The sequence below is a fragment of the Nisaea sp. genome (assembly GCF_034670185.1).
Classification (GTDB): domain Bacteria; phylum Pseudomonadota; class Alphaproteobacteria; order Thalassobaculales; family Thalassobaculaceae; genus Nisaea.
In genome coordinates this window covers 1-57671 of the sequence record NZ_JAXMNY010000006.1, presented here as the reverse complement: position 1 = coordinate 57671, position 57671 = coordinate 1, and the positions used below count along the sequence as shown (strand labels likewise).

Here is a 57671-nt window from a genome sequence, read left to right as displayed (position 1 = left end):
GCGCGAAAAATCGAGGCAGAGTCGAACGGACGCATCAAAATCGAGATCTTCCCGTCCATGACACTCGGCGGCAAACCGCCGGAACTCTATCGCCAGCTTCGCGACGGCGCGGCCGACATCGTCTGGACCCTGACCGGCTATACGCCAGGCGTCTTCCCGCGGGCCGAGGTTTTCGAGCTGCCGGGCGTCCATGGCGGTTCCGCCAAGGCGACGACCCTGGCCATTCAGGACAATTTCGGCCTGGTCGCGGATGACTTCAAGGACATCAAACCACTGCTCGTTCACGTACATGCGGGACAGGCGATCCACCTCGTGAACGGCTGTATCGATGGCGTTCAGGACCTCAAAGGCATGAAGCTCCGGACACCTTCGCGGACCGGTGGCTGGATGATTTCTGCCTGGGGCGCCGAACCTGTCGGCATGCCGGTACCGGCCCTGCCGCAGGCGCTCTCGAAAGGCGTCGTTGACGGAGCCCTGATCCCGTTCGAGATCGTTCCGCCCTTCAAGGTGCACGAGCTGACCAAGTGCTCCGTGGTCGGTGCCAATGGCAGCCGCTTCGGCACCTCTGTCTTCCTGTTCGCCATGAACAAGGACCGCTATGAGAGCCTCCCGGCGGACCTCAAGGCAATCATCGATGCGAATTCCGGCATGGCCATCGCCGAGCAGGCAGGCACGCTCTGGGACGAGATCGAGGCACCGGGTCAGATGCTTCAGAAGAAGACCGGCTCGCCGGTGAAGGAACTCGACCAGGCCGCAACCGACGCCTTTGCCAAGCTGGGCGGTGCCGTCACGGCGAAATGGGTTGAGGAAGCCGGCAAAGTCGGCATCGATGCGAATGCTCTGGTCAAGGCCGCGAAAGCGTCCGTCGCCAGCCATTCCAACTGATAGACCTTTCCGTACTTGACCGGCGGGACGCCAAGGGCGTCCCGCCGGCATTCTGGAGAATTGCGCGGTGAAACTGATCGAGCGGCTGGTCTCCCAGTGGGCCCTTCTGGGGGGAGCGCTGGTTTTTGCAATCATGATCGTTACATCGGTCAATGTCGGAGCCTTCGGCCTCGATCGTATTGCCCGCATGTTCTCGGCGAATATATCCGGCCTGCCTGGATACGAGGACTTCGTGCGTCTCGCCATTTCCTGCGCCGCCCTGATGTTCTTTCCCTATTGCCAGCTGCGCCGCGGCCATGTGGTGGTCGATCTCTTCGCCTCCTCCTTTCCGGCAGCCTTCGTCCGATTTCTTGACCGTCTCTGGCTCGTCATCATCACACTTCTGGCATTGTCGCTGTTCTACTGGATGATCCTCGGAATGCTGGAAACCATCTCGGACAACGCCTTATCGCCGGTTCTGGGCTGGTCTGAATGGCCCTTCTATGTTCCCGGTATCATTTCCTTGTTCTTGTGGGCCCTGACGGCCGGATTTCAGGCCATCAAGGGGTTCGAAGATGTTTGATCGCGAAACAATCGGCCTGATCGGCTTTGCCATCCTCTTTGTGCTTCTTGTCTTCCGGGTTCCCGTCGGTCTGGCCATGATCATGGTCGGGGTCGGCGGTAATTTCGCCCTCTCGATCATCGCGCCCTACCTCCGGTTCGAGCCTTATCTGGCCCAGTTCAAGACCTTGCTCTGGGGCACGGTCGCCAATTATTCCCTTTCCGTCGTGCCGCTCTTCATCCTGATGGGCTATCTCGCCAGCCACTCGAAACTGAGCCGCGATCTTTTTCAGGGCTTCAACGCGCTGGTCGGCCATTTCCGTGGCGGCGTCGCCATGGCGGCAATCGGCGCCTGCGCCGGTTTCGGCGCGGTCTGCGGCTCGTCACTGGCGACTGCCTCGACGATGGGCCGTGTGGCCCTGCCGGAACTCGAACGGCTGCGTTACGCGCCGAAACTTGCGACGGGAACCCTGGCCGCTGGTGGAACGCTCGGCATCCTGATCCCGCCCTCCGTCGCTCTGGTGATCTACGCCATCATCGTCGAGGCCTCGATCATCCAGATGTTCCAGGCGGCGATCATTCCCGGCCTACTTGCGGTGCTCTTCTTCATCCTGGTGATCGCGGTAATGGTTCGCCTGAAGCCGGACCTGGCTCCGGAAGTCGCCGTCATGACGCCGCCTGAAAAGCGGCGCGCCCTGCTCCGCCTCGTACCCGTCGTTTTGATTTTCGGCTCCATCATTCTCGGTCTCGGGATCGGCCTGTTCACCCCGACACCGGCCGCCGCAGTTGGCGCGATGGCAATCCTGCTCTATGGTCTCGCGCTCCGTTTCAAGAGCAAAGATGCCGGGCTGTCTCTCACGGGCATCAAGTCCTCCGTCCTCGATACGGCCGTTACCAGCGGCATGATCTATTTCATCCTGTTCGGCGCCGAGGTCCTGAAAGGCTTCTTTGCCCGCGCCGGATTGCCGGCGGCGATGGCGAGCTGGGCGACGGACAGTGGCGTCGATCCGTGGGTGTTGATGGTCCTGTTGCTGATGATGCTCATCGTGCTTGGCTGCTTCATGGACTCACTGGCCATGATCCTGGTCGTGGTGCCGTTCTTCTGGCCAGCCCTAGTAGAGGTCAATGGCGGCGACTACGCGACCGCCGCCACAGCCGCCTACGGACTCGGCCTCGAGGATCTGAAAATCTGGTTCGGCATTGTCGCGCTGGTCGTGGTCGAATTGGGCCTGATAACGCCCCCCGTCGGGCTCAATGTCTTCATCATCGCGACGATGGCGCGCGGCATCCGGATGGGAGAAATCTTCGCCGGTGTGATGCCGTTCTTTGGCATCGAGATCGTCCGGATTGTCATCCTGCTTCTGCTGCCGGGGCTCTGCCTGTTCCTGCCGCACCTGTTATCCGGAGGCTGATTACTCGAAGGCTGCTGACAGGTCTGTTCTCGGAGGCATCATGCGCCCCGGACACTGAATTGACCGCGCCCTATCAAATCAAGAAACGAATGAGGAAACGCAGCAATGATCCCTGATAACTGGGACCCTGGTCACTGGGATAAGGAAACCGACGTCGTCATCGTCGGATTCGGCGGCGCCGGTGTCGCGGCAGCGGTATCGGCCTACGATCTCGGATCCAAGGTCATGATCCTGGAAAAGGCTCCGAAAGGTCTGCATGGCGGCAACACGCGGGTCGCGGCCCAGGGCTATCTCAACGTCTCTTCCAAAGATGAGGCCATCACCTATCTCACCGCGCTCTGCGGCCCCTACAAGGTGCCGGAAGAGATGATCCGCGTCTGGGCCGACGAGATGGCCGTCAATAACGAGTGGCTGGCCGGGCTCGGCGGCGATCCTCAGGAACACCAGCATCCGCCGGCGGGCATCGAGTTTCCGGAACTGCCCGGCGCGCAAAGCTCCCACAAGTTCCATGACGGCCCGAAGCTCGGCTACGGGCTGACCTGGGATCGGTTCGAGAGCTTCGTGCTGGAGCGCGACATCCCGATCCTCTATGAGACGCCGGGCCGCGAGTTGATCCAGCACCCGGAGACGAAGGAAATCCTCGGCGTCCGGGCAGAGCATGACGGCAAGAGCATCCTGATCAAAGCCCGCAAGGGCGTGGTGCTGACCTGCGGCGGGTTCGAGAACAACCAGGACCTGATCCGCACCTACCTGACAGGCGTGCCCTACTGCTATCCGTCAGGCAGCCCCTACAATGAGGGCGACGGCATCCCGATGGCCCAGGCGGTCGGCGCGGATCTCTGGCACATGAATAATTTCGCCGGTCCCTCAATGGCTCTGAAAGTGCCGGAATTCCCGGCCACCCTGTCGATGCAGCCGCTGCATTTCTCCAAGGAGTTTCCCGGCGGCATGATCGTCGTCGGCCCGGACGGCAAGCGCTTCGGCGACGAGAAGTTCAAGACCCGGCACGGCAAGGTCCCGGTGAACGGTGTCTGGAAGGCACTGCAGGTGCCCTGCCCGATGTTCATGATCTTCGACCAGCCGCTGATGGCAGCCGGCCCGCTCTACAACAAGGAGCCGAACCGGGGCTGGACGGCGATGATGGATCGCTATGACTGGAGCGCGGACAATTCAGCCGAGCTGGAAAAGGGCTGGATCAGGAAGGCGGAGAGCATTGCGGAGCTTGCCGGGATCATCGGCGTCGATGCCGCCGCGCTGGAAGACACCATCGCCCGCTGGAATGCCGGGGCGGGTAACGGCGAAGACCCGGAATACGGCCGCAAGCTGATGCTGTCGCCGTTCTCCGAAGGCCCGTATTACGCCATTGAGCTTTCCCCCTCGATGATCAACACCCAGGGCGGGCCGCGGCGGAACGAGCGGTCGGAAATCCTGCGCCCGAACGGTGAAAAGATCCCGCGCCTCTACAGTGCGGGGGAACTCGGCTCGATCTACAGTTATCTCTATCAGGGCACCGGCAATATCGGTGAATGCCTCGGCTTCGGCCGGATCGCCGGCCGCAATGTCGCGGCTGAGACGCCCTGGGACTGACAGATCTCCACCCCTCAAACGACAGAGCGGAGGCGCAAGGCCTCCGCTCTTTGAGATCTGATTGGGCGGTGATCCGCCCCGGCGTTCCTACTTCTCGGGAATCAGGCCTTTCGGCGCAAAGCGCATGACCAGCAACAAAATCGCGCCCATCAGCAGGTAGCGCATATAGACGGAACCGGCGACGAGATGCTCTGCCAGGGCAGACCCTTCCGGCATCGGTGCGGTCAGGACGTTCATGACCCAGCTTCCAAGCGGCTCCGCCTGGATCCACAGGAACCAGATCACGAACCCGCCGAGCACCGCGCCCCAGTTGTTGCCGGACCCACCCAGGATCACCATCACCCAGATCAGGAAGGTGTACCGCAGCGGAATATAGCTGGTCGGCGTCAACTGGCCGTCGAGGGTCGCCAGCATGGCACCGGCAACACCGCAGACGGCGCAGCCGAGCACGAAGACCTGCAGATGCCGGGCCTTCACATCCTTGCCCATGGCCGCCGCCGCGTCCCGGTTGTCGCGGATCGCCCGCATCATCCGTCCCCAGGGCGATTGCAAGGCCCGCTCGGCCAGCCACATGATGATGGCCAGAACGGCAATGAAGAGCAGGGCATAACAGATCTTCACGAACACACCGGCTGCTTCCGACGTGTCGCTCACCCCAAGCGAGGAGGCGAAGGAGATGAACCAGTCCGCCTCGACAAGATCCACCTCGTAGGGCACTGGGCGCGGAATGCCGGTCACGTTTTTCACCCCGCGCGAGAGCCATTCCTCATATTTGATAATGGCGATGATGATCTCTGAAATGCCGAGGGTTGCGATCGCCAGATAATCTGCGCGCAGGCCGAGAGAAATCTTCCCGATCAGCCAGCCCGCGCCGGCCGCCACAAGACCGCCGACAGGCCATGCCAGCAGGACCGGCAAGCCGAGGCCTCCGAGATAACCGGTCAGTGCGGGATCAATCGCTTCGATCCGCTCCGTCGCCGGACCAAAGAAATGCATCGTCAGGAAATAACCGGGGATAAGCAGAAGAACCACCACATATGGGCGTAATCCCCGTGGAACGGCACGACGGGCGAGCATGATGGCGACGACGGTTCCCACAAGAGACAACAACGACAGGAAAAGGTCACCGCCCGCGACCTCCCACGCCTCCTGCACAGGCGCCATGGAAATCAGCACGGCGGCAAGCGCGCCAAGAGCGGTGAAGCCCATGATGCCGACATTGAACAGGCCGGCATAACCCCACTGCATGTTCACGCCGAGCGCCATGATCGCCGAGATCAGACACAGATTCAGAATGCCGAACGCAACGTTCCAGCTCTGGAAAAAGCCGACTGCGATCAGTACCAGGCCCATCAGGCTGTAATAAAGGGCGACCTTCTTCGTCATATGACTTTTCCTCGAATGATGCCCGTCGGTCTGACCAGCAGAACAGCCACCAGGATGACGAAGGACACCGCGAATTTGTAATCGGTGGAAAGCAGCTGGACGAGCCCGTCCGGTACCCAGCCGCCCGGGCCGAGATAGGCCAGGAAGCGCTTGAAGGCATAGGTCACCATCACTTCCGAGAAAGCGATGATGAAGCCCCCAAGCACCGCCCCCACCGGCTGGCCGATACCACCCAGAATGGTCGCGGCGAAAATCGGCAGCAGGATCTGCAGGAAGATGAAAGGCTTGTAGGTCTTGTCGAGACCGTAAAGCGTGCCGGCAATGGCCGCGAGGGCGGCCGCAATGATCCAGGCAATCAGAACCACCTTCTCCGGATCGATACCGGAGAGCAGCGCCAGATCCTCATCATCGGAATATGCCCGCATGGCCTTGCCCCAACGCGTCCTTTGCAGGAACCAGAACAGGAAGGCGACGACGATCAGCGCGACCACCACGGTGATCACCTGGCTTTGCTTGATGGCAATGCCCTGATCAAGGCCGGTGGCCGCCTTGAATTCCCGGACGGTGACCAGGAACCGGGCGCCGTCCGCGAAACTCTGGTCGTCCGGGCCGATGATGATACGGATCAGCCCCGCCATCACGAACATGACGCCCACCGACACGATGGCGAAAACGATCGGGTTCGACCGCTTGCGGCGGTAGAAGCGGAAGACGAAACGATCCGTCAGACACGCCATGCCAATGGCGGCGAGAATGCCGATCGGAAGAGCCAGAAGTGCCGTTGGCAATGGCGCGATACTGACCCCTTGCGATTGCAGGAACCAGGTGGCGAGGATCGCCGCCATGGCGCCAAAGGACATCATCTCGCCATGCGCAAAATTGGCGAAGCGCAGGATGCCGAAAATGATCGTGACCCCGAGCGCACCGAGCGCGAGCTGGGCGCCATAGGCGAGCGCCGGGACGAGGACGAAATTGCTGAGCAGAGCGAATGCGTTGGCGATATCCATCTCAGCCCCCGAGGAAAGAACGGCGAACTTCCTCGTTCGCCAGAAGGGCCTCGCCGGTATCGGTGAAGCGGTTGGTGCCCTGCACGAGGACAAAGCCGTGATCGGCGATCTCCAGCGCCTGGCGTGCGTTCTGCTCGACCATCAGAATGGCTATACCTGTGCGCGCGATCTCGACGATCTTGTCGAACAACTCGTCCATCACTATCGGTGAGACACCGGCCGTCGGCTCATCCAGCATCAGCAGTTTGGGTTTGGTCATCAGCGCGCGGCCGACCGCGACCTGCTGGCGCTGTCCACCGGAAAGCTCGCCCGCCGGCTGATTGCGCTTCTCGGCCAGAATCGGGAACAGGGAGAATACCTGCTCCTTGGACTCCGAAATGTCGTCCTCGCGGATGAAGGCGCCCATTTCGAGGTTTTCCTCGACGGTGAGCGAGACGAAAACATTCCGGTTCTGCGGCACGAACCCCATGCCGTGACGCACCCGCTCCTGCGGGGCCATGGAGGTAATATCTTCCCCGTCGAAGACAACGCTGCCCTCGCGCAGGTTCAACATGCCGAACACCGCCTTCATCGCTGTCGACTTGCCAGCCCCGTTCGGGCCGACAACGACGGCGACTTCGCCGCGTTCCACGCGCAATTCACAGTCTGTCAGGATATCGGCCCCGCCATAGCCGCCGGTCATGCCGGTTGCGGAAAGAAAACTCATTGTTCCGACACCCGCTTGTGTTTGCGGCCGGTCCCGAGATAGGCCTCGATAACTTCTTCGTTGTTCATCACCTGATCGACGGTGCCTTCCGTGAGCAGCTTGCCCTCAGCCATGACGATGACCGGATCGCAAAGCCGAGCGATGAAATCCATATCATGCTCGATCAGGCAGAAAGTGTAGCCGCGCTCCTTGTTCAGACGCTGGATCGAGCGTGAGATGGTTTGCAGCAGCGTGCGGTTCACGCCAGCGCCAACCTCGTCAAGAAACACGATCTTGGCATCGACCATCATGGTGCGGCCGAGTTCGAGCAGCTTCTTCTGACCACCGGAAAGATTACCGGCCAGCTCATTTTCGAGATGCTGGATTTCCAGGAATTCGATTACGTCGCGGGCGCGCTCGCGGACCTTTTGCTCGGTCTCGCGCACCGCGGCGAAATTGAACCAGGCATGCCGCAAATCCTCACCGGACTGGTCGCCCGGGACCACCATCAGGTTCTCCAGCACGGTCAGGCTGGAAAACTCGTGAGCGATCTGGAAGGTACGCAGCAGTCCCTTGTGGAACAGCTCGTGCGGCTCCAGTTCGGTCACATCCTCACCGTCGAGAAAAATCTTCCCCGACGTAGGCGGAAAAGCGCCGGCGATGATGTTGAAGAGCGTCGTCTTCCCTGCCCCGTTCGGACCGATAAGCCCGGTGATGGAGCCTTGCTGGATTTCCAGCGACACGCCGTTGACGGCGTGGATGCCACCAAATCGCTTGGTGACGTTTTCAACTCGGATCATTTTTCAGTCCATATAGGCGAAACGGTCAGGCTGACGCCCGACCGTTTCCCAATAAAGTCTCTGCCTGACCGATCAGTGATAACCGACGGTTTTCCATTTACCGTCAGCAACCGTGGTCTCGCGGAAGCTGCCCGCGGACTCGCCCGGCGCGATCAACTCAAGCGCGGTGCCGCCGACATAGTCGATGTCGCCGCCATCGGCAAGAATCTTGAGTGCTTTCGCGAGTTCACCCGGGAAGATCTTCTCGCCGGGAGCATTCGACACCTTCTCGATATGGCTCTTGTAGGCTGCCGGATCGGTGCTGCCTGCGGATTGCATGGCCAGCAGAAGAATGGCGGACGCGTCATAAGCTTCCGGAACATACGGATCGTCGCCCTTGAAGCCTTTGCCTTCGGCCAGCTTTGCCAGCAGCGCCGCGCCCGGGCTATCGGTGCCCGGATTGGTGCCGATGGAACCGTCGAGATCGGCGCCGAAATGATCGGTCAGCGCTTCACCGACCATGCCGTCGGGCAGGACGAACCGGTCGAAGGCACCGGTGTCGAGAGCAGCCTGGATCATGCCCTTGCCGCCTTGGTCGAGATAACCTGCAACAATCAGGATATCGCCGCCAGCGGCCGCGAGCGTTGCGACTTCAGCGGAGTAATCGGCTTTGCCGTCTTCGTGCGCGGCAACGGCGGTGATCTTGCCGCCCTTGGCTTCGAAAGCGGACTGGATCGAGTCAGCCAAGCCCTTACCGTAATCATTGTTGGTGTAGGTCAGAGCAGCAGACTTGATGCCCTGCGCGACAAGAACACTGCCGATGATCTGGCCCTGACGGGCGTCGGACGGAGCGGTGCGGAAAAAGAGACCATCATCCTCAATGGTGCTCAAAGCCGGCGAAGTAGCCGACGGGGAAATCATCACCATGCCGTTCGGGCGGGCGACATTGTTGAGGACCGCAGTGGTCGCGCCGGAACAGGTCGCGCCGACGATACCAGCAACCCCCTCGGACGTGATCAGGCGATCGGCAGCAGCCGTCGCTGCAGCCGCATCGACGCAAGTGCTGTCGCCACGGACGGACACAACCTTCTTACCGCCGAGGAATGCGCCACTGTCGGACACTTCCTGGATGGCCATTTCACCACCAAGCGCCATCGGCTTGACCAGTGATTCCGTTGGGCCCGTAAAGCCCTGCAGCATTCCGATTTTGACGGCGTCTTGCGCATGAGCAGCTGTCGTCGACATTACCGCCGCACACAACAACGGTAGAAATCGTTTCATGGTCGCTTCCTCTATAAGGTTTCGTTTCGTGATTCTGAACACTATACAAATCACCACGTGCCCGGCAACGGCAAGCGCTTTACTCCGGAGAGAATCTACTACCCTGTCAGGGTATGATTCTCAGTCCGCCATATCCGGTAGCATCCCAATGATCGCTCCCATCACTCGCTCGAAAGAGGCGCGGGCGCGAGCAGATTGCGTGCGTCCACGAAAGTATCCATGGACGAGGCCCTTTTCCTCGACCCACTCGGCTTGCCCGCCCTCATCCCGGATTCGGGCACAATAGAAATCGCCGTCCGACGACAGGGGATCGCATTCCGCCGTGAAGACAATTGTCGGCGGCAGTCCCAAAAAGTCCGGATCGGCGTAGGGAACGAGCCTCGGGTCGGAATAGTCCGGATTATCGTTGGTGCGCAGCCGGAGATAGACATCGAGATCCGCCTCCGCCAACAATGGCGCATGGGCGTGCGTGACACGACTGCCGCCATTTCCGGGACCGCACAGAGAAGGATAGACAAGCACCTGCCCTATCGGCGGGCGCGGCAAGCTGCGAGCATGATGCGCGAGGCAGGCGGCCAGATTGCCGCCGGCTGACTCTCCCATCAGCACAACCGGCTTGCCGACGGTCCGGCTTATCCACTCGAAAGCAATGCAGGCATCCTCGAAAGCAGCTGGGTGGGCATGCTCGGGCGCAAGCCGGTAATCTACCGCAAGCACCTGAAACCCGGTACGCGCGCTTGTTTCCGCGCAAATATCGTCGTGACTTTCCAGGCCGCCGAGAACAAAGCCGCCACCATGGAAGTACAGAATGACGGCACGGTCGTCCGGGTCCTCCCGCTGGTAAAGCCGGGCCGGCAGCGCTCCATCAGGGCCGTCGAGCGACAAGTTCCGCGACGTTACATTCTCCGGCGACGCCTCCCGGAAAACCTCGGACATATGATCATAGATCCTGCGGTTCTCCGCCATCGGAAGATTCAGGGATTCCGGTGGATAGAACCCGTTCATCCGGTCAATGAAACCAAGAACCTCCGCATCCAGATAGGCACAATAATCCATAATCAAAATCGTCCCCTTTAAGCCTGACGTTACTAGAGACCGGATCAGATCCCGTGCTCAACCCGCTTGCGATGGCTCCGGATCGCCTTGCATCCCGGGCCGAGCCGTGCCGGTAGAGGGTCGAGCAGGCTGCATCATGAATCCCGTCTTCCGATGCGGCCATCAGCGCCTCATCCTGCCTGGAAACGCAGCGTGGAGACTCATAACGGGAGCTTACTCCACAGTTCGGAAAATCAAGCTGCTGACGGGGGAGCTGTTTTCTGACTAAAGTTCATTGTCTGGTACGATTTGGGGACTATCTCGTCAGACAGGCATCAGGGCCGATCACAAGGATAACCTTTGATACATCAAGGCAACTCCCAATTTAGAGCAACATCGCCGCTCGGCAGATGGCCGCAGGTGCCCGCGCTTGCCTCCGGCTGGTCGTACGGGTGTTGCCCTCTCGATGCACGCTCCCAGAGTTTCGGACCATTCGCCAATCTGGTTGAAACCTGGCAACAGCGGCGACCGGACGGAGGCGGCTTGCCTCCGCGCAAGGCATTCGAAATCAATGATTTCGAGGCTTGGCTCGGCCGCATATTCATCGCCAAGATCAAGCGTGATCCGATCGACATCCGTTTCACGCTCTGGGGCACCACGCTCGCCGATTGGTGGGGCGTCGATTACACCGGGGAGACTCTCGGGAAACAGTCGGAAAGCCCCGAGAGCTGGGAGACTGAACGGCGCTATTTCGAAGCGATGTCGAAGGCGCCGTTCATCGGCATTGCCGGCGGCCTTCTTACGCAACACGGACGCGATCACATCAAGGTCCTCGGTCTGGACCTTCCGCTATCGGCAGACGGAGGCGGATTAGACCAGGTGCTGTCGGCGCACATCAGGATAGATCTCGACGAAACGTTCAGCACGATAGCGCCGAACTGCCCGATTACACCGTTTGACGGCAACGATCCTTAAGCAGGCCTGGCCGGTAGAAATCAGGCTGAAACCCTAACGCCCCCCCGCTCTCCACCGCTCTCTCTGGCAACGGCGGCGCGCGCAGCCGCATCGGCAAAGACCGCCCCCACACCAATCAGCACCGGACGATCAAATCCGATCTTGTCTATCCCGTTCCCAAGCGCCGACAGAGTACCGAACCAGCACAGCTCAGCAGGCCGACTGATATCCCGCGCCACGGCGACCGGTGTTTCTCCCGGCAGGCCAGCGTCCAGGAGGCGGGACGAGATTCGTCCACCCATGCGGCCCCCCATGTAAAACAGCGTCGTCGTTGCCGGGTCGGCGAGGCCCTTCCAGTCGAGTGTCTCCGGCAGACCGCCATCCCGTGAATGACCGGTGACAAAGCGAACCGATTGCGCCCGGTCACGATGCGTCAGAGACGTCGCGAACGCCGAGGCCATGGCCACGCCAGCAGTCACGCCCGGCACAACCGTCACCGGAATGCCGGCACCCTCCAGCTCCGCGATTTCCTCGCCCGCGCGCCCAAAAATCATCGGATCGCCGGACTTCAGACGCACCACGTGCTTGCCCTGCCCCGCCAGCTTCACCATCAGCGCGTTGATATCTTCCTGACGGCAGGAGTCTCGTCCGCCGCGTTTACCGACCAACATGCGCTTTGCCTCGCGCCGGGCCAGCTCAAGCACCTCATCCGACACCAGGTCGTCGAACAGAATGACGTCCGCCGATTGCAGGACACGGACAGCCTTGACGGTCATCAGATCCGCCGCGCCGGGACCGGCACCGACCAGTGTGACCTGGCCCTGACGTGCCTCTTTACCGGCACCAATCAGGCGGGAAACGAACCCGGAGGCATTGCCGGACATCCGGTCCGGCACCGTCCCTGAGAATGCGTGATCGACAAACCACTCCCAGAACGCGCGGCGCCCGGCACCCGGCGTGCACCGAGCCATCACCTCGTCGCGGACACGTTCGGCAAGAGCGGCCCATGCAGTCAGCGCACGTGGCAGAACCGTTTCGATCCGGCGGCGCACGGCCTGGCCGAGGATGGGCGCCGCACCGCTGGTCGAAATGCCGACGACCACAGGAGAGCGATTGACGATGGAGCCGAACTGGACCTGACAATAGTCGGGCTTGTCGATCACATTGACTATGACACCTGCCGCACGAGCCGCCGCATGGAAGCGGGCCGCTTCTGCATTTGACCCTGCATCGCAGATAGCGAATGCCATGCCGTCGAGATCGGCTTCGCACCAGTCGCGCCCGGTTCTCATGATTTCACCGGAAGCGGCTCCGCCGCCCAGCAGATCCTGCATCTCTTCGGAGACATCTTCGGCAAAGACAGTAACCATGGCGCCGGAGGCGGCCAGCAGCTCTGCTTTCCAGGCGGCAGCGTCCGTGCCGCCCGCCACCAGCACCGGCTTGCCTTCAAGTGTGCAGAAGACAGGCAAAACCGACAAAGGTTCCAGCCGCGCCGGGCGGCGTTCAACCGGCTTTCTGATGTCTTGCATTATCGATGACCCTCTGAATTTCACCCCGGCATGACCCGCAATTGCTACCGGCTGAGAGCACAGCGCCAATCTCGTCAACGGTCGACGCACGTCCTTCCGCGACAGCGCCCGCAATCCGGTTGATGCCGACACTGAAGCAGGAACAGATGATTGAGCCTTCCTCGACTTCTCCCGCCCCGGGCCGTCCAGCGAGCGTCAGGAGCCGGTCCTGGGGACGGCTGAAATCCGCTTCGAGAAGACCGGCCGCCCAATTCCGGGAGGCCGCGACCGGTTCCGGCCCGACGAACAGCGCGCCGATCAGCCTGTCATTCTCGAAAGCCGCGAACCGGTGATATCCACTGCTTTCATCCAGGAAAGAAAGCAGCTCCTGGCCCGCCCCCATGCCGAACAGCGCACGGGTATAGGCCGGCCAGTCCCGGGGGTTTGTATCCCCCGCAAGTTCAAGGCGCCATCCACCCGGCGCCGTCGCCAGCGCCCAGTAACCGTCTGGAACCGCCTGCGGGCGTTCCCGCAGAACAGCGAAGCCAAACCATTTGGGGGTCACTGCGGAGATCCGGGCAAACGAGCCTTTCAGCGCAGGTTGGCCGGATACCGGGTCGGTGTCAGGCTTGATCACGGTGCCGATCCGGCCCGCGCTCGAAAACTGGGCTGTCCAGTGCATCGGCACGAAAACGGTGCCCGGAGCCACCCGGTCGGAATGCAGCACCCGAAGGGTCGCAGTTCCAAAACCGGATTCCACACGGGCAAGCCCGGCTGCGTCCAGACCGAGCGCGTCGGCGTCCCGGAGGTGAATTTCGAGGAAGGGCTCGGCGATATGCTGCGACAGCCGGGCAGACTTTCCGGTGCGCGTCATGGTGTGCCAATGATCGCGGACGCGGCCGGTATTCAGCCTGAAAAGACCCGGCTCCCGTGCACGCTTGGCTGGCGCCGTGACCGGTATAAGCTTCGCCCGTCCATCCACCGTGGGAAACCCGCCAGCGGAAAACAGGCGCTTCTCATCCTGTCGCTTTTCAGTGCCTGCAAGCGGCCACTGGAACGGTAACATCTCATCAAATTCAGCCGCTTCGATATCGGCATGGGCGGCGAGCGAAAAGATCCGTGCGCCTTCGTTCCGATAGTCGGAAAGCCGGGCATGCTCACGATAAATATCCGCCGGAGACTGATAGGGGAAAGCCTCGGCAAATCCCATCCGCCGCGCAACTTCGGAGACGATCCACCAATCAGCCTTTGTCTCCCCCGGTGCTTTCAGAAAGGCGCGCTGACGGGAGACCCGGCGCTCCGAATTGGTCACGGTCCCGTCTTTTTCGCCCCAGGCCGTCGCCGGAAGCAGCACATCCGCATAGCGGGTCGTATCGGTCTTCTCGATCACATCGCTGACCACCACGAACGGGCAAATCTCCAGCGCCCGTGTGACCAGGTCCGCATTCGGCAGGCTGTCGGCCGGGTTCGTTGCCATGACCCAGAGCGCCTTGATCCGCCCATCGGCAACCGCATCAAACAGATCGACAGCCTTCAGGCCCTGACCGTGCGGCAGGCTATCGCTGCTCCAGAAGCTGCCGACAGTGTCACGGGCAACCGGATCACCCAGATCCATATGGGCAGCAAGTTGGTTGGCGAGTCCGCCGACCTCGCGCCCACCCATCGCGTTCGGCTGTCCTGTGACGGAGAACGGCCCCATGCCCGGGCGGCCAATCCGGCCCGTCGCCAGATGGCAATTGATGATCGCGTTCACCTTGTCGGTCCCGGAGGCGGACTGGTTCACGCCCTGGCTATAGACCGTGACAACACGCTCCGTCCCGGCATAGGCCGCGTAGAAAGCCTGGATCGTTCCCTCGGACAGGCCGGTCGCTTCGGCGACACGCTCCACCGTCCATTCCGCCGTCGCCGAAACAGCTTCGTCAAAACCCGCCGTATGCAGCGCGATATAAGAGCGGTCGAGCGCACCGGTCTCGGAGAGATGACGCAGCAATCCGTTAAACAGCGCAGCGTCCCCATCCGCTTCCACCGGCAAGTGGCTGTCGGCGGCATCGGCTGTCACCGTACGGCGCGGGTCGATGGCGACGATGCGCATGTCCGGCCGCTGCTCCCGCGCGGCCACGACTCGCTGGAAAAGCACCGGATGGCACCAGGCCAGATTGGAGCCGACCAGGATCAGTAAATCCGCCTGCTCCAGATCCTCATAGGTGCCGGGGACGATATCCTCCCCGAAGGCCCGCTTGTGACCAGCGACGGACGAAGCCATGCAGAGCCGGGAATTGGTGTCGATGTTGGCGGAGCCGATGAAGCCCTTCATCAACTTGTTGGCGACGTAATAATCCTCGGTCAGGAGCTGTCCCGAAACATAGAAGGCCACCGAGTCCGGCCCATGTTCGGCAATGGCCTCGGAAAAACGGCTCGCCACCAGATCGAGAGCTTCGCCCCAGCCACTATCCCTGCCGCCGATCTTCGGATGCAGCAGACGCCCTTCCAGGTCGACCGTCTCGGCGAGAGCACTGCCCTTGGAGCACAGCCGGCCGAAATTCGCCGGGTGATCAGGGTCACCCGAGATCCGCACCGCGCCGTCCGCCGCCGTTTCGGCGAGGACGCCGCAGCCGACCCCGCAATAGGGACAGGTAGTGCGGACCGGCGCGGATGGTGTCTCCGTCATTCCGCCTTCCCGGAACCACCCGACAGCGAAACGGAGACGAGGCCGTCGGCGTCCTTGCGCACTTCATAGGTCCGCACGCAGCCCTGATCGGCCCCCATGGCGTCCCCTGTCTGCAGATCGATCACCCAATTATGCAGCGGGCAGGTCACGGCGCCGTCATGCACGATGCCCTGGCTGAGCGGCCCGCCCTTGTGCGGACATTTATCGTCGATCGCATAGACCTCATCCGTCTGCGTCCGGAACACCGCGATCGGACCACGCGGCAGAAGCACCTGCCGCGCGCCCCGGCGCGGAATGTCCGACAGACGACCAATGGTGAACCAGTGCTGTGTGTCTGGAATGCTCATCTCGTTCATTCCGCAGCCTCCCGCATGGCGATCCGGTTCATCGGTGCGAATTCATGCGCGTCCTTGCCCGCAACCCGTTCTGCCCATGGATCTTTCTGGGCAAAGCGCTGCGAATAGAGGAATTTCTCGAAAAGCGCGGTCCGTTTCGCCTCGTCCTCGACGACCTGCTCGCGGATCGCGTCGAGACCGACCCGGTCCATCCATTTGTAGATGCGTTCGAGATAACGGCCCTGCTCGCGGTAGAGCTGGACGACGGCGGCGCAATATTCCAGCGCCTCGGCTTCCGTCTCCACGCTGCACATGACTTCAGTGCCTTTGATATGCATGCCCGCCGCGCCGCCGACATGCAGCTCGTAGCCGGAATCGACGCAGATCACGCCGATATCCTTGCAGGTCGCCTCGGCACAGTTCCGGGGGCAGCCGGAGACCGCCATCTTCACCTTGTGTGGTGTCCAGGAGCCCCACATCATCTTCTCGATCTTCACGCCAAGACCGGTCGAATCCTGGGTGCCGAACCGGCACCAGTCGGTACCGACGCAGGTCTTCACCGTCCGCAGGCCCTTGGCATAGGCATGGCCGGAGACCATTCCGGCGGCATTCAGATCCGCCCAGACCGCCGGAAGATTTTCCTTCGGCACTCCGAGCAAATCGATCCGCTGACCGCCCGTGACCTTCACGGACGGAATGCCGAACTTGTCCACCACGTCGGCGATGGCGCGGAGTTCCTGTGAGCTGGTCATCCCGCCCCACATCCGCGGGACGACGGAATAGGTGCCATCCTTCTGGATGTTCGCATGCACCCGCTCATTGATGTAGCGGGACTGGTAATCGTCCTCGTACTCGCCCGGCCAGTCCGCCACGAGATAGAAGTTCAGCGCCGGACGGCATTTCGCGCAGCCGCAGGAAGTTCTCCATTCCAGCTCCTGCATCGCCGCCGGGATCGATTTCAGCTCCTTGGCGACGATCAGACGGCGCACATCGTCATGGCTGAGATCGGTGCATCCGCACATCGGCTGCACCGCATCCGGAACAAACCCGTCCCCGAGCGTGAAGGCCATCAATTGCTCGACCAGCCCGGTGCAGGACCCGCAGGAGGCAGACGCCTTGGTGCGAGCCCGCACCTCATCCAGCGAGGTCAGGCCATGCTCTGTGATGGCACCCACGATTTTAGATTTGCAAACGCCGTTACAGCCACAGATTTCCGCATCATCCGGCAAGGCTGCAACGGCCGCCGTAGGGTCCAGCGGGGATCCTCCGGCATAGTTCTGACCAAAGATCAGCGTCTCGCGCATCTCTTCGATGGAGGCGCCCTCGCGCATCAGCTGGAAGAACCAGGCGCCGTCTTTCGTGTCGCCGTAAAGCACGATGCCGATAAGCTTGTCTTCCTGGATGACCAGGCGCTTGTAAACACCGTTCGCGGCATCCCGCAGGACAATTTCCTCGCGGTCCTTGCCCTCTGCAAAGTCGCCGGCGGAGAACAGGTCGATGCCGGTGACCTTGAGCCGTGTCGAAGTGACCGAGCCGGTATAGGTCGCGCTGCCATCCTGCAGCCGGTCCGCCACGACCGCAGCCATCTCGTAGAGTGGCGCGACCAGCCCGTAGGCCGTGCCGCGATGCTCGACGCATTCGCCAACCGCGAGGATGTCCGGATCGGAAGTCTGCATGGCATCGTCGACGACAATGCCGCGATTGACCTCAAGGCCTGCATCGCGCGCCAGATCGCCGTTCGGCCGGATGCCCACCGCCATGACCACAATGTCCGCCGGAAGTTCGGTGCCGTCATCCAGGCGCACACCCTCGACACGGTCTTCACCGATGATCTCGTGCGTGTTCGCTCCGGTACGGACCTTAATGCCGCGCGCCTCGATGGCACGTTCAAGCAGGTATCCCGCCGCCGTGTCGAGCTGGCGCTCCATCAGGGTCGGCATCAGGTGCAGAACGGTGACGTCCATGCCGCGCTCTTTCAGGCCCGCGGCCGCTTCGAGGCCGAGTAAGCCGCCGCCGATGACAACCGCCGAGCCGCCCGACTTTGCGGCCTCCAGCATGGCCTCGACATCATCGAGATCCCGATAGGTCAGCACCCCGTCCAGATCCTTGCCCGGAATGGGAATGATGAAAGGAGAGGAGCCGGTCGCGATCAGCAGCTTGTCGTAGTCAACGACGCTGCCATCGGCACCAGTGACCTGCTTCTTCTCCCGGTCGATGGAGGTCGCCTTGCAGCCTTTCTTCAGGGTCAGGCCATGCTCGGCATACCAGGCATCGTCATGGATCAGGATGTCCTTGTAGCTTTTCTCACCGGACAGGACCGGCGAGAGCATGATCCGGTCGTAATTGACCCGGGGTTCCGCGTTGAAAATGGTGATCTCGTAAGTGTCTGGAGCCTTTTCCAGCAACCGCTCCAGCGCCCGCCCCGGCGCCATACCGTTACCGATTACAACCAGTTTTTGCGTTGTCATGCTTCTCTCCGTTCCGGCGCTCAAGCCGCTTCGTCCTCAGCCTTCGTCTTTGTTTCCGTCACCGGGTCCGGCGCCGTAATGGGCGTTTCCTTTTTCTTCGGGGTCGCTCCGCCTTCGTAATCCGCGAGGAACTGGAGAACCTTCTGGCGGTAGCGGTAGTAATCGGGATGTTCCAGCAACGCGCGGCGGCTACGCGGGCGCGGCAGATCGACCTCCATGATCTCGCCGATGCGAGCATTCGGCCCGTTCGTCATCATCACCACCTTGTCAGCCAGCAGGATGGCTTCATCGACATCGTGGGTGACGCAGATCGAGGTCACCTGGGTACGGCTCCAGACCTCCATCAGGACTTCCTGGAGATCCCACCGCGTCAGGCTGTCCAACATGCCGAACGGCTCGTCCAGCAGCAGCAGCTTGGGAGACAGGGCAAACGCCCGGGCAATGCCGACGCGCTGCTTCATGCCATTGGAAAGATCCTTCGCCGAGCGGTCCATGGCATCGGCAAGGCCGACGCGGGTCAGGTAGTATTCGACGATATCGCGACGCTCAGCTTCGGAAGCATGCGGGTAGACCCGCTCGACCCCGAGCTCGACATTCTGACGCGCCGTCAGCCAAGGCATCAGCGAAGGCGCCTGAAACACCACGCCGCGATCCGGCCCTGCGCCGGAAACCTCATGCCCATCGAGAATGATTCCGCCGCCGCTGATATCGGTCAGACCGGCGACCATCGACAGCACAGTGGACTTGCCACACCCGGAATGGCCGATCAGCGAAATGAATTCGCCCTGTTTCAGCTTGATATCGAACCCGTCGACGACCGTCAGCGGCCCTTTCGGGGTCGGATAGACCTTGCGGACAGCCGAAAACTCCACATACCCGTCGCTGATCGGGGACTTTGCACTATCCAGATAAACCTTCGGCGGGGAATCTTTCCGGGTGATCGGAACCACTTGCGGCAGCGATATGCCTTCGTCCGCGGTATCGGCGGCACTGGCGCCAATATCCATCAGATACTGGGTAATCTCCGCTCGCAACCGCTTGAAGCGCTCGTTGTCGTTCATCGCGGACCGTTCGCGCGGGCGCGGAACATCCACCTTGAAGTCGGGGCCGAGCGTGGCGCCCGGACCGGTCGTCAGTGGGATCACCCGGTCGGCGAGCAACAGGGCTTCATCCACGTCGTTGGTGATCAGGATCACCGTCTTGCGGTCGCGGCTCCAGATCTGTTCGATCTCGTCCTGCAGCTTTGCCCGCGTCAGGGCATCGAGCGCGGAAAGCGGCTCATCCAGTAGAAGAATCTCGGGGCTCGTCGCCAGGGCTCGGGCCACCGCCACACGCTGCCGCATCCCGCCGGACAACTCGGACGGCCGCCGCTCGGCGGCATGGCTGAGACCAACCATGGCAATTGCCGCCTCAACGCGCTTTCGCCGCTGGACTTTGCTTTCACCGGAGAAAATCTCGTCTACGGCAAGCGCGATGTTGCCCTGAACGGTGAGCCAGGGCATCAGCGAGTAGCTCTGGAACACAACGCCCCGGTCGGGCCCCGGCCCTGTGACCGGCGCGCCCTTGAGCAGAATCTCGCCTTTATCAACCTCGATCAGGCCTGCAATCGCGGAAATCAGGGTCGTCTTTCCGGAACCGGAGAACCCCAGGATGGCGACAAACTCGCCCTCCTCCACCGTCAGATTCACATCCTCCAGCACCGACGTCCGGCTGTTACCGATCCCGTGGGACTTGGAAATGTTTCGGAGTTCGAGAAATGCCATCAGATCTCTCCTCACCGGGTTTCCGCGAAGGAGAACATGGTCTGCAGCGCCATCATCACCCGGTCGAGAAGGAAGCCGATGATGCCGATGGTGAAAACCGCGACCATGATCTTGGCAAGGGACTGGGAGGAGCCGTTCTGGAATTCGTCCCAGACGAACTTTCCGAGCCCCGGGTTTTGCGCCAGCATCTCGGCCGCGATCAGCACCATCCATCCGACGCCGAGCGAAAGACGCAGCCCGGTGAAGATCAGCGGCATGGCGGACGGCAGCACCAGTTTGATGACCTTGACCGACCAGGACAGGTTCAGCACCCGGCCGACATTGATCAGGTCCTTCTCGATGCTGGCGACCCCAAGCGCTGTGTTGATCAGCGTCGGCCACAGAGAGCACAGCGTGACCGTGACGGCGGAGATGATGAAGCTCTTGGGAAACATCTCGCTGTTGGTCGTCGACAGAGCCGAGACGATCATCGTGACAATCGGCAGCCAGGCGAGCGGGCTGACTGGCTTGAAGATCTGGATCAGCGGATTGAGCGCCGCCGTGGCCGAGCGTGACAGGCCGCAGATAACCCCGATGGGCACAGCAAACAATGTGGCGATGCCGAACCCGAGCGCGACAGTCACCAGCGACGTGCCGATCTGGTCGAGATAGGTCGGCTGGCCCGTGTAGTTGCGGTGCTTGACCTTGTCCGCCTTGCCGGCGGCAATCAGCTTCTCGTTGCGTTTGTCCTGGCGGAGATAGAAGGCGTCCTCCTTCTCCCGCTCACGCACATGGTCGGCATAGAGGCTTTCCACCTGCTCCCAGACACCCGCCGGACCCGGAACCGTGCCAAGAGATGTCTGCACCATCGGCGCCGTCATCGCCCAGAGAGCCAGGAACAGCCCGATACCCAGCGCCGGCAGCCCGAGGCTGCGCCAGAGCTCTCCAAGCTGCACGGACGGATTGTCTCCGGCAGCAATCTTCAGCAGCGGCGAAATCCAGCCAAGCGCGACAAGATTGAGATACGGGTCCAGCCGGGCAATCCGTGCAAAGAGCCGGTCACGGCGTGCGGCGCGGGCTTTCTCCGTGGCTTCATCGGGGAGCTGCATCGCATCTGTTGCGGTCATTATCTGCGTCCTCGGTATTATTTGGATCAGACAGGACTGGGGAGCGGGCCAGCGACTGGGGACGCCGGCCCGGCTCCGTTCAGCCTCCGGCAACCTGGTTGCCGGTGACGATTTCCTTGCCCTTCAGGCCGATCGGGAACTGCTCCAGATAGGCGTTCGGCGTACGGCCATCGAAGGTCTTGTCGTCGATGAACTCGGACTGCGGCGCGCGGTATCCGTCCGTCTCCCAAGGGAAGTCGGCCTGGGCCACATAGCCTTCCTCGACAAGCATCTTCGCGGCCTTCAGATAGAGATCCGGGCGATACACCTTGCGCGCGACCTCGTCGTACCAGGCGTCAGTCTTGGCTTCCGTGATCTGGCCCCAGCGGCGCATCTGGGTCAGGTACCAGACCGCGTCAGAATAGAAGGGGTAGGTCGCGAAATAGCGGTAGAAGACGTTGAAATCCGGAACCGAACGCTTGTCGCCCTTCTCGTATTCGAAGGTGCCGGTCATGGAGTTGGCGATGACTTCCTTGTCCGCGCCGACATATTCGGAACGGGACAGGATCTCGACAGCTTCCATGCGGTTGGCATTGTCGTTCTCATCCAGCCACTTGGCGGCACGGATCAGCGCCTTGGTCATGGCCAGCGTGGTGTTCGGGTATTTCTCGGCGAACCCGGCAGTGATACCGAAGACCTTCTCCGGATTGTTCTTCCAGATCTCGTAGTCGGTAATCACCGGCACCCCGATACCCTTGAACACAGCCTGCTGGTTCCACGGCTCTCCCACGCAATAGCCATAGATGGTCCCGGCTTCGAGGGTGGCGGGCATCTGCGGCGGGGGCGTCACGGAGAGCAGCGCGTCGCCCAGGATCTGCCCGGAGATATTCTCCTTGCTGTAGAAACCCGGATGAATACCGCCTGCGGCGAGCCAGTAGCGCAGCTCGTAATTATGGGTCGAGACCGGGAACACCATGCCCATGTTGAAGGGCTTGCCTTCGGCCTTGTACTGCTCGACCACCGGCTTCAGGGCGTCCGCCTTGATCGGGTGAACCGGTTTGCCGTCCGCGCCTTTAGGAATATGCGGCAGCATCTGCTCCCAGACCTCGTTGGAAACGGTGATGCCGTTGCCGTTCAGGTCCATGGAAAATGGCGTGATGATATGGGCCTCGGTGCCAAACCCGATGGTTGCGGCAAGCGGCTGGCCAGCCAGCATATGGGCACCGTCGAGCTCACCGGTGATCACCCGGTCCAGCAGCACTTTCCAGTTCGCTTGCGGCTCCAGACTGACGAACAGCCCTTCATCCTCGAAATAACCCTTTTCGTAGGCGATCGCGAGCGGGGCCATATCCGTCAGTTTGATGAAGCCGAACTTCAGCTCGTCTTTTTCAACGTCGAGCATTTCGGCACTGGCCGGTCCGGCCAGGGCGGCGGCGCAGACCAGCGCGGCCGATAGCATTCTCAATCCACGAACGAGTTGCATCTTGTCTCTCCGACTTCGGCCTTGCGTGACACTTTTCCTGTCCGCTGGCCGGATGTTGTCCGAGGGCATAAAAAAAGCCGCCGACCCCGAAGTCCGCGAAACGCGGTACTCTGGATCGAGCGGCTTTGCCCGGCTACCACCCCGTCATCGGGGCTTTATGTGCAGACGGCCCGCCTTTGGGCCTGTCCGTATCTCGCAATGCAGCATAAACCAATTTCAGAGTTGCACAAGAGCGAAAAGATGAAAAATTCATCAGATAAGCGTTTTGCTTATTTTTTGTTCATTTGCTTAATTTAACCGCGCTCATTCACTCGGCGCCGGGTCGAAAACAGCCCCGTCGCAGAAGGCATCCGGGCCGAGAAACAGGCGGCCACGTGCGGAGGCCGCCGGCGTCGATTCATGCAGCGCTCCCTCGACTTTCGAGTTCGCGCTCGGGATCGCAATGCCAAGTGGCGTCAGGGCCTCACGATAGAGGTTCGGCGCCATGGTATTGCGGACCGCCCGCTGCATTTCCGGCGTCACGGAGACAAAGCCCCAGCGTTCCATCTCCGTCAGCAGCCAGAGTGCCTGGGACAGCCACGGGAAACTCGACGCCCCGTCCTGGAACACCATGAAACGCTCTGTTTTTCCCTGTATTCCCTGCGGAGTCCTGGTGAGCTCGCCGGAGAGCGCCCTCTCGATCACTTCCGCCGAGACATCGAGATAAGCTTCCCTGGCCAGCAGCTCGGAGAGCGTCACCCTGTTATTCGGGTCCTGCACCCATGTGGAGGCGCGGTAAAGCGCGCGCAGCAGGCCCTGCACAGCCCCCTCATGCGCCTCCGCCCAGCTTCTGCGCATGCCGAAAACCTTTTCCGGCGTTCCGGCCCAGATCTCGGTCGCGGACAGGAAAATCGACGCCTCCCCCCGGTCGATCGCGACAGACCCCCAGGGCTCCCCGACCATCATCCCGTCGATCACCCCGTTGCCGATCGCCTCCGGCATCAGCGGCGGCGGAATAACCTCGATCCTGACGTCCCGATCAGGATCTATGCCTTCGGACGCAAGCCAATAACGCAGCAGGAAATGATGCGTGGAAAAGAAAAACGGCACCCCGAATGTCACGGTCCGGCCCAAGGTACCCGCGCGAATACGGGCCGCGATGTCCGGCGCGCCCGCGTCGGGCGGCAGCCCCACGGCATCGAGAAAAGCCGACGTTGCGCAGAGAACATCGCCATTGAGATTAAGCACATAGGGCACGATCAGATCGGCCGGCGGGCCCGCCAGACCGAGGTTCGTCGCCAGCGCCATCGGGGCCAGCAGGTGTGACCCGTCATAGAGCCCGACCGCCAGCTTGTCGCGGATATTGGACCAGGAGATTTCGCGGTGAAGCAAGACCTCGATGCCCTCCTCCCGGGCGAACCCAAGCTCCTTAAGGGCGACCAGCGGCGCCGCGTCGACCAGCGGGATAAATCCAATCCGAATCTCGGTCATTGATGAAAGAGCTCCGCGGTGGTGACGATACTTTCCGCGATCTCCGCGATCTTCCGGTTCTGATTCATCGCCGTTTTGCGCAGCAGCTTGTAGGCATCCTCTTCCTCAATCCCCCGCATCTTCATCAAGATGCCCTTCGCGCGGTCGATCAGCTTGCGCTCGGCAAGGGCGGCCTTGGCGGTGTCCAGCTCAGTTTGCAGCCGGGTGAAGGCGTTGTAGCGGCTGATGGCCAGATCCATGACAGGCTTGATCCGCGCCTTGGCAAGACCGTTCACGACATAGGCGCCAACCCCGGCCTCGACCGCTGCCGCAATCGAGCTCTCGCCGCTATCGTCGACGAACATGGCAACGGGGCGTTTGACCTGGCGCGAGACCTCGAACATCTGCTCCAGCATGTCCCGGCTCGGCGCCTCGAGATCAATCAACACCGCGTCGGGATCAAGCTCGCCCAGCCGCTCCAGCAACCGGTCCGTCTCGGCGACGACCACAACATCAGGAAACCCGGCCTCCGCAAGTGCCTCCTTGATCAGGCCGGCACGCTCGTTCTGCAGATCAATGACAACGATCTTCATGGAATGACAGGTATCCAGCAGCGGTGAACTTTCATGGCGAGCCTTCATACCGCAATGCAAAAAACACGCCACCGGAGCCGCCTGAAAGTCTTCTGCCTCTTGCCCAAGCGAAAGGTTAAGCGTGTCCACAACCTCTGTTCTCCGGGCAAAAACCGAGATCACTCGTGCCGCCGAAGAAGAATCCTCCGGCGCTCAAATATTTCGCACCCGCAAAACAAAAAATCTTTTCGTTAACCTAAACGCATGACTGGCTGTCACTAGAGCGACGGTCGGGTCTCCGCCGCAACGACGCGGCTGGCGCACGCGTACAACGAATTCAGCTCATTGTTCTGGCACTCGCGGGGCTGCTCACAGCAGTTGAATCACTCGGGGTCGAAACCCTCAGCTTCATCGGACCGGTCGCCCCGTCGGCCTTCTCAGCGCGCTGATAGGCGAGCGGATACTGATGATCGTTCTGCTGTGGAAGAAGAAGGCGTTACGAGCGCAGACCGTTCAGTACCTATATGCGGGGCGCACCCAGCAACCAAAGCCCCATCGCCGTGTAGCCCACCATGAAGAGCGCCAAGAGGGTCTGGCTAACCACCGCCTTGCGGCCGGAACCCAGGCGATCCAGCGCGATCGTGTGGGCCATGCAGATGCCGACGACATGGCCGATGGTGATGATCGCCGTCTGGATGTTCCAGAGGACGAACACACTCTCCGGACGGCTGAAGAATGAGGTGGTCGTGTGGTAATGCGCGGTACCGAACAGATCCCATCCCAGTCCAAAAGGATCGGAAATCACCTGATAGACATACTGGTAGTCGACCAGAAGCCGGGTCAGGAAATGGGAGCCGTGATAGGCAACGGAAATCGGCAGGATCGAATAGACCAGACGTCCAACCAGTTCCTGCTCCGCATCCCGTGCTCCAGCCAGGCGGGCGCCGACACGGACACAGGCATGATAGAGAATCCAGACAAGCGCCCACGCTGCCAGCAGGCCGAGCGTGTTCTGCCACATCACCGCAGAGCGGCCCGGATAGTTCAGCGGGTTGAAATCGAGGATTCCCATCCAGCGGAAGGTCGTGGACCAGCCGTCGAAAGTTCCCGCCGCCAGCGACAGCAGCACAAAGGCCGCGCCGCTTTGCGGCAAGGGCGGCAGGGTAATCGCATGCACTCCGGGGAAACCAAGGCGTGCCCGCTCGCCCATACCCGCTCCCATCGGCGCGATCTTGCTCACCAGCCGGAAGTAGACGTGCAGCGGCTCGGCGCGGGCACACCAGTCTTCTTTTCCAAACAGCACCATGCCGGCGAAGTTGAGACCCCAGAACAGGGACAGGTGCAGCACGAGCCGGTCCGGGTCCATGCTGTGCGGAGATATCAGGTCGACCCAGATGAAAATGAGAAACTGCGAGACCGCCAGCAGATAGCCAAGCCGGGCAGGCAAGGTCATCCGCGGCGGAAAGTGGTTCCGGACGATATCGACGAGGCCGGTCCAAGGGTTCAGCACGGCCCAGAGGTTGCCGAAAAAGGCACAGGCCAGAGTCATGCTGATCCAGCCGATGCTCCAGAGAACAAGCGGCAACGGGTTCCGCAATGGATCGTGCGCACCGGTCAGACCGGCGATCAGCAGCACCAGGACCAGGGCCGTCGAGGCAAGGGACAGGGAGCGGCCACCGCCCTCCGGCATGCGAAACATGGAGAGCGTGGTGGTCGCAATACGGTGAAAGGGTTTCTGGGGAACCACCGCAAGCAGAATGAAAGACGCGGCGACCGCGAGGGTCGCCCCCATCGTGTAGAAATCCCTCGGAAGCAGCAGGATCAGGCCGCCGGCTGCCTCATGGGCAATGGCAACGGCCGGAACAAGCAGGAGGACAATGAGAGCGGCCGAGAGCAGGACAGCGCGCCGTCCCAACGGCGACAGGCAAGACGGCATGTAATTCTCCCGGCTCTGGCAAGGATGGACGCGCTCGAACGGTCAGTCTGTTTGACAACCGTCTCCGCGCCTAATGACCAACCCCCACATACTGATGCAACAGCGCGGTATTTTCCCGTACTTCGTCAATCGGGAACTCGGCCTTGATCTCTCCATGGTCCATGAAGGCCACACGATCCGCGATCGGCAGCACAGCATCGACACGCTGCTCCACCAGCAGGACGGCAACACCTGAATCCCGGAGTTTCATTACCGCATCGCGGATCCCCGCGATGGCGGACGGCATCAGTCCCTCGGTCGGCTCGTCCAGCATGATCACAGACGGGGTGATACACATGGCCCGCGCCATGGCGAGCATGGTCTGCTCGCCACCGGACAAGGTGCCGGAGCGCTGCTTCATACGCTCTTTCAGGACCGGGAAAAGCTCCAGCGCGTAGTCGAGGCCTTCCCGCCCCTGCTCGCGTGTGAGCAGGCCGATTTCCAGGTTTTCCCAGACCGTCAGCTCCGAGAACAGCCGGCGCCCCTGCGGCACGTAGCCGATGCCCGCTCTGGGGATTTCCTCAGCCGGCCGGCCGAACAGATTCACATCGTCGAGCCAGAGTGCGCCTGAAGCGGGCTTTACCGTGCCCATGATCGCTTTCAGCGCGGTCGTCTTGCCGGCACCATTCCGCCCGAGAAGACAAAGGACCTCGCCGCCACGCAGCTCGATACTGAAATCCCGCAGCGCCTGGCTGCGCCCGTAGAAGGCGTTATAGCCCTCGACCCGCATCACACTCATGCGCTCGCTCCCAGATAGGCGGCCTGAACGGCGGCATTGTTCATGATGGCCTCCGGTGTTCCCTCGGCAAGGACGGTCCCGCGCTCCATCACCGTGATCTGGTCGGCCAGCGTCATCACCACATCCATGTTGTGCTCGATCAGAAGGACCGTGGTTGTCTTGTTCACGGCCCGGACCACCTCCTTGAAATTCGCGATCTCGGAGTCCGAAAGACCCTGCGTCGGCTCGTCGAGGATCAGCAGTTTCGGCTGCAGGGCGAGCCCCATGGCGACCTCGAGAAGACGCTGGTGCCCGTAAGCCAATGTTCCCGCGACTTCCTCCAGCCGATCTCCCAGCCCGACGGCTTTCGCCGCCTCTGCCGCTTCCGCCTCGATATCGTCTTCGCTGACATGATTGCGGCTGAGCAGACTGGGGCGCAGCCGGTTGTGAACCGCGACACAGATATTCTCCATCACACTCATTGAACCGTAGATATTCGTGATCTGGAAGGTATAGGCAATGCCCTTGCGCACCCGTTTGTGCGCCGGCATCCGGCTGATATCCTCCCCGGCGAACTCTACACTCCCCGAGGTCGACTTGATCCGGCCGGACAACAGGTTGACGAAAGTCGACTTGCCGGCCCCGTTCGGCCCGATGATGGCGCGGATTTCTCCTTCCCGGATCTGGAAGTCCACATTCTCGACCGCCTTCAGGCCACCGAAATGCCGGGTGAGGCCCGTGGTTTTGAGCAACACTACTTCAGCCATGGCAGCCACCTGTCGCGAAGGGTTCCGAGAATACCTGTGGGGAACCACAGAGTGACTGCGACCAGCAGCGCGCCGATCACAATCAGATAGGCTGTCGTCAGACCGCTGAGGCGGTCGATAAGCAGGGTCATCAGGCCCGTGCCGACAAGCGGCCCGAGCAGGGTTCCGGGCCCGCCGACCAGTGTGAACAGCAGCGCCTCAATGGAGATTTTGAATTCCGCGAAGGCCGAGCCGATATAGCCGAACATCAGCCCGTAGAGTGCTCCTGCCACACCCGAGATCCCGCCGGAGACCGTAAAGGCCAAGAGCTTGATCGCGTAGGTGTCGAAGCCGAGCATGCGGGTCCGGTCCTCATTCTCCCGCACGGCGATGAGCAGGCGTCCCACCGGCCCCTGCGTAAAGGCAAACAGCCCCAGCAGGACCACGCCGAACACGGTGAGTGCCAGATTGTAGCGCGCGACGTCGGAGGTCATGTCGACCTCCAGCCCGAACAGGGAGAAGCTCCGCGCGGAGGTGGGCAGTGTCAGGCCCTGATCACCACCGGTGAACTCCGAGAAGTACAGGATCAGGAGAAACGCCGCCTGGCTGAACATCAGGGTGACGATCATGAAGGAAACCGTCTGTGTCCTGAGCGCGAGTAGACCGATCAGGAAAGACAGCGCGATGGCGGCAAGGATGCCGGCCAGAAAGGCAACGGGAAGGGAAACCCCGAGATAGTAGCTCGACAGACCCGCTCCATAGACGCCCGCGCCGAAGAACATCGCATGGCCGAGGCTGACGAGACCGGTATAGCCCATCAGGACGTTATACCCCATGGCGAAGACCGCGAGGATCAGGATCCGCGTGAACGCCAGAACCAGATAGTCAGACAGCAGGAATTGCAGAACGAACAGGCCCGCCAGTGTCGCAAGACAGAGCAGGAACAGCTTCTTGTTGTGAATGGACATTACCGGCCCGCCTTTCCGAACAGACCCTGCGGTCTGAACACCAGCACAAGCGCCACCAGCAAGGTCGAGAAGATCTTGGCGAGCGTCGGCGAGAAGAAGACGGAGAGCAGCCCGTCGGACATGCCGATCAGAATCGCGGCGGCAATCGTCCCCGGGATCGATCCAAGCCCACCGACGATGACGACGACAAAGGACAGTAGCAGCGGATCGTGACCCATCAGGTAATGCGCCTGCTGGCTCGGCACCACCAGGACACCGCCGATAGCGGCCAGCATCGCACCGACCGCGAACACGCCGGAATAGACCTTGGTTACGGGGATGCCGAAATTCTGCGCCGTCTCCTTATCGAACTGGGTCGCCCGCATGTAGAGGCCGACCTTCGAGTGACGCAGCAGGTAAAGCAGCCCGCCGACAAGGACGATGGCAACAGCAATGATGAAAAACTTGTAGCCGGAATAGCCGAACCACGGGAACCGGACCGTGTAATAGAACGGCGCATCCACGGCCTGCGCATCCGGCCCGAAGGTGATCAGCGTCATCTGCTGGATAATGTACATCAGGCCGATCGTCGAGACGATGGTGGCCTCGGGGTTGTAGTTGATCCGCTTCAGGATGGCCCAGTCGGCAGCCCAGGCAAGCGCACCCACGAATACGGGCGCAATCAGCAAGGCCGCGATAAAGGGAACGTAAGGCGGCCCCGGAATCAGGTTCGCACAGACCCATGCCGCGACAGCGCCCAGCATGAAGAACTCGCCGTGAGACACGTTCACCACGCGCATCACGCCGAAGACCAGCGAAAGCCCAAGCGCAGTCAGCATCAACACGGATGCCTGCACGAGCCCTTCCAGCGTCGCCAGCAAAAGATAAGGAACAATATCCATTGAGTTTTTTGCGCCTTCGCCGCGCGCGGACGCCGGTTTCCCGCCGTCGCCACGGTGTCAATTTTCAGTGAAGGACAGCGGGCGCCGATCATCTCAGCGCCCGCCGGTATCGAGAAGGATCAGAAGGACATCTTCGTGTAGTCGGCTTCATCCGGATACAGCGTGTCTTCCGGCGATACCGTGTGGACCACCTTCAGCTTGCCGTCGACCACCTTGGAGATGTTCTGCTGGGCGAAGGACTGGTGCATCTTGCCGTTGAAGATTTTCCGGCCTTGCGGGAACTCGTTGCTTTCCTCGAAGCCGGTGATGCTTTCCATCGCTTCCAGCATGGCGATCTTCTGCTTCGGCCCCTTGTAGTCGGCCATCTCCATCGCCTTCTTCATGGCGAACAGCGTCTCCCAGACCGAGAACATGTGGGAGAAAGTCGCGACACTTTTGGCATCGTCGACGCTCGCGCCATTGGCATCCACGCCGACCTTCTCGCGATAAAGCTTGTCGAAGGAGGTCTGGTTCGGCTGGGCGTAGCGCGGCATGGCTTCCCAGAAATGCGTGCCATCGAGGTAAGCGAGCTGCGGAATATCGAAGGACACCGCTTCCAGTGAATCGATGAAGCCGAAGATTTCCGGCCGCTGGGAGCCGAGATGCTCGCCCAGTTCCTTGACGAAGGTGAGCACGCCCGGGCCAACGAGGACGTGATAGATCACTTCCGTGTTGAAAGGAATCCGGGGCAGGTAGCGGGTGTAGGAGGTTTCGGTCGGCGGGATTGCGATGTCCCCGACGATTTCACCGCCCTGCGCCTTGATCGCTGCCGTCAGGTTATCCCGGTGATCGTATCCGAAAGCATAGTCCGGATAGATCATCGTGACCTTCTTGCCGAGATTATCGGTGATCCACGGCGCCATGGAGCTGACCTGGCTCTTCACGTCGCTGATCGAAGGCTGGAAGACGTAGCGGTTGAAGGCACCCGCCGCGAGTGAATGCGCTTCGGAGCACAGGAAATACGGCATCTTCAGCTCGCCGGCACGCGGCGCACTGGCAGCAGAGACATGCGAGAACAGGTGGCCGAAAATCGCATCGACCTTGTGCTCGGCGCTGAATTTCTCGACTGCTTCGACGCCGCGCTTCGGATCGGTGCCGTCATCCTCGATGATCAGCTCGACCGGCAAGCCGTTGATACCGCCCTGCTCATTGATCAACTTCACCGCCGCGAGCGCTGTCCGCTCGTACCAGCGGCCGTAGGCGGCGCCGATGCCGGTGCGGTGGAACGGTGCACCCAGCTTGATCACGTCGCCGGACTGCGCCACCGCGCGGCCGATGATTCCCGGAGCGGCAAGCACCGTACCGGCCGCAGCCATGCCCTTGAGCAGCGAGCGCCGCGGCAGGGTGAGATTCTTTTTGATATCGATCGTATCCATCTTATCCAGTCTCCCGATTTAAGCCGTTCCTGTGGGGTAGATCTTGTTTTTCCCGGCCGCCCGTGCCGGATTTTTATTGGTTCAAAGGCGCTTCAGTCCCTGCATGTTTTATTGGGAAACCATCGCTCTCTGGCTCCACCCGTTGTTGGCGGCAGCGCCGGCTTCCGGAATTCCAGTACGTCACCTTGTGTAGCCCAACTCATTTATCCGCCCGGTGGCATCAGCCCGTTTGCACGGCCCCTGGAACAGGGAGCAATCCCTCGATCCAGGTTGCAATGTCATCGGCATCGGTCACATCGGCATATTTCTGGCCCATGTCGTAGAGGTTCGCGTCGTGAGGCGCGACAGCCCGGTCCGCGCAGCAATCCGCTGCGACAAGAACGTTGAACCCGGACTGTACAGCATCCACTACCGACGCCCGCACGCATCCGGAGGTCGTCGCCCCCGCGACCACGAGCGTGTCCACGCCGGCCCCCGTCAGCAATGCGGCGAGCGACGTGCCGAAGAATGCCGATGCGCCTTTCTTGACGATCAGAGGATCACCGGGCTGGATGCCCGTGCCTGCATCGATCTCGACAGGGCGCGACCCTTCCAGCAGCGCGGTCAGCCCCCGCGCCTTGCGCAGCCAGGCGGTGTGTTCCAGCTCTCCCGGCTGATAAGCGATTGTCGTAAAAATCACCGGAAAGCCGCCCGCACGCGCAAGATCGGCCAGCCGTTTGGTTCGGGCGACTTCTTCCGCCATATCCGATCCCGTCGGATAACGCACATCGGTGAAGCCATAGCTGAAATCGACCACGAGGATCGCCGGGCGCACACCGCGCGGCACGGAATTTCCGAAACCGGCGGCCTGATATACCTCTTCTTGCGACATCAGTTCATGCCCTCCCTAGAAAAGCTCCGCAGAACATGCGCAGAGCCGGTGGATCAGCCGCGATCCATCTTCATCGCGTCGACAACAATATCCCCATCCACCACGATCGGTACGTCGTCCAGGAACAGAGAGCAGTTCCGCATCGGAATATCGAGGTGACAGGGCGTATCGTTCGGCCCGCCCAGCTCATTGTTCGGACCGGTGGAGAACATCACGTTGCCATAGAAGCTGCGCGGCTCCATGCCCATGCCGCCCGGGAACGCGCCCGGGGTCATGCCATGCCACTTGGCATCCGGGTTCATGCCCCAGCCGACATGGCTCATGCCCTTGCCGCGCTCGTCATTGAAGTCCTCCATGTAGGAGATCACCAGCTCCGCATCGAGACCGCCCCGGATGTCCTGAACCCAGCCTTTTTCGATTGTGTAGACGATCGGCTCTTCCCGGACATACATGTTCTGCGGCAGCAGGATGTCGCCCGGTGCCACGACGATCTGGCCGTCAACGCCGTCATCATCCGCGCCCGTAAAGACAAAACCGGATGGCCAGTGGTCCCACCGGCCCGGCTCATCCGTGCAGGCATATTCGGCAATGGTCGGATAGGTGTTCAGCTTGTAGGTCACATCAGTGCCGTGAGGTGAGGTGATCCGCATCACCTTGGCCTTGGACAGGATCTCGGCGCCGATCTCTACCTTCTCACGCAGCTCCTTCGAGGGCAGCATGCGGGCCAGAAGCTCCGGCGGCTCCACCGCGGTCAGGACGCGGGTGCCCGCCGCCTGGATCGCCATCTGTTCCGGAGAGAACAGCAGGAAAATGCAGTCGATAAGCATGTCGCAGTTCTTCAGCGCCTCGACGGCATCCGGCATCCCCGCCAGCCCCGTCATGCCGACATTCCAGCCGCCGATCGGCAACGGAGACGGCAGACGCATGTGGTACATCACCGCCCCGAGCCGCTGACCCGCCGCCATGAAGGCATCCGCATAATCCAGCCGGTCACTGCCCTGGGTCAGGACGATCAGTTTCTCGCCCTCATGCACGCCGGACATCTTCAGCTGATGCAGGCAGATTTCCGTGAAGCTTGCTTGATCCATCGATATGCTCCGGGTTCGGTCCAGTTGCGTCTCTGCTCGGCTCAGGCTGGTACTGTATTGAAATCCATTACGGCGTCGAGGAAGCCGTCCATATTGTCCCACGGGATCATATGACCAGCACCGGCGACGGTGCGGATTTCCATATGCGGGGCCAGCCCCTTGATTTCCGTCACGTCATCATCGCCGATCACAGGGGCATCGCCAGCCACGACCAGCCGCATCGGTAATTTGAGATGCGCCAGATCGCCATGGATGTCGTCGGTCTGGAAACCGTCATACGCAATGCGAATGGCATCGAGCTGACAGGTTCGCAGCCACTCCGCCCGCAGTCTTAGCTGCTCTTCGGTCCAGGTCGGGCAAAATGCCTTCATAACCTCGCCCGTGCAGCCTTTCTGCGACATCAAGATGGAGTCTTCATACCAGGGCCAGGGTGACGGATAGGCCGGACGTCCGGGACCGGAAACAGGTGGATCAACAAGTACCAGACCGCCTAAGACATCCTCGTTGCCGCGCGCGGCCCGGATCGCACTCCGGGCGCCCATCGAATGCCCCAGAACAACGGGTTTCTGAAGCCCCGCCGCCTTGACGACGGCAACGGCATCCGCCGCCATCGCATCAAGCGAATAATCCAGATCGCCAGCCTCGCTCAACCCACGACCGCGCACGTCCAGGACGTGAACATCGAACCGTTTGGACAAGCGGTCTGCGACAAAGCCCCAGGTGATCGCCGGTGAGGTAATCCCAGGAATGAGCAGCATCTGCGGCCCGCTGCCTTCGTAGTGAAGCAGGTGCTGCAGGATGCCGTTTGCATGGAGATTATAGCCGTACAAGATCCCGGTCCCTTCAATACATGCCTGAAGCAAAGGTCCGCCGTCCGGTCTGACCGGTTTCCGCGCACACCCCGGCCGAAAGCCGGACCTTCAGTTTTCATCGTGACGATCGAACGCGGGACACTCTGTCCGATCCGTTCGCTCCTCACCATGACAACTTCCGCTGCAACGATGAATTTCAGCGTAATTTAATCATTTGTATAATAACAAGATAAATATTTGAGCTGGCGCATAAACGCGGTGATCGGAACCGTCCCGGCGCGGTGAATTCGCACACTGGTTCTTCCGGGTTTAATGGATATTCCGTCCATCGCCCCAGCATCTCATGCGACCGGTGACGGACTTAAAACTCTAACCCTTCTAGATGCTTAGTACAGCTTCGAGAGCAATCGAAGCAGGCTCGCACGCTCTTTCGCATTGAGCGGTGCAAGGGTTTCCTCGGTAATCTGACATGCAAGGGGCATCAGTTTCGCGATCAGGTCCCACCCCGCTTGGGTGGTGGAGAGCATGTAGCGCCGCTTGTCGGTCGGGCTTTTCTCCATCTTGACCAGATCTCTCGCCATCAGACGCGCCAGCACACCCTTCGTCGTCGCCGCATCCATCCCGACAAGACGGCCGAGCGCGTTCTGCGAGATTGGCCCATCGACTTCAGACAGCCGGACAAGCGTCGAAAACTGCACCGCCGTCAGCTCCCCGCCCATCCTCTCCGTGAAAATGGCCATATGGCGCTGATTGGCAAGGCGCAGCATGAAGCCGACTTGATCTTCGAGGCGATATGGCCCGGACACATCCGCAGCATCAACGGTCATAAGTCTTCGATCTCCATGGAAGCGCTTACACTAATCCAAACGGCACAAGCGCTGTGAATGCTCGAACAGTCGGCATCCCCCTGCCCTCCTATATTTCCGTGCGTCTGGCAAGCGCTCTCGTTCGCCTGCATATTAATTAGGCAGGCGTCATCTGGTGGGCAAAACTCACGAATGGGGATGCAAATATATTTGCATACATACAAAACTTCGCTGACTATCGAGGGTAATTAAGCGGGGAATCATGGCTGGTACAATTGAGCTTACTGTGAACGGACAAGCCCTGTCGCTTGACGTGGACACACACCTGACGCTGCTCGATCTGCTGCGCCACCGGCTCGGTTTGAACGGGCCGAAATACGGCTGCGGCATGGCACAATGCGGCGCCTGCACCGTTCTGGTCGACGGCGCACCGGCACGCGCTTGCGTCCTGCGGGCGGTCAAGGCAAACGGCGCTTCCGTCACCACCCTGGAAGGGTTGCCGGATACCGAAACCGGTGAGATGCACCCCGTGCAACAGGCGTTCAATGAAAAGCAGGCCGCGCAATGCGGCTACTGCATCAACGGCATGATCATGAACACGGTGGCACTGCTCGCCCACAATCCATCCCCGACAGACGACGACATCCGCCAGGCCCACCGCCATCACCTTTGCCGCTGCGGCACACATCTGGAAATCCTCGCCGCCGTGCGCAAAGCCGCTGAAAAACTGGCCGTAAAAACCAAAGAACACGCCCAATGATCGACAATCCCACCGGCACCCTCGAAATCTTCCGGCAAGTCGGCGCCGTCCGCGAGACCTTCATCCGGATCGATGCGGCGGGTCAGATCACCGCCTATAACGGCCATGTCGATCTGGGGACGGGGATCGAAGTCGCCCTTGCCCAGATCGTCGCTGAAGAACTGAATATCCCTCTGGACCGGGTCCGCGTCGTCCTCGGCAATACGGAAGAGGTACCGGATCAAGGCCCGACGATTGCCTCCGAGACGATGCAGATCACAGCCATCCCGCTGCGCAAGGCCGCCGCCCAGGCACACCGCCAGCTGCTGCGGCTTGGGGCACTGCGCCTCAATGCTCCGGAGGAAGACGTCACATCGACTGACGGCGCCGTCCACTGGCAGGCCGAGCGCTGTGACTACGGCACACTGATCGCCGGGCAGGAGATCGCCCTGCCGCTTGACCTCGATACTCCGGTGAAGGATCCCGTCCACTACCAGATCGTCGGCACATCGGCCCCGCGCCGCGACATGATGGAGAAGCTGACGGGGCAGCAGCTCTATGTGCACGATCTCGATATCGAGGGCATGGTCCACGGCCATGTCATCCGGCCCCCCTATGCCGGGCGCGACACGGGCGACTTCATTGGCAACAGCCTGATCGATTATGACGCGTCCTCCGTCGCTGGCATGGACGGGCTGATCGACGTCGTGCGTATTGGCGATTTTCTCGGCGTCGTGGCCGAGCGTCCGGAGCAGGCCCAGCGCATCGCCGAAGCGCTCGACGTCACCTGGCGCCAGCCGCCGCCCCTGCCGGATCTGGGCGATCTGGTAAACAGCCTCAAATCGCATCCGTCCACGCCGCGCGCGCTTGACCACAGCGGCGATTTCAAAACCGGCATGGCGGAAAGCGCGAAGACCCTGTCGCGCACCTATGTCTGGCCCTACCACGAGCATGGCTCCATCGGGCCGTCCTGTGCCGTCGCGGACTGGAACGAGGCCGATCCGGTCGTCTGGTCCGGCACACAGAGTCCGCATCTGCTGCGCGCCGATCTGGCCATGCTGGTCGACCTTCCGGCTGAAAAAGTCGAGGTTCGCCGCTATCAGGTTGCCGGCTGCTTCGGGCGCAATTGCGCCGACGATGTCTGTGGCGACGCCCTGCTGCTGTCCCGCGCCACCGGCACGCCCGTTCGCGTGCAACTCACCCGTGCCCAGGAACATCTGTGGGAGCCGAAAGGCGCCGCCCAGGTCATGGAGGTCGAGGGCGGCATGACGGCGGCCAACGACCTGCACGCCTATGCGCTCGACACCTGGTATCCCTCCAACCGGGGGCCAAACCTCGCCCTGCTACTGACCGGCGTGATTTCCGGCGAGCCGCGCCCGGAAGTCATGGGGGACCGGACGAGCATTCCGCCCTACCGGGTGCCGAACAAGAAGATCACGGTCCACGACATGGCCCCGATCGTCCGCGCCGCCTATATCCGCGGCGTCTCGGCACTGCCCAACACCTTTGCCCATGAGAGCTTCATCGACGAGATGGCCTTCGAGGCGTCGGAGGACCCTGTCGCCTTCCGCCTGCGGCACATGACCGATCCGCGCGAGGCAGACCTCGTCCGGCGCACCGCCGAAGCAGCGGGATGGGAGCAACGCACCGGGCCGCGCTTCCGGCGTGAGGGACGCATGGCCTTCGGGCAGGGCTTCGCCTTTGCCACCTATGTCCACGGCACTTTCCCTGGCGTCGCCGCTGCGTCGGCCGCATGGCTCGTCGATGTCTCCGTCGATCTCGATAGCGGGGTCGTCACCCTGCACAGGGTGTTTGTCGGACAGGACCAGGGACTGGCGATCAACCCGGACGGTATCCGCCAGCAGATCCACGGCAATGTCATCCAGACCGCCGGACGGGTGATGACCGAACAGGTCACCTTCGACGAAATCACGCCGACGCCGAAAAGCTGGGCCACCTATTCGATCCCGACCTTCCCCGAGGTCCCGGACATCCAGACCCTGATCGTCTCCCGCCCGGAAGACCCGCCGCTGGGCGTTGGCGAAAGCGCGGCCGTGCCGAGTGCAGCCGCCATCGCCAATGCGATCTTCGATGCCACCGGCGTGCGCATGCGAGAAGCGCCTTTCACACCGGAGGCCATGCGCAAGGCACTCGGGAACACCGACGGCCCGCTTCGCCTGCAAACACAAAACGAGGCAAACGATAATGGGCGCCGGAACAAGTTTCTGGGCTGGGCCGGCGCCCTCGCCGGTGCGCTGACCCTCGGCGCGATCTCGCTGCCGCTGCATTCCCCGATACCGGCAAGCCCTGCCCCCAAGGCCGGGAGTTTCAGCGCCGAGATTCTGGAGCGGGGCCGACAGGTCTTCGCCCTCGGCGACTGCGCCATCTGCCACACTGCGGATGGTGGCCTGAAGAATGCCGGCGGTCGCGCCATGGAGACACCGTTCGGCACCGTCTGGACCACCAACCTGACCCCGGACCCGGACACCGGCCTCGGGAACTGGTCCTATGAGGCTTTCACGCGCGCCATGCGCAAGGGCATCAGCCGCGACGGCAGCCATCTCTATCCGGCCTTCCCCTACACGTCCTTTGCCAAGATCGGCGAGGAGGACATGTTCGCGCTCTATGCCCATCTGCAGACCCTTGAGCCGGTGAAATCGGAAATCCCCGCAGCCCAAATGGTGGCACCAGTCAATATCCGGTCCGGCATGGCTCTCTGGAACGCCGCCTATCACGATGCCGCGCCGTTCCAACCCGATGCGTCCGCCTCCGATATCTGGAACCGGGGCAAATATCTGGTCGAGGCGGCAGGCCATTGCGGTGCATGCCACGCCCCCCGGAACCTGCTCGGGGCAGAGAAGCCTCTGATGACCGGCACCATGGTTGACGGCTGGTTTGCCCCCGCCCTGCAAGGCATGGAAGCCGGTGCGCGCGGCTGGACCGAAGACAGCCTCTTCGCTTATCTGCGCACCGGGATCTCCGATCATGCTGCGGCGGCCGGCCCGATGGCCGAGGTGGTCAGCAGCATGACGGCTCTGCCGGATGACGATATCCGCGCCATGTCGGTCTATCTGGCCTCGCTGATACCGCCCGCCACCGCTCCAGCGGTACAGGCAACGCCCCCATCGCTGGCACCAGACGCGACACACCGGATTTTCGAAAGCGCCTGCGCCGTCTGTCACGATCCAGCCATGCCCAACCTGGTGACCGCCGCACGGGTTCCTCTGGCTGCCTCGGCGGTGCTGCGCGCGCCGACACCGGAAGCCTTCCGAAGCCTGCTCGACCAAGGCATCGAAGCGCCGGTCAACCTGGACCTGCGTGACATGCCGTCCTTCAGGGATGAGTTCACACCAGACCAGCGGGATGCGCTTGCGGCCTATATGCGGGCCCGTTTCGCACCCGACCTTCCAGCCTGGTAGAGCACGCCATGTATCCGCAGCGGCACGACATAACCACACTCAGGTTGTCGATAGACATTTGAACCAATATTGTTTGCATGCTAATGACTAAATTCATTCGCGACGTAGAAAAGGAGCCTCTCCTGTGAGCCAGATCGAGACAGTCGATATCGCCGTCATCGGAGCCGGCATGGGTGGCGCCGCCGCCGTGGCGCTGCTGCTGGAGGCCGGTTTTTCCGTCCATGTCTTTGAGCAGGCTCCCGTCTTCTCACGCATCGGCGCGGGCATTCATATCGGCCCGAACGTGATGAAGATATTCCGGACGATCGGTCTTGAGGATCGCCTGTCCGAGATCGGCTCTCATCCCGATTACTGGTTCTCGCGAGATGGAAATACCGGCGACTACCTGTCCAAAATTCCGCTCGGCGATTACGCGAAGAAGGAATATGGCGCTCCCTACATCACGATCCACCGGGGCGACCTGCATGCCGAACAGATGGACATCCTTCCGGCCGACCGGGTGCATTTCGGTCACAGCCTGAGTGATCTTCAGGAGCGCGACGATGATGTCCTGCTCAGCTTTACCAACGGCAAACAGGTCTCCGCCCGGCTGGTGATCGGCGCAGACGGCATCAACTCGATAATCCGGGACAAATTACTCGGTCCGGAAAAGCCGAAATTCTCCGGCTGGATCGGGCATCGCGCCATGGTCAACATAGACAAGCTGCGCTCTTCGGGTCTCGACATCGAGGCCTGCACCAAGTGGTGGTGGGAGCTGTCACGGCACATCATGGCGTATGACACCAAAAGCGATAAATCGGAATACTACTATGTCACCGGTGTTCCAGTAGATGCCTGGGAACATGACGAGCCGTTTGTCGACAGCTCACGCGAAGAGATGGAAGCCATCTTTGGCGGCTCGCACCCGGTAGTCCAAACTTTGATAGACGCAACCGAAACCGTTACCAAATGGCCGTTCTGGAACCGCGACCCGCTCAACCTCTGGAGTCGCGGCCGGCTGGTCCTGCTCGGTGATGCCTGCCACCCGATGCGCCCGCATATGGCGCAGGGTGCCTGCATGGCGATAGAAGATGCCGCCGTCCTGACCCGGTGCCTGAAGGAGCTGGGGGCAGAGAATTACGGGGACGCCTTCAGCCTCTATGAGACGACGCGTCGCGACCGAGCGACAAAAGTGCAAACGATTTCAAATGCCAATACCTGGCTGAAGGAACCGGAAGACCCCGTCTGGGTCTATGGGTACGACCCTATCCGGGCCGAACTGGGCGGCTCTCAAGCCTGACGGCATTTCCGGAGGGCGGATAGGTGCGGCCCGACAGCGGCAATTTCTCCGTCATTTCGAGCAGCATATCGATCATGCCCTTCTCCGCCCGGTTCAGGCGCGAGGCCGGGTTGGTGACCAGGAAGACATCGATTGCCGGCGGATCGTCATAAGGCGGCAAGCGCCAGAGCAAACCATCTTCGACATCGCGGGTCATGACATGGATTGGCAACGGGCCGATCCCGACCCCGGCAACAATCAGCCGTTTCACCTCTTCCAGCTGTGAAGAGGTCGCACGGATCGTGTGGTCGAGGTTGAGCTGTGCGCGCAATACGGCGACGGGCCGGAGAGCATCCTGCAAACTGTCTGTATCGAAGGTGACCGAAGGCTCGCCATCAAGATCCTCCAGTGTCAGGTTCTTTTGACCGAAAAAGCGGTGGGTCGGCCCGCAGAAGAAACCAAAATGCTCACGAAAAAGCTTGTCATAGGTCAGATCGGGATGCTGGCGATGCACAAGGCAGATCCCGAGACTCGCTTTCTTCTCCAGCACCGATGACACCACGTTCGCGCTGGTTTGGACAGATATGTCGCAGGTCACGTTGCGGTGCCGTTGACTGAATTCCCTGAGGGTTTCATCCAGCGGCGGGAAGATTACATGGCTGGCCAGGCGTATCCGCACATGGCCGCGTATCTCGTCCTCTATATCCCTCAGTTCCACAGTCAGTCGGGCGATGGTGCCATGGATCTCAAGCGCTTCGCGGTAGAGTCCCTGCCCCGCATCCGTAACCCGGAAATGGCTCGGCCCGCGGTCGATGAGGCGCTTGCCGATGCTCGTCTCCAGCCGTTTGAGTGCATTGCTGACACTCGGTTGTTTTAGCAAAAGCCGGTCTGCCGCCGCAGTGATGCCGCCTTCCTGAACGATCGCGATGAAGGTGCGCAACAGGTTCCAGTCCAGCTCCCGCGCGAGCCGTTCACTGTCGTCCACCCGGGGCAGATCCATAGACCATTCCTCAAATCAATGACCGTAATTTTCATTATCTATTGGAACAATGGCTGAGCCTGATGAAGATTTCCACCTAGATCGAGAGCCGCATGAGTGGCCTCCGAGAAGAGCCGTAAATCGGCCGTTCGAAACAGGGTCGCGTATCGTTGGGGACATTTCAGGTGAGCGCATTGCGTAGCAAGGCCATGAGGCCGTGGTGGCTCTTGTCACCGGCACTGGTCACGATCACACTTCTTGTGGTCGTGCCGATGTCGCTGATCCTGATTTATTCCTTTTATATCAATATCGATCTCGGCGTGGACCAGCCCGCTTTCTCGTTCGAGAACTGGTCGGAACTGTTCACCGACAGCTACTACCATGTGGCCATCTGGAAGACGTTCCGGCTCTCCGTCATCGTCACCGTTCTGGCGGCCCTGCTCGGCTACATCCCGGCCTATTTCATCGCCAACACCACCTACAAGCACAAATGGTTGCTGCTCCTGCTGTTGATCCTGCCCTTCTGGGTCAGCTTCATCATCCGGACGCTCTCCTGGATCCACATCATGGGCAATCAGGGCGCCATCAACGGTGTGTTGCTCTGGCTTGGAGTGATCGACGAGCCACTGCAAATGATGTTCAACGAGTTCGCGGTCATTGTCGGCTTCATCCATGTCTTCCTGCCCTACATGATCCTCAACGTTTATGTCAGCCTTGAAGGGATCGACCGGAACCTTGTGCCCGCCGCACGGACTCTCGGTTGCTCACCCTGGCAGGCTTTCCGTGAGGTCACGCTGCCATTGTCCACGCCAGGCCTGGCCGCAGGCAGCCTGCTGGTCTTCGTGCTCACCGCCGGCAGCTACGTGACCCCCCTCATTCTCGGTGGCCCGAACGACTTCCTGTACGGCAACCTGATCTATGATTCGATCCTGTCCGAGCTGAATTGGCCGATGGGCGCGACCCTTTCCTTCACCCTGCTGGTTCTGCTCGGCCTCGTGGTTGTCCTCTACAGCCGACTCATGGGCATGAACCAACTCTACAAAGCCTTAGGGTGAGGAGAGAGCCATGGGTTGGAACCTGATCCGTCTCTATGCGATCGCCGTTTATGTCTTCATGTTCGCGCCGGTCGCGGTGGTCCTGCTGCTGGCCTTCAACAGCTCCCAGTTCGGCGGCTTCCCGATCGAGGGCTTCAGCCTGCAGTGGTTCGAGAAGCTGTACGAAAACGAGGCGATCGTCCGCGCATTCAAGACCTCGTTCGTGCTCGGGATCGGCACCGCCATCCTGGCGACCACGATCGGCATTCTCGCGTCCCTCGCCCTCGTCAGATACCGCTTCCCGGGCAAGGCATGGATCACCACTTTCCTGATCTCTCCGGTGCTGGTACCGGAGACGGTCCTTGCCGTCGGCCTGCTGCTGTTCCTGCGCTGGCTGTCGATGCCGCGATCCTTCGCTCTGCTGCTGATCGGTCACACGATCATCGCCCTGCCCTTTGTCGTCCTCGTCGTCCAAGCCCGCCTTGTCGGCATCCGTAAGGACTATGAGGAGGCGGCGCTCAGCCTCGGCGCCAATCCGCTACAGACCTTCTTCCAGATCACGTTGCCACTGCTGATGCCGGCCGTGTTCGCCGGCGCGCTGTTCGCCTTCACGATTTCCTTCGACAACATCACCGCGACAATCTTCTGGCGCCCGGCCGGCTCCGAGACCGTACCGACGCAGATCTTCGGCATGCTGCGCAATTCCGTCAGCCCGGAAATCAATGCCCTTGGTTTCGTCATGATCGTCATCACCGTCGGCGTACCGCTCATGGCGGGCGGACTCGCCCGGTACTTCACGCGCAAACAACGATAATCCGCCATCACATGAACAGAGGAGAAACAACGATGAAAATCAGCTCAACAAAGCGATACGAGACCCTGCGCGAGCGCATGGGCAACGGCGACATGGACCGCCGCTCTTTCATGGCGCTGCTCGGCTATGCCGGCTTGGCCGCCGGTGTCGCAGGCGGCAGCATGACCGCTCTCAGCCGGCACGCCATGGCCGCCGGAACCGACATCTATTTCGAAGGTTGGGGCGGCGTCGTCAGCGAGGCCCTGCGCAAGCATGCCTTCGATCCCTATACGGCAAAGAGCGGCAACAAGGTCATTGATTCGGCTTTCGGTGGCGAGTCCGAAGTGCTGACCAAGATCAAGGCTGCCGGCTCTATCGACGGCCACAACATGCTGCATTCCTCCGGTGTGAGCTGGTATCAGCGCTGGGTCGACAACGGTTATGGCAGCGAGCTGAACGAGGCCAACATCCCGAACATGGTCAACGTGATGGACGCCATCATCAAGCCGTTCCGGGCCATCACGCCGAACAGCCTTTCCGCCGTCCCATACGACTACGGAACCACGGGCATCGCCTACAACACCAAGTATGTGACCAAGAAAGAAGCCGAGGCGCTCGGTGCCAACCTGCTGCTCAAGAAAGAGCTGAAGGGCAAGATCGGCGGTTGGGGCGGCGACTGGGCGAACCGTGCCTGGTACGGCGCGCTGCAATCCAATCAGGATCCGAACAACATTCAGGATTGGGACGCGGTCTGGGAGAAGGCCCGCGAGCATCGCGGCCTGATCGTCAAATACTGGGAGTCCGGCGCCGAGCTGATGGATCTCCTCGCCAAGGAAGAGATCTACGTCACCGAAGCCTGGTCCGGCCGTGTCGCCGCCCTGCAGGCACAAGGTCATCCGATCGGCTATCTCGACCCGAAGAACGGCCTCGCCTGGATGGAAAGCATGTTCGTGCTCAAGGGCTCGCCGATGGCCGACGCCGAAGAGTTGCTGAACTTCATGCTGGCACCGGAAACCGCGCTCGCGGTCGCCGAAGGACAGAAATACCCGTCCTCGCTCGATCCGAACAAGATTGCCATGTCCGACACGATCAAGGGTCTGCCGGCCTTCGATCCGACCGGCAAACTGGAAGGCCTCGTGTTCCGCGATCCGACGACCTGGAACCCGGTCGAAAAAGCGCAGAAGAAGCAGTGGAACCGCCTGAAGAAAGGCGCCTGAGCCTTTCATCCAACATCCCGGCCGGCCTCTCCGGAGGCCGGCTGGACCCGCTGGAACAGTCTATAAAGCGAGGAATGGTCAGTGGCCCAGGTTGAACTTGTCGGCATTCGGAAGGCCTTCGGCACCGTTGTCGCGGTCGAAGACGCGAACATCACCTTCGAGGAAGGCTCCTTCACCACGCTGTTGGGACCATCCGGCTGCGGGAAGACAACCTTGCTGCGGATGATCGCGGGGCTCGAATTCCCCACGACCGGCGACATCCTGGTCGGTGGGCGACGGGTGAACGACGTGCCCATCCACAAACGCAACCTTGGCCTCGTGTTCCAGAATTATGCGCTGTTTCCGCACAAGACCATCGGCGAGAACATCGCCTTCGGCCTGAAATACCGCGGCGTGCCGAAAGAGGATGCCCGCAAGAAGGTTACCGAGGCCCTGAACATCGTCCGCCTTCCCGGTGTCGAGGAACGTTTCCCGACACAGCTGTCCGGCGGCCAGCAGCAGCGTATCGCGCTTGCCCGGGCCATCGTCGTCGAGCCGGACGTGCTGCTGCTCGACGAGCCGCTCTCGGCCCTTGATGCGAACCTGCGCGAGGAAATGCGGGTTGAGTTGAAAGCCATCCAGAACCGCATCGGCGTCACCACGATCTTCGTTACCCACGACCAGTCCGAGGCGCTGGCCATGTCCGACAGGATTGTGGTCATGAGCGCCGGCAGGGTCGAACAAATCGGCACACCGGAGCTGGTCTATAACCGCCCAGCCTCGGAATTCGTCACGACCTTCCTTGGCAACGCCAACATTCTTTCCGGCACTGTAAAGACCCTGAACGACGGCATCGCCGAGGTCGAGGTCCCCGCTCTCGGCAGCATCTTCGCCATGCTGGAAGCAAGTGAGAGCCAGCCTCTGAAAAGCGGAACGCCGGTCAAACTGTCGATAAAGGCCGAGAAACTGGCACTGGAAGACCAACGCTCAGCTGACGCGCACGATACCGTGCTGACAGCGCAGGTGCGGGATGTCGATTACCAGGGTCAGGTGGCCCGCTACTTCCTGCAGGCGGGCAATCAGTCCCTGCAGGCGATCAATCAGATCGACGAACGCCCGCATACAGTCGGTAAAGAGGTCGCAATCCGGATCCGCGCCCGAGACTGCGTCATTCTGCCGGTGTGAGATCTCGAAGCGAGCACCGAGCGGACGCTCGAACTCCCCTGCCAGGGCCAAAGCGAGGCCGCGAAACTTGACAGATTTCCGTCAAAATACGATCAAAAGAACAAAGTATTGGAAAGCACTGTTTCTCGATGACGAAGTCAATTGCCCTTCGCAGTTCCCAACCACGGCGAATGTCCCGCGAGGAGAAATCCCGCGAAACCTATAGGCTGATACTGGAATCTGCAGCGCAGGTGGTTGGAAGCGAGGGTTACGCAGACGCATCGATTTCGAAAATCACCCAGCTCGCCGGCATCGCGCAGGGGACTTTCTACAACTACTTCAGATCACGCCAGGACGTCCTGAACAAGCTCCTGCCCTACATGGGCCGGCAGATGCTCGATCACATCGCCACCTCGCTGCCGCGCGCCCTGACCGGCTCGGAGCGCGAAAAAGCACGTCTTCTGGCGTTCCTGGAATATCTCAACACCCATCCCGCATTCTACCGCATCCTCTATGAGGCTGAAGTATTCGCGCCGGAAGCCCATGCGGAACATTTCCGCGTGCTGGTCAGTGGCTACAAGGGCTCGCTCGACCGTGCGGTCGAACGCGGCGAGATTCAGGGGTTCGACGAGGCCGAACTGGAGGCCGTGATCTATATGCTGCTCTCAGCACGGTCCTACATTTCGATGCACTACGCACGGGACGACAATGGTCGGGCCAAGGCGGTACCCGCGCACGTGATCCAAGCCTATATGAAGATCCTTACCCGCGGGCTTTTCTCGCCCAGTTGAGGCTCAAGCACGTCAGATACCAGGCGCTTCAGATTGCGAGATAACGCTTTGTAATCGCCTCATTGGCCCGCAGACCGGCAATCGTATCGCGGTAGACGATATGCCCCTTGTCGATCACCGCTGCATCCTCGGAAATGCCGAGGCAGAAATGCATGTTCTGCTCCGCAAGCACGATGGTCACGCCCGTGTCCCGCAGGGTGCGGATCAGACTGCCGATGGCCTGAACGATGATCGGAGCCAACCCCTCCGAAGGCACATCCAGCAGCAGGACCTCGGGCCCCATGCCGGCGGCATGGCGCGGCACCGAGCGCTCGGCCGTCACCGAACTGATAGTCACGATTGAGCCGCCACGGCGCTGGTTGACGTAGCGGCGGTCTCGCGGTCCATTACGAAGCCCTCATACCCGTTCGCGGCGATCCGGTCGCAGATCGCACGGTACCGCGCCATGCCGCCGGCATAGGGCATGAAGACTCTCGGCTTGCCGGGCACATTCGCACCCAGGTACCAGGAATGCCCCGCTTGCGGCAGCAAGGTGGCGTTGGCGACGTCATTGACATGCTCGACCCAGTCCGTGACTGCCTGCTCGGCTGGCTCGATCCGCTCGACACCTTTCTTCTCCGCCTGCTCAATGCAGTCGGTTACCCATTCAACATGCTGCTCGATCGCAACCGGCATGTTGCATAGCACCGACGGACTGCCCGGCCCGGTGATGGTGAACATGTTAGGGAAACCCGCGACCTGAAGCCCAAGATAGGTGCGCGGCCCAGCTTCCCAGGCAGTGTTCAAGGAAACCCCGTCACGACCGACGATGCCCAATTTGAGCAACGAGCCCGTCATCGCATCAAAACCGGTGGCGAAAACGATGACGTCGAGCTCGTATTCCTTCTCGGTCGTCCGTATTCCCTTCTCGGTAATCTCGACGATTGGGGTTTTGCGCAGGTTCACGAGGCTGACATTGTCGCGGTTAAATGCCTCGAAATAGCCGGTATCGATCGGCGGACGCTTGGTCGCGAAAGGATGGTCGATATCGGACAGCGCCTCTGCTTTCTGGGGATCCGACACGATCTCGCGGATCTTACCCTTAAGAAACTCGGCCGCCGTGTCATTCGCCGCCTTGTCGAGCAGCAGATCCTGGAACACCGCCCTGAACCGCAATCCGCCAACCTCCCAGGCCTTTTCGTAGATCGCGCGTCGTTCCTCGGCGGACACATCGAACACATTGCGCTCCTCCATCAGGAACGGGTGGCCGTTGGTCGAGGCATGCATGGTCCTACGGATTTCGTCAGTGTTCTTCTTTGCCCAAGCCTTGAACTCGGAAGACAGCGGGCCGTTCTGTGCCGGGATGCTGTAGTTGGCTGTGCGCTGGAAGACCGTCAGGTGCTGCGCCTCGGCAGCGATCACCGGCACCGCCTGGATACCGGTCGACCCGGTGCCGACCTGCCCGACCCGCTTGCCGGTAAGATCCACGCCTTCATGCGGCCACTGGCCGGTATGGTACCATTGGCCCTGAAAGCGATCCCGGCCCGGAATATCGGGTACGTTCGCCGATGACAGACAGCCGACTGCGGTGATCAGGTACTTCGCCGTAAAAGTCTCGCCGCTTTCAGTCTCGACCAGCCATCGATTTGCCGCCTCATCATAACGCGCCGCGGTGACCGTCGTGTTGAGCTGGATGTCCCGCTTCAGGTCCAGCTTGTCGGCGGCAAAATTCAGGTAGCGCACGATCTCCGGCTGCTGCGGATACCGTTCGGACCATTCCCACTCCTGCAGCAAGGCGTCGGAAAAGTAATAGCTGTATGAATGGCTCTCGGAATCGCACCGCGCACCGGGATAGCGGTTCCAGTACCAGGTCCCACCAACACCATCGCCACGCTCCAGGACACGGGCCTTCAGCCCCAGCCGGTCACGCAACAGGTGAAGCTGATACATGCCCGAGAACCCGGCGCCGACGATCACCGCATCAAGATGGCGGTTATCTTGCGGGTCGGCTGCCTGAAGTCTGGCAAGTGTCGATCCATCACTCATGACTGTCCCTTTTCCTCCGTCGTCTTCAACGAATAATGAACCAACGTTCATTTTTCAGCAAGCCGAGGATCGACCGACCCTTTGCATGACTGTCATCGCTATGAAGATTGTAATTGAGATGGTCCGATGAGAGCAGAGCCGGGTAAAGAAAGACCTCTGAGGCGACGAAAAACCCAACCTACGGATATAATAGTATTCTCTTACAGATCTTAGCGACCCGACGGGAAACCGTCACAGTATCTAAATGGCGGGCGAACATGAGCATATGGCGGCGGACTGACAGCATCGAAGCGCAGATCCTCTCGTACAGTGGCCTCGCCGAAGCCCTGAGGATCGGACGTGCCCCCGACACCACGCGCATCCGGAATGTTCCAGAGAGATCCCGCCGGGTAATGCGGACGAACGTAATATCCAACGTCGACTGCGGCGCGCTCCGCGCCGTGGAGGGCTGATCCGTGCGTTTCACCCTCGACCAACTCAGAGCTTTCCTGGCCGTCGCGCGCACGGGTAACGTACGCCGGGCCGCGGAGGAGTTGCATCTGACCCAGCCAGCCGTAACCGCCCGTATAAAGACGTTGGAGGCAGCACTGGGAGTGGAATTGTTCGATCGTTCCGCCTCGATGCGCCCGACCAAAAACGGAGCAGCACTGATCGGTTACGCGGAGCAGTATCTGAAGCTGAACAGTCTCATCCAGAGAGATGTCGGCCGACCGGACGGCATGCAGTCTCTCTTTCGGATCGGCGTGTCCGAAACCATCGTGCAATCCTGGCTCCCCGAGTTTATCACAACGCTCAGAGCGGAATTTCCCCGGCTGACCGTCGAGATTGATGTCGACATTTCACGCACGCTCCGAGAGAGACTTTTCGCCAATGCGATAGATCTTGCACTCCTCATGGGACCAATTTCAGATTACCGGGTCGAAAACATTCCTCTCCCCGACTACCAGATGACATGGTTTCGCTCGCCATCGCTGTCCGTCAGCGATCCTGCCGCTGGCGCGCCTGTCATTACATTCGCCCGGGACACCAGGCCTTTTCGTCTGCTTAAGGAAACGCTTCTGGAACGCTGCGGACCTGGTGCGGTCATCTTCCCGTCCTCTTCACTTTCTGCCTGTTTCCGGCTGGTTGCAGCCGGGCTTGGCATCGGAGCCTTGCCGCTTTCACTTGCAGCGGACTATCTGACTTCAGGGCAGGTCGAACAATTTGATCCCGGCTGGACGCCAGAACCGCTGAGCTTCACGGCCTCTTTTCTCGCTGCGCCCGAGGTCTCTGTGACCGGTCGGGCGGCTGAGATCGCGCAGATGGTTGCCACGGCATATGATAAAAATTAGTGATCAAATCAGCGCAAAATAACTAATTTGAACCTGATCAAACGTGCAGCCTACTGTTCTTCCGACGCAGGAGGCAGCAATGCACGCATACGGCGACGCTTCAAATCCAACCTACGACGATCTCGCTGGCCGCGACGTGGAAACGGTGCGGGCGGCAATCAGGGCCGGCGCCTATCGCGGTCACACAGCAGGTCTCGCCTCTGGAAAACTTCAGGTAAATCTCGCGATCCTTCCAGTAGGTCTCGCGCCCGATTTCGAAGCATTCTGCCGGCGGAACCCGCAGCCTTGTCCCTTGGTGGGTATGACCAAAGCTGGGAACCCGCTATGGCCGGAGCTCGGCGACATCGACGTCCGGACGGATACGCCATCCTACAATATCTACCGAGACGGCAACCTGATTGAATCCGTTCCCGACCTGAACGCGGTTTGGCGTGACGACCTCGTGGCCTTTGCGATCGGCTGCTCCTTTACCTTCGAGACGGCACTTATTGCCGCCGGTGTGCCCATGGCACATATCGAGGCCGATACGACCGTCCCGATGTACCGCACAAATATCGAAACGATACCCGCCGGCCCCTTCGGCGGCGGCATGGTTGTCTCACTGCGTTACGTGGCGCCGGACCAGGTCGATTTGGCACGAGAAACCACCGCCCGGTTCCCTTGGGCACATGGCGCACCGGTCCATGTCGGGGATCCGGCCGAGATCGGCATCAAGGACGTCCACGCGCCCGACTGGGGCGATCCACCTGTCAGCACCGAGGGCGTGCCGATGTTCTGGGCCTGCGGCGTGACGCCTCAGAATGCCCTCGCAGAAGCCCGCCCGCCCCTCTGCATCACCCACACGCCCGGGCGGATGCTGATCACGGACATCGACGACCAGACCAACAGTTTTATTGCGTGACCACTAACAAAACAGGGAGACAAAAAATGAGAAAACTAAGAGCTTTAGGCGCGGCGCTCGCCATCTCGGCAGGCTTGTCCGCCACCGGTCCGGCGGTTGCCGACGGTCCGACGGTCATCAAGGCCGTGGGAACCTGGGGCAGCCTGACGAATTATCAGAAACATGAGGGTCCGTTCTGGAACGAGCGCATCGCCAAGGCTTCCGGCGGATCCATCATCGGTGAGATCAAGCCGCAGACCGAGCTTGGCCTGAAGGGCTTCGAGATCATGCGGCTCGTGAAGAACGGCGTGTTCGATTTCGCCTTCGGGCTTCCGGGCTATGTCGCGGCGGAGAATGCCGTGTTCGAGGGCGCCGATCTTTCCTCCGTCACCCAGGACATCGAGACCGAGCGCAGTGTGGCGAAAGCCTATTACCCGATCCTCGAGAAAGCCTTCGCCGAGATCTACAACGCCAAGCTTCTGATGCTCTATCCGTTCCCCAGCCAAACGCTCTGGTGCAACGCCGAGGTGAACGGGATCAAGGATCTCAAGGGCAAGAAGGTCCGGGTCTATGCCACCACCCTCGGCGACTTCGTCGAAGGTGTCGGCGGCACCTCCGTCACCGTGCCGTTCGCAGAAGTCATCCCGGCGCTCGAGAAGGGCGTGGTCGATTGCGGTATCACCGGAACCATGTCCGCCTACAAGGCAAAATGGCACCAGGTCGCAACCCACGCCTACACGCTTCGGGTTGGCTGGGGCCTCGCCTTCGGCGCCATGAACATGAACAAGTGGAATGCCATGGGCGCTGAGAAGCAGGCACTGCTGCAGAAGGAACTGGCCATTCTGAACGATCAGATGTGGACCGAGACCGCGGCCGAAGACGACGTCGCAATCAGCTGCATCACCGGCGGCAAGTGCGACATCGGGGAGCCTGGTGCGATGAAGCTGGTGAAACCGTCTGCCGACGACCTCGCCCTGCGCGACACCATCGCGACTGACGTCGTCCTGGCCCGCTGGGCCGAGCGCTGCGGCGCCGACTGTGCGGCCGACTGGAACAAGACTGTCGGCAAGATCCTCGGGCTGACGGCAAAAGCCAAATAAACTGACTTTCGCCGGCGCCGGGCAAAACCCGGCGCCGGCCGATGGTGCCACAATCAACACCGATCCGCTCTCGAGGAGGACCCTTCATGCTTCGCCTGATTGACGCCGCACACAAGCTGTCCCGCTGGCTTGTCTGGCTCGGTGGCGCGCTGATCCTCGGGTCGGCCTTTCTGGTGACCCTGGAAGTGATCCTGCGCAAGTTCTTCAACACATCGATCGCAGGCGCCGATGAAATCTCCGGCTACGCCTTCGGCGTGGCGACCTCTCTGGGTCTTGCCTTCGCACTCTTCGAACGCGCGCATATCCGGGTGGACGCACTCTTCCTGGTGCTTCCACGTCCCGTGCGAATGTTCCTGAATTTCTTCGGCCTCGCCCTGCTCATCGGTTTTGCCGGGATCGTGACCTGGATGGCCTGGGGGCTCGTCGCTGACACGCTGCAATACGGCTCCCGGTCGATCACCCCGATGCGCACACCACTCGCCATCCCGCAGATCCCATGGCTTGCAGGCTGGGTCTTCTTCGTCGCCTGCGGCGCGTTGCTCTTTGTCGGCACGCTGTTCGCAACGCTCACCGGGAAAATGGCCGAAGCGGAGCGGCGAATCGGCGTGAAGACCCTGGACGAACAGATCAAAGACGAGACGGCCTGATGCTTACCAAGACGCTTCTGATCCTTCTGGGCCTTATCGCCCTCGCCGTCCCGGTCGCCGCCGCGCTGGGCTGGCTCGGCCTCACCCTGCAGTACCTCGATAGCCCGATGCCGCTGCACCGCGCACTCGGCGACATGGTCTGGCAGACAGGAACCGACTTCCTGCTGGTTGCGATCCCCATGTTCATCCTGCTCGGGGAAATCCTGCTTCGCTCCGGGGTTGCCGCCAAAATGTACGCTGGCATCGTCACCTGGCTCGGCTGGCTGCCGGGCGGGCTGATGCATGCCAATACCGGCTCCTGCGCGCTCTTCGCCGCGACCTCCGGCTCCTCTGTCGCCACCGCAGCAACCATCGGCACAGTGGCGATCCCGGAAATCGAGAAACGAGGCTACAATGAGCGCCTTTTCCTCGGCACCATTGCTGCCGGCGGCACGCTCGGCATTCTCATCCCCCCGTCCATCAACCTGATCCTCTTCGGTCTGCTGACGGACACCTCTGTCCCGGAGCTGTATCTCGCCGGCTTTCTTCCCGGCTTCCTGCTCGCCGCGCTCTTCATGGTCACCGTCATCGTGCTCTGCATCGCGAAACCCGCTTGGGGTGGAGAACCTGTGGTTGCCACATGGGCAGAACGGGTCGCCGCCCTGCCCTCTCTGCTGCCGCCGATCGGCATCTTCCTCGTCGTCGTCGGCTCGATCTATGCCGGCATTGCGACACCGACAGAAGCCGCCGCGCTGGGCGTCGTCGCAGCGCTCGGGCTTTCGGCTGCGAACGGCTCTCTCTCGCTGGATATGATCCGCGCGGCAATCGAGGGGACCATGCGGACAACCTCGATGATCCTGCTGATCATTCTTGCCGCCGTATTTCTGAACTTTGTTCTGTCTGTCATCGGCCTGACCCAGGCGCTTGCAGATTTCGTCACCGGTCTCGGTCTCTCGCCGATGCAGACCATGCTGATGCTGATCGCGGTTCTGATTGTCGTCGGCTGCTTCATGGAGACGCTTTCCATGCTTCTCACCGTCGCGCCGCTGATCACACCGATCGTGATAACGCTCGGGTTCGACCCGGTCTGGTTCGGGATCCTGCTCATGGTCCTGCTGGAGACCGCGCTTATCACGCCCCCGATCGGCATCAATCTCTATGTCGTTCAGGGCGTACGAGAGCGGGGCGAATTGAGTGACGTCATGATCGGAGCAGCGCCTTTTGTCTTGACGATGTTTGCGATGATCGCTGTGCTGTTGTTGTTTCCTGATGTCGCTCTCTGGCTCCCCAGCCTCTTCTACTAAGCAACCATCTACCTATCCAAACTCTCTTAAATCGTGCGCAAGAAGCGCAACGGAGGAATTCTGTGATGTGGCAATTCTGGGTCGACCGCGGCGGCACCTTCACCGATATCGTGGCACAGAAACCAGACGGGACCCTCGTCACCCACAAGCTGTTGTCCGAAAACCCCGAGCGCTACAGAGACGCCGCCGTTCAGGGTATCCGGGACCTTCTGGGATTGACCAAAGGCGACCCTGTCCCCGCGGGCACCATAGACTCCGTGAAGATGGGAACGACCGTTGCCACCAATGCCCTCCTCGAGCGCAAGGGCGACCGCACCCTGCTCCTCATCACCGAGGGCTTCGGCGATCTCCTCAGGATCGGGCACCAGGCGCGCCCGCGGATCTTCGACCTGCACATCACGCTGCCGGAACTGCTCTATGAACGGGCCGTTGAAGTTCATGAGCGGCTAGATGCCCATGGCGAGACCGTGACACCGCTCGACGAGGAAAGTGCGCGTACGGCGCTCAGAACGGCGAAGGCTGACGGCATCGACAGTGTCGCCATCGCCTTCATGCACAGCTACCTCAATCCGGTGCATGAGGCCCGTATCGCCGCCATCGCCGCCGAGGAAGGCTTTGGGCAGATCAGCGCATCGCACGAGGTCTCACCGCTGATGAAACTCGTCCCGCGTGGCGACACGACTGTGGTTGACGCCTATCTCTCGCCGATCCTCCGCCGCTATGTGAACCAGGTTTCCGACGCTCTCGGCGGCGAGGGAAAGCTGATGTTCATGCAATCGAACGGCGGCCTGACGGACGCTACGCTGTTTCAGGGCAAGGACGCGATCCTGTCCGGGCCGGCCGGCGGCGTCGTCGGCATGGTGAAGACCGGCGCGCTTGCCGGTTATGACCGCCTGATCGGATTCGATATGGGCGGCACCTCGACGGATGTCTGCCACTATGCCGGAACCTACGAGAGGTCCTTCGAGACCGAAGTCGCGGGTGTCCGCATGCGGGCTCCGATGATGAACATTCACACGGTGGCAGCAGGCGGCGGATCGATCCTGCATTTCCGCGACGGACGCTTCCAGGTCGGCCCGGACAGTGCCGGCGCCGATCCGGGTCCCGCCTGCTACCGGCGTGGCGGACCGCTGACCGTGACCGACTGCAACGTGATGCTCGGCAAACTGCAGCCGTCGCATTTTCCCGCCGTCTTTGGGCCCGATGCGGATCAGCCGCTGGATGCCGCCATCGTGCGGGAGAAATTCGAAGCCCTCTCCAGCGAAATTGCCGCCGAAACAGGCGCTGCCGCCCGGACACCGGAAGACCTCGCCGAGGGATTCCTGCGGATTGCCGTGGAAAACATGGCGAATGCGATCAAGAAGATCAGCGTCCAACGCGGATACGACGTCACGAAATACACGCTGCAATGCTTTGGCGGCGCCGGCGGTCAGCATGCCTGTGCCGTTGCGGACGCCCTCGGCATGCAGACCGTCTTCGTGCACCCCTTCGCCGGCGTGCTCTCTGCCTATGGCATGGGGCTGGCGGAGATCCGCGCCCTGCGTGAGCGCCAGTTCGATGCGCCGATCTCTTCAGTCGCCGCAGCGGAGGTCGCGCTGAAGGAGGCCGCCGACGAGGCCGTCGCAGAGGTCGAGAGACAGGGTGTCGCCAGGATGGCGATCCGCGTTGAGCGACGGGCGCATCTGCGCTATCGCGGCTCGCACCAGGCCTTGGAAGTCCCGTTCGGCGACGAGGCTGCATTGCGTGCGGGATTCGAAGTCGCGCACCGGGCCCGCTTCGGCTTTGCCGCAGGTGAGCGGGAGCTGGTTTTCGAGGCACTCGCCGTGGAGGCCGTCGGCGGCGCGGCGGAAATCACCGCCGAGACATTTCCGACCGGCGACGGCACGCCGTCTTCCGTCGATCAGATCGACAGCCATTTTGGTGGCCCGGCGACGCCGCTCTATGACCGTGAAAGCATGACAACCGGTCAGACCGTCGACGGGCCGGCAATCATCAAGGAGCCGACAGGCACCAATGTGATTGAACGGGGCTGGCAAGCCGCGGTCGACGAATGGGGCCATCTCATTCTCACGCGCACCGTTCCGATGATCCGGGCGGAAGCTGTCGGCTCCCGCGCCGATCCCGTGATGCTCGAGGTATTCAACAATCTCTTCATGTCCATTGCCGAGCAGATGGGCGCGACCCTGGCGAACACGGCCTATTCGGTGAACATCAAGGAACGGCTCGATTTCTCCTGCGCTCTCTTCGGGCCGGGCGGCGACCTCGTCGCGAATGCGCCGCACGTGCCGGTGCACCTCGGATCCATGTCCGAATCCATCCGCACCGTGATCCGGCTCAACCCGGATATGAAGGAGGGCGACGTTTACGTCCTCAATGCGCCGTTCAACGGCGGCACACACCTTCCCGACGTGACCGTCGTCACACCTGTCTTCGATCATGGCACGCCGATCTTCTATGTCGCTTCCCGCGGCCACCATGCGGATATCGGCGGCAAGACGCCCGGCTCAGCGCCGCCCGACAGCCGTCATATCGAAGAAGAAGGCGTGCTGATCGACAATTTCAAGATGATCGACGGCGGCCGGTTCCGGGAGGCCGAAACACGGGCTCTGCTTGCGTCCGGCCCCTATCCGTGCCGGAACATCAATGAGAACATGGCGGATCTTGCCGCCCAGGTGGCGGCGAACGAGACCGGTGCCCGGGAAGTCGCGAAGATGATCGCGCAGTTCGGACTCGAAACTGTGCATGCCTATATGGGGCACGTGCAGGACAATGCCGAGGAATGCGTACGGCGCGTGATCGACGCCCTGAAGGACGGCTCTTTCGACTACGAACTTGATAATGGCTCCTTCATCCGCGTCGCCGTCAGGGTTGATCATGAGCGGCGTTCGGCGGAGATCGACTTCACTGGCACGGCGTCGAACGCCTTGAACTACAACGCCCCGCTCGCGGTGTGTCACGCCGTTGTCCTCTATGTATTCCGGACCCTTGTCGGCGCGCCTATTCCGCTGAACGAAGGCTGCTTCAAGCCGCTGAAGATCATCGCCCCTGAGGGCTCGATGGTGAATGCCCGCTACCCCTCGGCGGTTATTGCCGGCAACACCGAAGTCAGCCAGCTTGCCTGCAATGCACTAATGGGCGCACTCGGCGCGATGGCGGGCTCACAGGCGACGATGAACAATTATGTCTGGGGCAACGACCGTATCCAGAACTACGAAACGATCTGCGGCGGCACGGGTGCAGGCCCGGGCTTTGACGGCTGCTCGGCCGTACAGACACATATGACCAATACACGGGGGACGGACCCTGAGGTCCTGGAACATCGCTTCCCCGTGCGGCTCGAAGAATGGTCGATCCGGCGCGGCTCGGGCGGCACTGGGCGCTGGCATGGCGGGGACGGGATTACCCGCAAGATGCGCTTTTTCGAAGACATGACGGTCACGACGCTCTGCTCGCATCGACGCGTTCCGCCCTTCCCCGGGCCGGGCGGCGGCCCCGGCGAAGTGGGCCGCGAATGGATCGTCAGAGCTGACGGAAGCCGCGTCGAGCACGGCGGCAACGATCAGAACGAGGTCCATGCCGGCGACCTGTTCGTCATGCAGACCCCGTCCGGCGGCGGCTGGGGAACGCCGTCATCCTGATAGGATCCAGGTATGGTGCTGAGGATTGATTTAACAGGAGCCGGCTTAGCTGGCTCCTGTTCATCTCTTGTTGAACTTCGCCGGTCATTTTAGTGCTTAGAATGCAAAAACGGCCCAGCCTGGAATGGCTAAGCCGTTGATATAGTGTTTAGTTTGGTTGCGGGGGTAGGATTTGAACCTACGACCTTCAGGTTATGAGCCTGACGAGCTACCGGGCTGCTCCACCCCGCGC

The 57671-nt window shown here is 61.3% G+C and carries 47 protein-coding genes and 1 tRNA gene (1 of these 48 running past the window's edge); 19 read left to right on the top strand and 29 right to left on the bottom strand.

The genetic code is table 11. The annotated features are described in order from the left end of the window. The 4 genes from VOI22_RS20185 to VOI22_RS20170 form a co-directional block, all read left to right on the top strand. Nucleotides 1-885, top strand: partial view of a TRAP transporter substrate-binding protein gene (locus tag VOI22_RS20185; RefSeq protein WP_323798248.1) — the 3' portion only. It extends 147 nt beyond the left edge of the window; only the last 885 of its 1032 coding nucleotides appear in the window; the start codon falls outside the window, past its left edge; its stop codon occupies nucleotides 883-885. Between the two features lie 67 nt (nucleotides 886-952). Further along, nucleotides 953-1447 (top strand): TRAP transporter small permease, encoded by a 495-nt coding sequence (locus tag VOI22_RS20180; protein ID WP_323798247.1) that lies wholly within the window; start codon nucleotides 953-955, stop codon nucleotides 1445-1447. Beyond that, the gene (locus VOI22_RS20175; protein WP_323798246.1) at nucleotides 1440-2837 is read left to right on the top strand and encodes a TRAP transporter large permease; all 1398 of its coding nucleotides are present in this window, start codon (nucleotides 1440-1442) and stop codon (nucleotides 2835-2837) included. The genes VOI22_RS20180 and VOI22_RS20175 overlap by 8 nt, the downstream gene beginning before the upstream one ends. A 105-nt stretch (nucleotides 2838-2942) precedes the next feature. Next, a complete protein-coding gene (locus tag VOI22_RS20170) occupies nucleotides 2943-4424 on the top strand; it encodes an FAD-binding protein (RefSeq protein ID WP_323798245.1) in 1482 nt (493 codons plus the stop codon). 87 nt (nucleotides 4425-4511) lie between these two features. Here the strand turns inward: VOI22_RS20170 and VOI22_RS20165 are convergent, their stop codons facing one another. From VOI22_RS20165 to VOI22_RS20140, 6 genes are all read right to left on the bottom strand, one after another. After that, nucleotides 4512-5810 carry a branched-chain amino acid ABC transporter permease gene (locus tag VOI22_RS20165; RefSeq protein WP_323798244.1) on the bottom strand — a complete coding sequence of 433 codons (1299 nt, stop codon included), beginning with the start codon at nucleotides 5808-5810 and terminating at the stop codon, nucleotides 4512-4514. Beyond that, a complete protein-coding gene (locus tag VOI22_RS20160; protein WP_323798243.1) occupies nucleotides 5807-6817 on the bottom strand; it encodes a branched-chain amino acid ABC transporter permease in 1011 nt (336 codons plus the stop codon). Before VOI22_RS20160 ends, VOI22_RS20165 begins: the two co-directional genes overlap by 4 nt. Before the next feature lies 1 nt (nucleotide 6818). Then, entirely contained in the window at nucleotides 6819-7523 is a 705-nt protein-coding gene (locus VOI22_RS20155) for an ABC transporter ATP-binding protein (RefSeq protein WP_323798242.1), read from the bottom strand. Then, nucleotides 7520-8302 carry an ABC transporter ATP-binding protein gene (locus VOI22_RS20150; protein ID WP_323798241.1) on the bottom strand — a complete coding sequence of 261 codons (783 nt, stop codon included), beginning with the start codon at nucleotides 8300-8302 and terminating at the stop codon, nucleotides 7520-7522. Before VOI22_RS20150 ends, VOI22_RS20155 begins: the two co-directional genes overlap by 4 nt. A gap of 72 nt (nucleotides 8303-8374) precedes the next feature. After that, nucleotides 8375-9562 carry an ABC transporter substrate-binding protein gene (locus VOI22_RS20145; RefSeq protein ID WP_193173865.1) on the bottom strand — a complete coding sequence of 396 codons (1188 nt, stop codon included), beginning with the start codon at nucleotides 9560-9562 and terminating at the stop codon, nucleotides 8375-8377. Between the two features lie 120 nt (nucleotides 9563-9682). Next, nucleotides 9683-10618 (bottom strand): alpha/beta hydrolase, encoded by a 936-nt coding sequence (locus tag VOI22_RS20140; protein WP_323798240.1) that lies wholly within the window; start codon nucleotides 10616-10618, stop codon nucleotides 9683-9685. 399 nt (nucleotides 10619-11017) lie between these two features. Between VOI22_RS20140 and VOI22_RS20135 the strand changes: the two genes are divergently transcribed. Further along, entirely contained in the window at nucleotides 11018-11572 is a 555-nt protein-coding gene (locus VOI22_RS20135; protein ID WP_323798239.1) for a PAS domain-containing protein, read from the top strand. A 20-nt stretch (nucleotides 11573-11592) separates the two neighbouring features. On the opposite strand, the gene cysG is transcribed toward VOI22_RS20135, so the two are convergent. The 19 genes from cysG to VOI22_RS20040 all read right to left on the bottom strand — a co-directional run bounded on the left by cysG (nucleotide 11593) and on the right by VOI22_RS20040 (nucleotide 35183). After that, nucleotides 11593-13080, bottom strand: a complete 1488-nt coding sequence (gene cysG, locus VOI22_RS20130) for a siroheme synthase CysG (RefSeq protein ID WP_323798238.1) — start codon at nucleotides 13078-13080, stop codon at nucleotides 11593-11595. Then, nucleotides 13055-15727 carry a molybdopterin-dependent oxidoreductase gene (locus VOI22_RS20125; RefSeq protein ID WP_323798237.1) on the bottom strand — a complete coding sequence of 891 codons (2673 nt, stop codon included), beginning with the start codon at nucleotides 15725-15727 and terminating at the stop codon, nucleotides 13055-13057. The genes cysG and VOI22_RS20125 overlap by 26 nt, the downstream gene beginning before the upstream one ends. Next, nucleotides 15724-16083 carry a nitrite reductase small subunit NirD gene (gene nirD, locus VOI22_RS20120; RefSeq protein WP_323798236.1) on the bottom strand — a complete coding sequence of 120 codons (360 nt, stop codon included), beginning with the start codon at nucleotides 16081-16083 and terminating at the stop codon, nucleotides 15724-15726. The genes VOI22_RS20125 and nirD overlap by 4 nt, the downstream gene beginning before the upstream one ends. Then, nucleotides 16080-18530, bottom strand: coding sequence for a nitrite reductase large subunit NirB (gene nirB / locus VOI22_RS20115; protein WP_323798235.1), 2451 nt, complete (start codon nucleotides 18528-18530; stop codon nucleotides 16080-16082). The genes nirD and nirB overlap by 4 nt, the downstream gene beginning before the upstream one ends. A 20-nt stretch (nucleotides 18531-18550) precedes the next feature. Continuing rightward, complete coding sequence (locus VOI22_RS20110) at nucleotides 18551-20293, bottom strand: ABC transporter ATP-binding protein (RefSeq protein ID WP_323798234.1); 1743 nt, start codon at nucleotides 20291-20293, stop codon at nucleotides 18551-18553. An 11-nt stretch (nucleotides 20294-20304) separates the two neighbouring features. Beyond that, the gene (locus VOI22_RS20105) at nucleotides 20305-21399 is read right to left on the bottom strand and encodes an ABC transporter permease (protein ID WP_323798233.1); all 1095 of its coding nucleotides are present in this window, start codon (nucleotides 21397-21399) and stop codon (nucleotides 20305-20307) included. Nucleotides 21400-21478: 79 nt separating this feature from the next. Beyond that, nucleotides 21479-22861 carry a CmpA/NrtA family ABC transporter substrate-binding protein gene (locus tag VOI22_RS20100; protein ID WP_323798232.1) on the bottom strand — a complete coding sequence of 461 codons (1383 nt, stop codon included), beginning with the start codon at nucleotides 22859-22861 and terminating at the stop codon, nucleotides 21479-21481. A gap of 303 nt (nucleotides 22862-23164) precedes the next feature. Continuing rightward, on the bottom strand, nucleotides 23165-24331 hold the full coding sequence (locus VOI22_RS20095; RefSeq protein WP_323798231.1) for a CmpA/NrtA family ABC transporter substrate-binding protein: 1167 nt from the start codon (nucleotides 24329-24331) through the stop codon (nucleotides 23165-23167). Then, nucleotides 24328-24903 (bottom strand): ANTAR domain-containing response regulator, encoded by a 576-nt coding sequence (locus VOI22_RS20090; protein WP_323798230.1) that lies wholly within the window; start codon nucleotides 24901-24903, stop codon nucleotides 24328-24330. Before VOI22_RS20090 ends, VOI22_RS20095 begins: the two co-directional genes overlap by 4 nt. A 499-nt stretch (nucleotides 24904-25402) precedes the next feature. Further along, nucleotides 25403-26818, bottom strand: a complete 1416-nt coding sequence (locus VOI22_RS20085; protein ID WP_323798229.1) for a hypothetical protein — start codon at nucleotides 26816-26818, stop codon at nucleotides 25403-25405. A gap of 70 nt (nucleotides 26819-26888) precedes the next feature. Beyond that, on the bottom strand, nucleotides 26889-27596 hold the full coding sequence (locus VOI22_RS20080) for an ABC transporter ATP-binding protein (protein WP_193173898.1): 708 nt from the start codon (nucleotides 27594-27596) through the stop codon (nucleotides 26889-26891). Further along, the gene (locus tag VOI22_RS20075) at nucleotides 27593-28342 is read right to left on the bottom strand and encodes an ABC transporter ATP-binding protein (RefSeq protein ID WP_323798228.1); all 750 of its coding nucleotides are present in this window, start codon (nucleotides 28340-28342) and stop codon (nucleotides 27593-27595) included. The genes VOI22_RS20080 and VOI22_RS20075 overlap by 4 nt, the downstream gene beginning before the upstream one ends. Then, nucleotides 28330-29289, bottom strand: coding sequence for a branched-chain amino acid ABC transporter permease (locus VOI22_RS20070; RefSeq protein ID WP_323798227.1), 960 nt, complete (start codon nucleotides 29287-29289; stop codon nucleotides 28330-28332). Before VOI22_RS20070 ends, VOI22_RS20075 begins: the two co-directional genes overlap by 13 nt. Next, entirely contained in the window at nucleotides 29289-30170 is an 882-nt protein-coding gene (locus VOI22_RS20065) for a branched-chain amino acid ABC transporter permease (RefSeq protein WP_323798226.1), read from the bottom strand. Before VOI22_RS20065 ends, VOI22_RS20070 begins: the two co-directional genes overlap by 1 nt. A gap of 119 nt (nucleotides 30171-30289) precedes the next feature. After that, complete coding sequence (locus VOI22_RS20060; RefSeq protein ID WP_323798225.1) at nucleotides 30290-31585, bottom strand: ABC transporter substrate-binding protein; 1296 nt, start codon at nucleotides 31583-31585, stop codon at nucleotides 30290-30292. Nucleotides 31586-31805: 220 nt separating this feature from the next. Then, on the bottom strand, nucleotides 31806-32456 hold the full coding sequence (locus VOI22_RS20055) for an isochorismatase family protein (RefSeq protein WP_323798224.1): 651 nt from the start codon (nucleotides 32454-32456) through the stop codon (nucleotides 31806-31808). Nucleotides 32457-32509: 53 nt separating this feature from the next. Next, nucleotides 32510-33544, bottom strand: a complete 1035-nt coding sequence (locus VOI22_RS20050; RefSeq protein WP_323798223.1) for a leucyl aminopeptidase — start codon at nucleotides 33542-33544, stop codon at nucleotides 32510-32512. Between the two features lie 41 nt (nucleotides 33545-33585). After that, entirely contained in the window at nucleotides 33586-34374 is a 789-nt protein-coding gene (locus VOI22_RS20045; protein ID WP_323798222.1) for an alpha/beta hydrolase, read from the bottom strand. A 368-nt stretch (nucleotides 34375-34742) separates the two neighbouring features. After that, entirely contained in the window at nucleotides 34743-35183 is a 441-nt protein-coding gene (locus tag VOI22_RS20040; protein ID WP_323798221.1) for a MarR family winged helix-turn-helix transcriptional regulator, read from the bottom strand. A 241-nt stretch (nucleotides 35184-35424) separates the two neighbouring features. On the opposite strand from VOI22_RS20040, the gene VOI22_RS20035 reads away from it, so the two are divergent. The 3 genes from VOI22_RS20035 (at nucleotide 35425) to VOI22_RS20025 (ending at nucleotide 40599) form a co-directional block, all read left to right on the top strand. Then, complete coding sequence (locus tag VOI22_RS20035) at nucleotides 35425-35922, top strand: (2Fe-2S)-binding protein (RefSeq protein ID WP_323798220.1); 498 nt, start codon at nucleotides 35425-35427, stop codon at nucleotides 35920-35922. Then, nucleotides 35919-39320 (top strand): molybdopterin cofactor-binding domain-containing protein, encoded by a 3402-nt coding sequence (locus tag VOI22_RS20030; protein ID WP_323798219.1) that lies wholly within the window; start codon nucleotides 35919-35921, stop codon nucleotides 39318-39320. Before VOI22_RS20035 ends, VOI22_RS20030 begins: the two co-directional genes overlap by 4 nt. A gap of 124 nt (nucleotides 39321-39444) precedes the next feature. Beyond that, a complete protein-coding gene (locus VOI22_RS20025) occupies nucleotides 39445-40599 on the top strand; it encodes an FAD-dependent monooxygenase (RefSeq protein ID WP_323798218.1) in 1155 nt (384 codons plus the stop codon). Here VOI22_RS20025 and VOI22_RS20020 read toward each other — a convergent pair. Beyond that, entirely contained in the window at nucleotides 40565-41578 is a 1014-nt protein-coding gene (locus tag VOI22_RS20020) for a LysR family transcriptional regulator (protein ID WP_323798217.1), read from the bottom strand. The genes VOI22_RS20025 and VOI22_RS20020 overlap by 35 nt on opposite strands. Nucleotides 41579-41742: 164 nt before the next feature. Here VOI22_RS20020 and VOI22_RS20015 point away from each other — a divergent pair, with 164 nt between their 5' ends. The 5 genes from VOI22_RS20015 (at nucleotide 41743) to VOI22_RS19995 (ending at nucleotide 46535) form a co-directional block, all read left to right on the top strand. After that, complete coding sequence (locus VOI22_RS20015) at nucleotides 41743-42612, top strand: ABC transporter permease (protein WP_323798216.1); 870 nt, start codon at nucleotides 41743-41745, stop codon at nucleotides 42610-42612. Nucleotides 42613-42622: 10 nt separating this feature from the next. Continuing rightward, entirely contained in the window at nucleotides 42623-43405 is a 783-nt protein-coding gene (locus VOI22_RS20010) for an ABC transporter permease (protein WP_323798215.1), read from the top strand. A gap of 32 nt (nucleotides 43406-43437) precedes the next feature. Further along, a complete protein-coding gene (locus VOI22_RS20005) occupies nucleotides 43438-44601 on the top strand; it encodes an ABC transporter substrate-binding protein (protein WP_323798214.1) in 1164 nt (387 codons plus the stop codon). An 81-nt stretch (nucleotides 44602-44682) separates the two neighbouring features. Then, nucleotides 44683-45765, top strand: coding sequence for an ABC transporter ATP-binding protein (locus tag VOI22_RS20000; protein ID WP_323798213.1), 1083 nt, complete (start codon nucleotides 44683-44685; stop codon nucleotides 45763-45765). A 170-nt stretch (nucleotides 45766-45935) separates the two neighbouring features. Continuing rightward, entirely contained in the window at nucleotides 45936-46535 is a 600-nt protein-coding gene (locus tag VOI22_RS19995; RefSeq protein ID WP_323798212.1) for a TetR/AcrR family transcriptional regulator, read from the top strand. A 28-nt stretch (nucleotides 46536-46563) separates the two neighbouring features. Here VOI22_RS19995 and VOI22_RS19990 read toward each other — a convergent pair whose 3' ends face one another. Both VOI22_RS19990 and VOI22_RS19985 read right to left on the bottom strand, forming a co-directional pair. Next, the gene (locus VOI22_RS19990) at nucleotides 46564-46872 is read right to left on the bottom strand and encodes a hypothetical protein (protein WP_323798211.1); all 309 of its coding nucleotides are present in this window, start codon (nucleotides 46870-46872) and stop codon (nucleotides 46564-46566) included. Beyond that, on the bottom strand, nucleotides 46869-48560 hold the full coding sequence (locus VOI22_RS19985; RefSeq protein WP_323798210.1) for an NAD(P)/FAD-dependent oxidoreductase: 1692 nt from the start codon (nucleotides 48558-48560) through the stop codon (nucleotides 46869-46871). Before VOI22_RS19985 ends, VOI22_RS19990 begins: the two co-directional genes overlap by 4 nt. A 455-nt stretch (nucleotides 48561-49015) precedes the next feature. Here VOI22_RS19985 and VOI22_RS19980 point away from each other — a divergent pair, with 455 nt between their 5' ends. From VOI22_RS19980 to VOI22_RS19955, 6 genes are all read left to right on the top strand, one after another. Further along, nucleotides 49016-49891, top strand: a complete 876-nt coding sequence (locus VOI22_RS19980) for a LysR family transcriptional regulator (RefSeq protein WP_323798209.1) — start codon at nucleotides 49016-49018, stop codon at nucleotides 49889-49891. 79 nt (nucleotides 49892-49970) lie between these two features. After that, a complete protein-coding gene (locus VOI22_RS19975) occupies nucleotides 49971-50792 on the top strand; it encodes a putative hydro-lyase (protein WP_323798208.1) in 822 nt (273 codons plus the stop codon). 26 nt (nucleotides 50793-50818) lie between these two features. Further along, nucleotides 50819-51871 (top strand): TRAP transporter substrate-binding protein, encoded by a 1053-nt coding sequence (locus VOI22_RS19970; protein ID WP_323798207.1) that lies wholly within the window; start codon nucleotides 50819-50821, stop codon nucleotides 51869-51871. An 86-nt stretch (nucleotides 51872-51957) separates the two neighbouring features. Then, a complete protein-coding gene (locus tag VOI22_RS19965; RefSeq protein ID WP_323798206.1) occupies nucleotides 51958-52518 on the top strand; it encodes a TRAP transporter small permease in 561 nt (186 codons plus the stop codon). After that, nucleotides 52518-53801: a TRAP transporter large permease gene (locus tag VOI22_RS19960; RefSeq protein WP_323798205.1), complete on the top strand. Its 1284-nt coding sequence runs from the start codon at nucleotides 52518-52520 to the stop codon at nucleotides 53799-53801. The genes VOI22_RS19965 and VOI22_RS19960 overlap by 1 nt, the downstream gene beginning before the upstream one ends. A gap of 65 nt (nucleotides 53802-53866) precedes the next feature. Further along, complete coding sequence (locus VOI22_RS19955) at nucleotides 53867-57439, top strand: hydantoinase B/oxoprolinase family protein (protein WP_323798204.1); 3573 nt, start codon at nucleotides 53867-53869, stop codon at nucleotides 57437-57439. Between the two features lie 154 nt (nucleotides 57440-57593). Here VOI22_RS19955 and VOI22_RS19950 read toward each other — a convergent pair. Continuing rightward, nucleotides 57594-57670 (bottom strand) — tRNA-Met (locus tag VOI22_RS19950). Nucleotide 57671 lies beyond the last annotated feature (1 nt).

Coding starts and splice junctions, on each gene's coding strand:
- VOI22_RS20175 (WP_323798246.1), top strand. CDS start 1,440: ATGTTTGATCGCGAAACAATCGGCCTGATCGGCTTTGCCATCCTCTTT.
- VOI22_RS20170 (WP_323798245.1), top strand. CDS start 2,943: ATGATCCCTGATAACTGGGACCCTGGTCACTGGGATAAGGAAACCGAC.
- VOI22_RS20165 (WP_323798244.1), bottom strand. CDS start 5,810: ATGACGAAGAAGGTCGCCCTTTATTACAGCCTGATGGGCCTGGTACTG.
- VOI22_RS20160 (WP_323798243.1), bottom strand. CDS start 6,817: ATGGATATCGCCAACGCATTCGCTCTGCTCAGCAATTTCGTCCTCGTC.
- VOI22_RS20155 (WP_323798242.1), bottom strand. CDS start 7,523: ATGAGTTTTCTTTCCGCAACCGGCATGACCGGCGGCTATGGCGGGGCC.
- VOI22_RS20150 (WP_323798241.1), bottom strand. CDS start 8,302: ATGATCCGAGTTGAAAACGTCACCAAGCGATTTGGTGGCATCCACGCC.
- VOI22_RS20145 (WP_193173865.1), bottom strand. CDS start 9,562: ATGAAACGATTTCTACCGTTGTTGTGTGCGGCGGTAATGTCGACGACA.
- VOI22_RS20140 (WP_323798240.1), bottom strand. CDS start 10,618: ATGGATTATTGTGCCTATCTGGATGCGGAGGTTCTTGGTTTCATTGAC.
- cysG (WP_323798238.1), bottom strand. CDS start 13,080: ATGCAAGACATCAGAAAGCCGGTTGAACGCCGCCCGGCGCGGCTGGAA.
- VOI22_RS20125 (WP_323798237.1), bottom strand. CDS start 15,727: ATGACGGAGACACCATCCGCGCCGGTCCGCACTACCTGTCCCTATTGC.
- nirD (WP_323798236.1), bottom strand. CDS start 16,083: ATGAACGAGATGAGCATTCCAGACACACAGCACTGGTTCACCATTGGT.
- nirB (WP_323798235.1), bottom strand. CDS start 18,530: ATGACAACGCAAAAACTGGTTGTAATCGGTAACGGTATGGCGCCGGGG.
- VOI22_RS20110 (WP_323798234.1), bottom strand. CDS start 20,293: ATGGCATTTCTCGAACTCCGAAACATTTCCAAGTCCCACGGGATCGGT.
- VOI22_RS20105 (WP_323798233.1), bottom strand. CDS start 21,399: ATGACCGCAACAGATGCGATGCAGCTCCCCGATGAAGCCACGGAGAAA.
- VOI22_RS20100 (WP_323798232.1), bottom strand. CDS start 22,861: ATGCAACTCGTTCGTGGATTGAGAATGCTATCGGCCGCGCTGGTCTGC.
- VOI22_RS20095 (WP_323798231.1), bottom strand. CDS start 24,331: ATGACCGAGATTCGGATTGGATTTATCCCGCTGGTCGACGCGGCGCCG.
- VOI22_RS20090 (WP_323798230.1), bottom strand. CDS start 24,903: ATGAAGATCGTTGTCATTGATCTGCAGAACGAGCGTGCCGGCCTGATC.
- VOI22_RS20085 (WP_323798229.1), bottom strand. CDS start 26,818: ATGCCGTCTTGCCTGTCGCCGTTGGGACGGCGCGCTGTCCTGCTCTCG.
- VOI22_RS20080 (WP_193173898.1), bottom strand. CDS start 27,596: ATGAGTGTGATGCGGGTCGAGGGCTATAACGCCTTCTACGGGCGCAGC.
- VOI22_RS20075 (WP_323798228.1), bottom strand. CDS start 28,342: ATGGCTGAAGTAGTGTTGCTCAAAACCACGGGCCTCACCCGGCATTTC.
- VOI22_RS20070 (WP_323798227.1), bottom strand. CDS start 29,289: ATGTCCATTCACAACAAGAAGCTGTTCCTGCTCTGTCTTGCGACACTG.
- VOI22_RS20065 (WP_323798226.1), bottom strand. CDS start 30,170: ATGGATATTGTTCCTTATCTTTTGCTGGCGACGCTGGAAGGGCTCGTG.
- VOI22_RS20060 (WP_323798225.1), bottom strand. CDS start 31,585: ATGGATACGATCGATATCAAAAAGAATCTCACCCTGCCGCGGCGCTCG.
- VOI22_RS20055 (WP_323798224.1), bottom strand. CDS start 32,456: ATGTCGCAAGAAGAGGTATATCAGGCCGCCGGTTTCGGAAATTCCGTG.
- VOI22_RS20050 (WP_323798223.1), bottom strand. CDS start 33,544: ATGGATCAAGCAAGCTTCACGGAAATCTGCCTGCATCAGCTGAAGATG.
- VOI22_RS20040 (WP_323798221.1), bottom strand. CDS start 35,183: ATGACCGTTGATGCTGCGGATGTGTCCGGGCCATATCGCCTCGAAGAT.
- VOI22_RS20035 (WP_323798220.1), top strand. CDS start 35,425: ATGGCTGGTACAATTGAGCTTACTGTGAACGGACAAGCCCTGTCGCTT.
- VOI22_RS20030 (WP_323798219.1), top strand. CDS start 35,919: ATGATCGACAATCCCACCGGCACCCTCGAAATCTTCCGGCAAGTCGGC.
- VOI22_RS20020 (WP_323798217.1), bottom strand. CDS start 41,578: ATGGATCTGCCCCGGGTGGACGACAGTGAACGGCTCGCGCGGGAGCTG.
- VOI22_RS20010 (WP_323798215.1), top strand. CDS start 42,623: ATGGGTTGGAACCTGATCCGTCTCTATGCGATCGCCGTTTATGTCTTC.
- VOI22_RS20005 (WP_323798214.1), top strand. CDS start 43,438: ATGAAAATCAGCTCAACAAAGCGATACGAGACCCTGCGCGAGCGCATG.
- VOI22_RS19995 (WP_323798212.1), top strand. CDS start 45,936: ATGTCCCGCGAGGAGAAATCCCGCGAAACCTATAGGCTGATACTGGAA.
- VOI22_RS19985 (WP_323798210.1), bottom strand. CDS start 48,560: ATGAGTGATGGATCGACACTTGCCAGACTTCAGGCAGCCGACCCGCAA.
- VOI22_RS19975 (WP_323798208.1), top strand. CDS start 49,971: ATGCACGCATACGGCGACGCTTCAAATCCAACCTACGACGATCTCGCT.
- VOI22_RS19970 (WP_323798207.1), top strand. CDS start 50,819: ATGAGAAAACTAAGAGCTTTAGGCGCGGCGCTCGCCATCTCGGCAGGC.
- VOI22_RS19965 (WP_323798206.1), top strand. CDS start 51,958: ATGCTTCGCCTGATTGACGCCGCACACAAGCTGTCCCGCTGGCTTGTC.
- VOI22_RS19960 (WP_323798205.1), top strand. CDS start 52,518: ATGCTTACCAAGACGCTTCTGATCCTTCTGGGCCTTATCGCCCTCGCC.
- VOI22_RS19955 (WP_323798204.1), top strand. CDS start 53,867: ATGTGGCAATTCTGGGTCGACCGCGGCGGCACCTTCACCGATATCGTG.